This window comes from Fischerella thermalis PCC 7521 (genome assembly GCF_000317225.1).
GTDB lineage: Bacteria > Cyanobacteriota > Cyanobacteriia > Cyanobacteriales > Nostocaceae > Fischerella > Fischerella thermalis.
In genome coordinates this window covers 1-57,671 of record NZ_AJLL01000051.1, presented here as the reverse complement: position 1 = coordinate 57,671, position 57,671 = coordinate 1, and the positions used below count along the sequence as shown (strand labels likewise).

General features: G+C 40.8%; 52 protein-coding genes (1 of these 52 running past the window's edge). 27 read left to right on the top strand and 25 right to left on the bottom strand.

The genetic code is table 11. From position 1 onward, the window contains the following. The 4 genes from UYK_RS0111590 to UYK_RS0111575 all read right to left on the bottom strand — a co-directional run. Positions 1 to 1,055 carry the beginning of a PAS domain S-box protein gene (locus UYK_RS0111590; protein WP_009460030.1) on the bottom strand. The gene continues 2,065 nt to the left of window position 1, outside the view, so 1,055 of the gene's 3,120 nt are visible here — the first part of the coding sequence; its start codon is at positions 1,053 to 1,055; its stop codon lies beyond the left edge, outside the window. A 310-nt stretch (positions 1,056 to 1,365) separates the two neighbouring features. After that, the gene (locus tag UYK_RS0111585; RefSeq protein ID WP_016871446.1) at positions 1,366 to 4,074 is read right to left on the bottom strand and encodes a family 10 glycosylhydrolase; all 2,709 of its coding nucleotides are present in this window, start codon (positions 4,072 to 4,074) and stop codon (positions 1,366 to 1,368) included. Between the two features lie 90 nt (positions 4,075 to 4,164). Next, a complete protein-coding gene (locus UYK_RS0111580; RefSeq protein WP_009460032.1) occupies positions 4,165 to 5,490 on the bottom strand; it encodes a TIGR03279 family radical SAM protein in 1,326 nt (441 codons plus the stop codon). 143 nt (positions 5,491 to 5,633) lie between these two features. Beyond that, positions 5,634 to 6,545 carry an undecaprenyl-diphosphate phosphatase gene (locus UYK_RS0111575; RefSeq protein ID WP_009460033.1) on the bottom strand — a complete coding sequence of 304 codons (912 nt, stop codon included), beginning with the start codon at positions 6,543 to 6,545 and terminating at the stop codon, positions 5,634 to 5,636. A 349-nt stretch (positions 6,546 to 6,894) separates the two neighbouring features. Here UYK_RS0111575 and UYK_RS0111570 point away from each other — a divergent pair, with 349 nt between their 5' ends. Continuing rightward, positions 6,895 to 7,599: a DUF3120 domain-containing protein gene (locus UYK_RS0111570; protein ID WP_009460034.1), complete on the top strand. Its 705-nt coding sequence runs from the start codon at positions 6,895 to 6,897 to the stop codon at positions 7,597 to 7,599. 420 nt (positions 7,600 to 8,019) lie between these two features. Next, complete coding sequence (locus UYK_RS0111565; protein ID WP_016871443.1) at positions 8,020 to 8,358, top strand: pentapeptide repeat-containing protein; 339 nt, start codon at positions 8,020 to 8,022, stop codon at positions 8,356 to 8,358. On the opposite strand, the gene UYK_RS0111560 is transcribed toward UYK_RS0111565, so the two are convergent. Further along, positions 8,336 to 9,181 (bottom strand): prephenate/arogenate dehydrogenase, encoded by an 846-nt coding sequence (locus tag UYK_RS0111560; RefSeq protein WP_009460036.1) that lies wholly within the window; start codon positions 9,179 to 9,181, stop codon positions 8,336 to 8,338. The two genes, UYK_RS0111565 and UYK_RS0111560, sit on opposite strands and share 23 nt — an antisense overlap. Before the next feature lie 84 nt (positions 9,182 to 9,265). On the opposite strand from UYK_RS0111560, the gene UYK_RS0111555 reads away from it, so the two are divergent. From UYK_RS0111555 to UYK_RS0111545, 3 genes are all read left to right on the top strand, one after another. Continuing rightward, entirely contained in the window at positions 9,266 to 10,825 is a 1,560-nt protein-coding gene (locus UYK_RS0111555; protein ID WP_009460037.1) for a pentapeptide repeat-containing protein, read from the top strand. Between the two features lie 109 nt (positions 10,826 to 10,934). Beyond that, entirely contained in the window at positions 10,935 to 11,528 is a 594-nt protein-coding gene (locus tag UYK_RS0111550; protein ID WP_009460038.1) for a DUF1517 domain-containing protein, read from the top strand. Positions 11,529 to 11,650: 122 nt separating this feature from the next. After that, positions 11,651 to 12,520, top strand: coding sequence for a hypothetical protein (locus tag UYK_RS0111545; RefSeq protein WP_009460039.1), 870 nt, complete (start codon positions 11,651 to 11,653; stop codon positions 12,518 to 12,520). Between the two features lie 220 nt (positions 12,521 to 12,740). Here UYK_RS0111545 and aroF read toward each other — a convergent pair whose 3' ends face one another. The 3 genes from aroF to rpsO all read right to left on the bottom strand — a co-directional run bounded on the left by aroF (position 12,741) and on the right by rpsO (position 15,025). Continuing rightward, a complete protein-coding gene (gene aroF, locus UYK_RS0111540; protein WP_009460040.1) occupies positions 12,741 to 13,799 on the bottom strand; it encodes a 3-deoxy-7-phosphoheptulonate synthase in 1,059 nt (352 codons plus the stop codon). 480 nt (positions 13,800 to 14,279) lie between these two features. Beyond that, positions 14,280 to 14,744, bottom strand: a complete 465-nt coding sequence (locus UYK_RS0111535) for a PAM68 family protein (protein WP_009460041.1) — start codon at positions 14,742 to 14,744, stop codon at positions 14,280 to 14,282. 11 nt (positions 14,745 to 14,755) lie between these two features. Beyond that, entirely contained in the window at positions 14,756 to 15,025 is a 270-nt protein-coding gene (rpsO, locus tag UYK_RS0111530; RefSeq protein ID WP_009460042.1) for a 30S ribosomal protein S15, read from the bottom strand. Positions 15,026 to 15,356: 331 nt separating this feature from the next. On the opposite strand from rpsO, the gene UYK_RS0111525 reads away from it, so the two are divergent. Both UYK_RS0111525 and UYK_RS0111520 read left to right on the top strand, forming a co-directional pair. Continuing rightward, entirely contained in the window at positions 15,357 to 15,896 is a 540-nt protein-coding gene (locus tag UYK_RS0111525) for a phosphate-starvation-inducible PsiE family protein (protein ID WP_016871441.1), read from the top strand. A gap of 193 nt (positions 15,897 to 16,089) precedes the next feature. After that, on the top strand, positions 16,090 to 16,332 hold the full coding sequence (locus UYK_RS0111520) for a hypothetical protein (RefSeq protein WP_009460044.1): 243 nt from the start codon (positions 16,090 to 16,092) through the stop codon (positions 16,330 to 16,332). A 369-nt stretch (positions 16,333 to 16,701) separates the two neighbouring features. Here the strand turns inward: UYK_RS0111520 and UYK_RS27250 are convergent, their stop codons facing one another. Genes UYK_RS27250 through ndhC form a run of 4 tightly spaced genes read right to left on the bottom strand, consistent with a single transcriptional unit; the run spans position 16,702 to position 18,478 of the window. Beyond that, entirely contained in the window at positions 16,702 to 16,842 is a 141-nt protein-coding gene (locus tag UYK_RS27250) for a hypothetical protein (RefSeq protein WP_235182325.1), read from the bottom strand. Between the two features lie 16 nt (positions 16,843 to 16,858). Continuing rightward, positions 16,859 to 17,386, bottom strand: a complete 528-nt coding sequence (locus UYK_RS24180) for an NAD(P)H-quinone oxidoreductase subunit J (protein WP_009460045.1) — start codon at positions 17,384 to 17,386, stop codon at positions 16,859 to 16,861. Beyond that, positions 17,379 to 18,125, bottom strand: coding sequence for an NADH dehydrogenase subunit K (locus UYK_RS0111510; RefSeq protein ID WP_009460046.1), 747 nt, complete (start codon positions 18,123 to 18,125; stop codon positions 17,379 to 17,381). Before UYK_RS0111510 ends, UYK_RS24180 begins: the two co-directional genes overlap by 8 nt. Continuing rightward, a complete protein-coding gene (gene ndhC, locus UYK_RS0111505; RefSeq protein WP_009460047.1) occupies positions 18,116 to 18,478 on the bottom strand; it encodes a photosynthetic/respiratory NAD(P)H-quinone oxidoreductase subunit C in 363 nt (120 codons plus the stop codon). Before ndhC ends, UYK_RS0111510 begins: the two co-directional genes overlap by 10 nt. 194 nt (positions 18,479 to 18,672) lie before the next feature. On the opposite strand from ndhC, the gene UYK_RS0111500 reads away from it, so the two are divergent. The 6 genes from UYK_RS0111500 to UYK_RS0111485 all read left to right on the top strand — a co-directional run bounded on the left by UYK_RS0111500 (position 18,673) and on the right by UYK_RS0111485 (position 21,149). Further along, the gene (locus UYK_RS0111500) at positions 18,673 to 19,008 is read left to right on the top strand and encodes a rubredoxin (RefSeq protein ID WP_009460048.1); all 336 of its coding nucleotides are present in this window, start codon (positions 18,673 to 18,675) and stop codon (positions 19,006 to 19,008) included. 136 nt (positions 19,009 to 19,144) lie between these two features. Next, positions 19,145 to 20,155 carry a photosynthesis system II assembly factor Ycf48 gene (locus UYK_RS0111495; RefSeq protein WP_009460049.1) on the top strand — a complete coding sequence of 337 codons (1,011 nt, stop codon included), beginning with the start codon at positions 19,145 to 19,147 and terminating at the stop codon, positions 20,153 to 20,155. 241 nt (positions 20,156 to 20,396) lie between these two features. Continuing rightward, entirely contained in the window at positions 20,397 to 20,645 is a 249-nt protein-coding gene (gene psbE / locus UYK_RS0111490; RefSeq protein ID WP_009460050.1) for a cytochrome b559 subunit alpha, read from the top strand. 9 nt (positions 20,646 to 20,654) lie between these two features. Then, the gene (gene psbF / locus UYK_RS24175) at positions 20,655 to 20,786 is read left to right on the top strand and encodes a cytochrome b559 subunit beta (protein WP_009460051.1); all 132 of its coding nucleotides are present in this window, start codon (positions 20,655 to 20,657) and stop codon (positions 20,784 to 20,786) included. Positions 20,787 to 20,795: 9 nt separating this feature from the next. Beyond that, the gene (gene psbL, locus UYK_RS25030) at positions 20,796 to 20,915 is read left to right on the top strand and encodes a photosystem II reaction center protein PsbL (protein WP_010997988.1); all 120 of its coding nucleotides are present in this window, start codon (positions 20,796 to 20,798) and stop codon (positions 20,913 to 20,915) included. Between the two features lie 114 nt (positions 20,916 to 21,029). Beyond that, complete coding sequence (locus UYK_RS0111485; RefSeq protein WP_016871440.1) at positions 21,030 to 21,149, top strand: photosystem II reaction center protein J; 120 nt, start codon at positions 21,030 to 21,032, stop codon at positions 21,147 to 21,149. A gap of 168 nt (positions 21,150 to 21,317) precedes the next feature. Here the strand turns inward: UYK_RS0111485 and UYK_RS26730 are convergent, their stop codons facing one another. After that, positions 21,318 to 21,449 carry a hypothetical protein gene (locus UYK_RS26730; protein WP_009460052.1) on the bottom strand — a complete coding sequence of 44 codons (132 nt, stop codon included), beginning with the start codon at positions 21,447 to 21,449 and terminating at the stop codon, positions 21,318 to 21,320. Positions 21,450 to 21,685: 236 nt separating this feature from the next. Here UYK_RS26730 and UYK_RS0111480 point away from each other — a divergent pair, with 236 nt between their 5' ends. Continuing rightward, complete coding sequence (locus UYK_RS0111480) at positions 21,686 to 22,429, top strand: DUF561 domain-containing protein (protein ID WP_009460053.1); 744 nt, start codon at positions 21,686 to 21,688, stop codon at positions 22,427 to 22,429. A gap of 72 nt (positions 22,430 to 22,501) precedes the next feature. Here UYK_RS0111480 and UYK_RS0111475 read toward each other — a convergent pair whose 3' ends face one another. Then, complete coding sequence (locus UYK_RS0111475) at positions 22,502 to 23,626, bottom strand: DegT/DnrJ/EryC1/StrS family aminotransferase (RefSeq protein ID WP_009460054.1); 1,125 nt, start codon at positions 23,624 to 23,626, stop codon at positions 22,502 to 22,504. Positions 23,627 to 24,112: 486 nt separating this feature from the next. On the opposite strand from UYK_RS0111475, the gene UYK_RS0111470 reads away from it, so the two are divergent. Continuing rightward, positions 24,113 to 24,889 carry an ABC transporter permease gene (locus tag UYK_RS0111470; protein ID WP_009460055.1) on the top strand — a complete coding sequence of 259 codons (777 nt, stop codon included), beginning with the start codon at positions 24,113 to 24,115 and terminating at the stop codon, positions 24,887 to 24,889. Positions 24,890 to 24,973: 84 nt separating this feature from the next. Here the strand turns inward: UYK_RS0111470 and UYK_RS0111465 are convergent, their stop codons facing one another. After that, on the bottom strand, positions 24,974 to 26,737 hold the full coding sequence (locus UYK_RS0111465; protein ID WP_009460056.1) for a hypothetical protein: 1,764 nt from the start codon (positions 26,735 to 26,737) through the stop codon (positions 24,974 to 24,976). Between the two features lie 857 nt (positions 26,738 to 27,594). Between UYK_RS0111465 and UYK_RS0111460 the strand changes: the two genes are divergently transcribed. Then, a complete protein-coding gene (locus tag UYK_RS0111460; protein WP_009460057.1) occupies positions 27,595 to 28,827 on the top strand; it encodes a succinate--CoA ligase subunit beta in 1,233 nt (410 codons plus the stop codon). A 197-nt stretch (positions 28,828 to 29,024) separates the two neighbouring features. Further along, positions 29,025 to 29,906 carry a succinate--CoA ligase subunit alpha gene (locus UYK_RS0111455; RefSeq protein WP_009460058.1) on the top strand — a complete coding sequence of 294 codons (882 nt, stop codon included), beginning with the start codon at positions 29,025 to 29,027 and terminating at the stop codon, positions 29,904 to 29,906. Between the two features lie 233 nt (positions 29,907 to 30,139). On the opposite strand, the gene UYK_RS0111450 is transcribed toward UYK_RS0111455, so the two are convergent. From UYK_RS0111450 to UYK_RS0111435, 4 genes are all read right to left on the bottom strand, one after another. After that, a complete protein-coding gene (locus tag UYK_RS0111450) occupies positions 30,140 to 31,237 on the bottom strand; it encodes a sensor histidine kinase (protein WP_016871439.1) in 1,098 nt (365 codons plus the stop codon). An 8-nt stretch (positions 31,238 to 31,245) separates the two neighbouring features. Then, the gene (locus tag UYK_RS0111445) at positions 31,246 to 32,412 is read right to left on the bottom strand and encodes an FIST signal transduction protein (protein ID WP_009460060.1); all 1,167 of its coding nucleotides are present in this window, start codon (positions 32,410 to 32,412) and stop codon (positions 31,246 to 31,248) included. A gap of 436 nt (positions 32,413 to 32,848) precedes the next feature. Further along, positions 32,849 to 34,762: an ABC transporter permease subunit gene (locus UYK_RS0111440; protein ID WP_026086442.1), complete on the bottom strand. Its 1,914-nt coding sequence runs from the start codon at positions 34,760 to 34,762 to the stop codon at positions 32,849 to 32,851. Between the two features lie 129 nt (positions 34,763 to 34,891). Next, complete coding sequence (locus UYK_RS0111435) at positions 34,892 to 35,842, bottom strand: ABC transporter ATP-binding protein (protein WP_009460063.1); 951 nt, start codon at positions 35,840 to 35,842, stop codon at positions 34,892 to 34,894. A 395-nt stretch (positions 35,843 to 36,237) separates the two neighbouring features. Between UYK_RS0111435 and UYK_RS0111430 the strand changes: the two genes are divergently transcribed. From UYK_RS0111430 to UYK_RS0111420, 3 genes are all read left to right on the top strand, one after another. Further along, a complete protein-coding gene (locus UYK_RS0111430) occupies positions 36,238 to 37,122 on the top strand; it encodes a carbohydrate ABC transporter permease (protein WP_009460065.1) in 885 nt (294 codons plus the stop codon). A gap of 128 nt (positions 37,123 to 37,250) precedes the next feature. Continuing rightward, a complete protein-coding gene (locus UYK_RS0111425; RefSeq protein ID WP_016871437.1) occupies positions 37,251 to 38,333 on the top strand; it encodes an ABC transporter ATP-binding protein in 1,083 nt (360 codons plus the stop codon). Positions 38,334 to 38,764: 431 nt separating this feature from the next. Continuing rightward, positions 38,765 to 39,502, top strand: a complete 738-nt coding sequence (locus UYK_RS0111420) for a hypothetical protein (RefSeq protein ID WP_016871436.1) — start codon at positions 38,765 to 38,767, stop codon at positions 39,500 to 39,502. A 325-nt stretch (positions 39,503 to 39,827) separates the two neighbouring features. Here the strand turns inward: UYK_RS0111420 and UYK_RS0111415 are convergent, their stop codons facing one another. Further along, the gene (locus tag UYK_RS0111415) at positions 39,828 to 41,609 is read right to left on the bottom strand and encodes a serine/threonine-protein kinase (RefSeq protein ID WP_009460068.1); all 1,782 of its coding nucleotides are present in this window, start codon (positions 41,607 to 41,609) and stop codon (positions 39,828 to 39,830) included. A gap of 464 nt (positions 41,610 to 42,073) precedes the next feature. Here UYK_RS0111415 and UYK_RS0111410 point away from each other — a divergent pair, with 464 nt between their 5' ends. Beyond that, the gene (locus UYK_RS0111410) at positions 42,074 to 43,252 is read left to right on the top strand and encodes a serine/threonine-protein kinase (RefSeq protein ID WP_009460069.1); all 1,179 of its coding nucleotides are present in this window, start codon (positions 42,074 to 42,076) and stop codon (positions 43,250 to 43,252) included. Between the two features lie 119 nt (positions 43,253 to 43,371). On the opposite strand, the gene UYK_RS0111405 is transcribed toward UYK_RS0111410, so the two are convergent. Beyond that, positions 43,372 to 45,981 carry a polynucleotide kinase-phosphatase gene (locus tag UYK_RS0111405; RefSeq protein WP_016871434.1) on the bottom strand — a complete coding sequence of 870 codons (2,610 nt, stop codon included), beginning with the start codon at positions 45,979 to 45,981 and terminating at the stop codon, positions 43,372 to 43,374. A 426-nt stretch (positions 45,982 to 46,407) separates the two neighbouring features. Here UYK_RS0111405 and fni point away from each other — a divergent pair, with 426 nt between their 5' ends. The 3 genes from fni to UYK_RS0111390 all read left to right on the top strand — a co-directional run bounded on the left by fni (position 46,408) and on the right by UYK_RS0111390 (position 49,890). Further along, a complete protein-coding gene (fni, locus tag UYK_RS0111400) occupies positions 46,408 to 47,457 on the top strand; it encodes a type 2 isopentenyl-diphosphate Delta-isomerase (protein ID WP_009460078.1) in 1,050 nt (349 codons plus the stop codon). Between the two features lie 222 nt (positions 47,458 to 47,679). Continuing rightward, positions 47,680 to 49,512: a signal peptide peptidase SppA gene (gene sppA, locus UYK_RS0111395; protein WP_016871433.1), complete on the top strand. Its 1,833-nt coding sequence runs from the start codon at positions 47,680 to 47,682 to the stop codon at positions 49,510 to 49,512. Between the two features lie 126 nt (positions 49,513 to 49,638). Further along, positions 49,639 to 49,890, top strand: coding sequence for a TIGR02450 family Trp-rich protein (locus UYK_RS0111390; RefSeq protein WP_009460140.1), 252 nt, complete (start codon positions 49,639 to 49,641; stop codon positions 49,888 to 49,890). A gap of 191 nt (positions 49,891 to 50,081) precedes the next feature. Here the strand turns inward: UYK_RS0111390 and UYK_RS0111385 are convergent, their stop codons facing one another. Further along, complete coding sequence (locus tag UYK_RS0111385; RefSeq protein ID WP_009460142.1) at positions 50,082 to 50,654, bottom strand: Uma2 family endonuclease; 573 nt, start codon at positions 50,652 to 50,654, stop codon at positions 50,082 to 50,084. Between the two features lie 698 nt (positions 50,655 to 51,352). On the opposite strand from UYK_RS0111385, the gene bchL reads away from it, so the two are divergent. From bchL to UYK_RS0111365, 3 genes are all read left to right on the top strand, one after another. Further along, a complete protein-coding gene (gene bchL, locus UYK_RS0111375; protein ID WP_009460143.1) occupies positions 51,353 to 52,219 on the top strand; it encodes a ferredoxin:protochlorophyllide reductase (ATP-dependent) iron-sulfur ATP-binding protein in 867 nt (288 codons plus the stop codon). A 25-nt stretch (positions 52,220 to 52,244) separates the two neighbouring features. Next, on the top strand, positions 52,245 to 53,051 hold the full coding sequence (locus UYK_RS0111370) for a DUF5331 domain-containing protein (protein ID WP_009460144.1): 807 nt from the start codon (positions 52,245 to 52,247) through the stop codon (positions 53,049 to 53,051). Positions 53,052 to 53,161: 110 nt separating this feature from the next. Next, entirely contained in the window at positions 53,162 to 54,562 is a 1,401-nt protein-coding gene (locus UYK_RS0111365) for a ferredoxin:protochlorophyllide reductase (ATP-dependent) subunit N (protein ID WP_009460145.1), read from the top strand. 707 nt (positions 54,563 to 55,269) lie between these two features. On the opposite strand, the gene UYK_RS0111360 is transcribed toward UYK_RS0111365, so the two are convergent. The 3 genes from UYK_RS0111360 to UYK_RS24170 all read right to left on the bottom strand — a co-directional run. Beyond that, positions 55,270 to 55,743: a DUF2141 domain-containing protein gene (locus tag UYK_RS0111360; protein ID WP_009460146.1), complete on the bottom strand. Its 474-nt coding sequence runs from the start codon at positions 55,741 to 55,743 to the stop codon at positions 55,270 to 55,272. A gap of 49 nt (positions 55,744 to 55,792) precedes the next feature. Then, entirely contained in the window at positions 55,793 to 56,797 is a 1,005-nt protein-coding gene (locus UYK_RS0111355; RefSeq protein ID WP_016871431.1) for an NAD-dependent epimerase/dehydratase family protein, read from the bottom strand. A gap of 14 nt (positions 56,798 to 56,811) precedes the next feature. After that, a partial coding sequence (locus UYK_RS24170; RefSeq protein WP_016871430.1) for a phthiocerol/phthiodiolone dimycocerosyl transferase family protein occupies positions 56,812 to 57,671 on the bottom strand: 860 nt, incomplete at its 5' end.

The window sequence follows — 57,671 nt, the reverse complement described above, 5'->3', positions numbered from 1 at the left end:
TGCACCCAATTTTGCCACTTCCAGCCCCACATTTCTTCTTGTGTACAACACAAGTAATTCTGCATACGCTGGTTGATGTATTCTACATAGCCATCTGGCTGAGCAATCCAAACTTGTTGGGGAATAGATTCCACTAAGAAGCGAAAGCGTTCTTCACTTTTTTGTAAAGCTTGTGTTCGTTCCTCTACTCTTGTTTCTAGTTCTATGTTTTCTTGCTTTTGTTCTGTTATGTCCCTTTGTATAGAAACAAAGTGAGTAATTTTGCCTTGTGCGTCTGCTATAGGAACAATGTTAATCTCAACCCAGTATGTAGAGCCATTTTTGTGGTAATTGATTAATTCTGCTCTAACTGGTAAACAATTTTGCAAGGCGGTACGAATGCGGTCTAATTGGGTGCGATCGCTCAATTCCCCCTGTAAAATTCGCGGTGTTTTACCTACAACTTCAGCACTTGACCAACCGCTGATCCGGGTAAATGCTTCATTCACGTAAACTATTTGTGGTCCAAGAGGTTCATCAAGTGCATCAGCTGTGGTGATCACAATAGCATCATTAGCATTGACGACGGCTGACTCAAACAAACGTAGTTGTTCGATGGTGTCTACTAGCTTACAGGGAGAAGTAGGAGTAATTTGTAGTGCTTGATAAATAGTTTTGAAGGTAACTATTCCAACTAGTAGGTTTTCTTCATCAACAATTGGTAGTAAAGGCAATTGATACTGCTGCAAAAATGAAATTAAATAAGTAATATCATTAACTTGAGCTTGACTATATTTCAGTGAGATTGCTGCAACACTCATTACCTGCGAAATTGTGGCGGCTTGAAAGTCAAATTTACAACAGACCAATCTAATTACATCTTGATCTGTGAACCATCCCAACACCCGCATTTTATCTGTGAACAAGTTCTCTACCACTAAGACATAACTTGCTTGCTGCTGATGCATGAGTGACACAGCATCTAGTAAGGTTGTATCTGGTGTTACAGTCAGAGGCGAAAAATCTATTACGGTATCTATTGACGGCAGAGACACCAACTGAGTTAAGGCGTGCATAATTGCAATTGCCTTTAGCAATAAAAATTGAATAGCAGTAGCATATTTAACTATCTTCTAGTATTTTCTGGGTTAAATTCGTAACATTTCCTTGCAAAAAAACTAGGTTATAAATTGAGGGTTATTTTATTTATTGTTAATAAAATCACTTATGACAACAGTAAAATCACTAAACTAAAAACAAAAACTTTGCACCAGTTGTAAAAAAACTAGAGTAACCTCACCCCTTTCCCCTCTCCTTGGTAAGGATAGGGGTGTCCGATAGGACGGTGTGAAGTTGCAAGGCTCGTGAAAATTGTTTCATCGGGACTTAAAATCCCGCAGTTCTTTTCCCATAACGTAACAGCCTTTCGATCGCAACCAAACGATTTTCCCAAGCTTTGACTTGGTAGGGGTTAGCCACAGATTGCGATCGCATCCATACCCGAAATTGGAACTGAAAACGAGCCAAACTAGCTTTTGCTGCCACTAATTTACCAGCACTTGGCTCAGCAGCCAGCTGATTTAAAGCACTTTGTAAAACTTCTGCTTGAGTATTAAAGTCCGCAGCTGCGATCGCTGATAGTTTTAGTTCATCATTTTGGGAAACAAACTTCCACTCCCGTAGCAAAGCATGATAACGACTAGCAGCAGCAGCAAAAGGCTGACGAGAGGGAATAGGTTCTTTTTGCCTACCTTGTTCTCTACCTTGAGTGCGGCTGAAAACTGTGTGCAATTCGTTGTTAAAATTTTCCGCAGCAAATAGAGCATAACCACTGATTGGCAAGTCCCTGACTAATTGGATTTGGTCAAAGGCTCCGATAGTTGGTAAAGAAAGCAAACGAATTCCTGGTACTAGCAAAGTAGAGCCTAATTTTGAGGAAGCAATCCAAGGTTGTGCCAATCGCTCAAACCGGAGAGTATCTTGAGCATAGGTCATGGGAATAACTATATCAATATCACCTTGCCTGGCCCAAACTTCCCAATGCTGTTGAATTTTCTGAATGCGTTCTTGTTCTGGTAAAGGAAATACCGCTACCGATAAAATCAAGTTAGGCCGTTTTGCCCGCAGATGCTCAGACGCTTGAGCAACAAAGCTATTCACTTGCTGGGTACGAAATTCTGTCCATTTCTGCCATAATTCCCTTTGACTAGGAGAAATATTGACCGGATCTACACCCGTCAGCTGCTGAAACTTAGCTCTTGCTGCTTTACCATAGCCGTAAGTCCTTCCTGCACTGGGATCTTGGAAGGGATAGCGAATATAGTCTAGCTGAATACCATCAACTTGATAGCGGGTAACAATTTCCTCATACAGTTGCAGTAAATACTGTCGCACCTCGGGATTAGCTGGGTCAAAGAAGGGTTTGCTTTGACCTGGGGGAATCATTTGACCACGGTTATCATACCCTGCCCAATCTGGATGAGCAGCAAGCACTGGCCCTGGATAATTGGGAGCGAGTTTGAGAATTTGATTGTGACGTTGATTCCCAGCCGCAAAAACCCAGACCCAAGCGTGTAATTCCATACCCCTTTGGTGGGCTAATTTTACAGCACTTGCTAGAGGATCCCAACCACGAGTCAGGGGATTTTGCTGGGGTGCAACTTGACTGGGGTAAATTGTGTAACTAGAATTAACTGTTTCAAAAAATACTGTGTTAAATCCTGCTTGAGCCAAGCGATCAAAAATTGCAGCTAATCCCTTTTCGCTGCCAGCCCGGACAATTGTACCGCGATCAAGCCAGATTGCGCGGATTTCTGGCTGAGCCAATTTCTGATCCACAGGAAACTGTTGCCATAAGGAGTTCTTGGCCATTACCCAATTCGATCGCGCTTGAGCATACTGTTTTTGGGCGATGAGCTGCGGCAAGTTTTTAGCCACTTCCCTGGCTTGGGTCAACACTTGTTCAGTACTCTGGACTGGTGCGCCAGATTTAATTGAGGCAAATTGCGTTTGCTGTGCTTTGCTAACTTGGGAATTACCATTGTGTATTGCAGCTGCTAAGTGGGCGCTTTCTACTCGACCAATGAGATTTTCTAACTGTTGCTGGAGAGCGATCGCTTCATTACGACTAATAGGTGCATTGGATTTCGGTTCCACATCCAAACGCACCCTTTGTTCCAGTTGATCAATAGCTTCATCTGAATGTGGGAACGTAATATTAGGTATAGGTAGAGGTCGGGGTTGGGGAGCAGTGGCTGTAATTTGAGGAGGGGGAGTGGGGGGAGTGCGGGAAGTAGGGGGAGTGGTGGCGACAACGGAGGTAGAGCAGTTTTGCGAACCGCCTGGTACTCTATTCATATATATAGAAAACTTCCTGAGATGCCGCTTGAGTGCTGCTTTTAACCAAGCAGTATCTGTTTGTATACCAGAAGCGGCATCTACTCCCCAACGCCAACCTAACAAAGTGGAGCGTTCTGTAGTTAATACTGCTGGAAGTTTATCTTGGGCATCGCAAACAGCAGCTGTTTGCGATGCTACAGTATTGGGAATCATCACACCTCCACGCACTGTACCCAGCAGTTCATCTGGACTGTTCAAATTCCGTGTTATTTCTGATAAAGGTTGTAGTTTTTGGGGAGAGTCTAAGCTGAATCCCCAATATCCACCTAAGAGGGATTGCAGTAGTTGACGTACTCCTGGTGCTGATGAACCCCCGACTGGACCGCTAGCAATCAAACGTCCACCATTTCTCATCCATTCTTCTAAAGCAATCGCTTGTGCTGGTGATACACTCTCTACATTTGGCAAAAATAATACCGGGCGATCGCCCCAATCTGCTGCACTCTTGACGCTATCTAAAGAAATTACACAGTATTTTACACCTATTGCTTGTAAACGATTTTCTATTCCTGCCCACTGACTAGCATTTTCTTGAGTATATACAATACTGATTATAGGTTCTTCAGCGGTCGTAGCTGTTGCTGGTGTAATCGTGAGTAGATTGTAGAGTGTAAATTTTATTTTAAAAATAAATAATCCAATTGTTTTAATATTCTTATGTTTATCTTTTATAGTTTTTTTTCTTTGACACTTCACTATCCACTCCTCACTTAATTAGTTAGTTGTTTGTTCATAGTTGTTTATTGTTGGGATAGAAACAACCAACAACTAACAACCAACAAACAACTATTTAATACAAGTCTCTATTAGTTCTTCTATCCCCGCCACTGGGAAGATTTTTGTCTCCAATTGCCGGGCTAAATCATTTACATTTATATCATCTAAAAATACCAATTCACCATGTTTTAGCATGACAGCTGGTAGCAAAATTCCATCTCCTAAATCTTGCCCTTGTAGATTTAACAGTAAATCATGTCCAGTTAGCAACCCTGTCACGGATATATTTTGTCCCCAATAATCGCTCTTGAGAGCCTGCATGTTTACTTGTAAACCTTCTACTGAATTCAACCGTTCAAGAATTGGTTGAAATGCTTGTTCTACAGCGTTACCCACCACCCAGGTAAATCTTTTTTGTCCTGGTATTTTTGGTGGTAGTAATTCATCTGCAACTTGCATAAACTGCTTGATAAACAAGCGAATCGAACCAACACCGTTATCGATTTGGGGATAGTCTTCATATTCAGATTCGCATGGTAATTCCTCTTGGGCAATTAGAAACCACTCATCAGCTAACCAAGCAAATGTATAATCAAACTTTTGCCGAAATTGCTGCTGAAGCGATCGCACTTGTTTAATTACCTCTTGGGCTTTTTCTCTAGTAACTGGTGTGAGTTCGTCTGCTTGGGGACGAAACTTGGTTAATCCCACTGGTACTACTGCTACAGAAGCAACTGTTGGCACTTCACCTATATGAAATGATGCTAAGTCTCTCAGGGATTTTTCCAAATGCTGACCATCATTTATACCAGGACACACGACTACCTGAGCATGGATTTGCAGTCGTCTTTGTTGAAACCACTTGAGTTGCTCTAAGATTTGTCCAGCCCGAGGATTTTTTAAGAGTCTAATTCTTACTTCGGGTTCTGTGGCGTGAACCGATACATATAACGGAGATAGCCGCATTGCTTCGATACGTCGCCATTCCCGTTCTGTCAAATTAGTTAAGGTCAGGTAGGAACCATACAAAAAGCTCAAGCGATAATCATCATCTTTGAGATACAAACTTGAGCGTTTACCTGGTGGTTGTTGGTCGATAAAACAAAACGGACAACGATTATTGCACTGGATTAAATTATCAAATAAAGCAGTTTCAAATTCTAACCCTAAATCCTCGTCGTAGTCTTTTTCAATTTCAATGTGATGAGTTTTGCCAGTGGCGTCTAGGACTTCTAGTTCTAAAATCTCATCCGCGCACAAAAATCGATAATCAATTAAATCACGGGGAGGTGTGCCGTTGATACTGACGATCGCATCCCCAACTTCAAAACCAATTTCTGCTGCAATCGAATCGGGTAATACTTTGGTAATTCGAGCCGGACGAATAGTAGTCATTCGATTTTGGATTTTAGATTTTAGATTTTGGATTGACTCCACGGATAAATCTGCTTTCTTATACCATCAAGGAATTATCAGTCATTGGTCATTAGTTTTCAATTAAGGATTAATAACTAATGACAAATGACAAATGACTTGATCTAAAGAACTCCTGCACTAATTGCACCCAGGATTGCTGCTCCAAACCCCAAGCGATACCATACAAATACCCAGCTGCTTCGCCGTTGCAGGAACTTCAGCAACCAAGCGATTGATAAATAGGAAAAGACAAAGGTTGAGACGATACCTATTAATAGTGGCAAGAACATATGCGATTCTTGGAGTACGTCTTTAGTTTGAACAGCTGTTGCGATCGCTAGTGTTGGTAAGCCTAGCAAAAATGAAAATCGGGCAGCAGTGTCTCGTTGCAAGCCAATAAATAAGGCTGTGGTCAGGGTTGAACCAGAACGGGAAGCCCCTGGTAGAAGAGCTATCATTTGTCCTAAACCTACAATCATCCCATCTTTAATTTCTACTTCTTCAAAGCCACGCTTGCGCGAGCCAAATTTTTCCGCCAAACCCAACAACATCGCCATTACAATTGACATTCCTGCAATCATCAAGGGACTTTCTAACTCAACATCTAAACTCTTGAGTACTAAACCACCTAATAATGCAGGAAACGTCCCAATCACAATCCCCACAAACATTTTCCACTCAGATCGCTGCCATTCCTGCTGCTGAAATGCTAACCAAGCACCCCCCAAAATGTTGCGAATATCTTTCCAAAAATATATCAGTACTGCAAAAACGCTGCCAAGCTGAATTCCATCAACTGCTGTCTTACTCCATGTCGCCTTCCAACCTAAAACGTCCCGAAATATGATTAGGTGAGCGGTACTACTGATAGGCAAAAATTCCGTAATACCTTGGACCATACCTAAAATAAATCCTTGCACTATTTTTCCAAGTACGTTGGATTCATCCGCAACAGCATTACCCGCTGTTTGCATCAGATGATTTCCTATAGGCAAAAAAAATTCTACTCCATCTGTTACAAACATTGTTCCCATTAACCAGACTCCAGAAATGGCTGCCTAACTTTACCAAATTATCCAACTTTAAATCTTTGGAGTCAGTTCAAAAGAGTATTTTTTCAAAGACGCTCTAACGCGGGAGACAGGGACCCTCTGATACTGGAATGTAATAATTGACTATTTCTGTACGTCTTTGTGTCCTTATTGAAAATGTGGTTTTCTCGCTCAAAAGTCGCTGTATGATAAAAGATGTAATCATTATGCCCCTGGGGGGGATATGTGTTGTGGTATATTAAATAAGATAAAGTTAAGTAAATAATATTAATAAACTTTGGTTGATAATACATTGTCCTCATACACAGTTTCTGCTGGCAGCAAAACTAAGATGCAGACATTCTCCGCCTCTGCAAATCCTCAGGTGAATGCCTCAACTCCGCTTGGCATGTTTGCCTCGGCTCGGCAAACTTGGTTAATATTCGCAGCAGCAATATTTTTGGTATCCGTACCAGTATTTATCGAAGCCCCTCTGGTGCGATCGCTAACCTGGTTGAGTATTGGTCTCACATTTTTATGGGTGTGGCTGAGTTTCTTATTAATGTCACGTTCTGTAACATACCATTGGGGAGATTTATTATTTGGGTTTAGCTGGAGCTGGTTAGCTGGTTCAATTTACTGGGGTTGGTTGCGTTGGGAACCTTTATGGCATTTACCAGTAGAGTCTATAGGTCTACCGTTTGCAATCTGGTGTCTGCGTCGAAACTGGGGAAAAATCGGTAACTGGTTTTATTTAGGTTCTTTACTTGGTACTGCCTTAACTGATGTGTATTTCTACTTAGTAAATTTAATGCCGCATTGGCGACAAATTATGCGAGTAGAACCAGAATTCGTGCCACTAATTTTACAAAGTGCAGTCGCACGAGTACAAACGCCTTGGGGAGTAGCCTGGGCATTAATTCTGGCTATGGTTCTCACGATGGTAGGAATTTTACCTTTAGGTAGAAGACAATACCACTGGTATGCTTTTGGCGGAGCCGTGTTGAGTACAATTTTGGTAGATAGTTTATTTTTGCTAGCTGCCGTTTTAGCATGAGAAGGCAGGAGGCAGGAGGCAGAGGGCAAAAGGGAAACGTTATAAATAATTGGAAGAATTTCTTCAAATAAGGATGCCTTGCATCTTGTAGGCACGAAGTGGCTTCTCGTAATGTAAAAAATTTGTTACCCTTTGTATAAAAAATTAGGGGCTTTGAACCCTATAGCAGACGGCAAAAATAGATTTTCTTCCTTCTGCCATCTGCCCTCTGCCCTCTGCCTTCAGTTACATCTTCCAGCCAACCGTGCCACAACTGTCAGCTGAATTGGTTCAATAGGCTTGGGTACATGCATCTGAAAACCAGCGGCAAGAGCAAGCTTGTGTAAAATCAATCAAAATCCTGCTAGCGGCTGACTAATTCTAATTTTCTCAACTTTGCTAACCAGGAGTTACAAAATCGCTCTTTTATAAAAACGCAATTTGATTGGTGCAGATTTTAGCAGTGCGAATATTCGCGGTTGTGATTTTACTAACGCTCTATTACAGGACGCTAATTTTAACCAAGTCAAGGCTGGTCAAACTCTCGGACATTTAGTAATCGTGATCATGACCGCAGTAGTTGTAGCGATCGCCACACTTGATGCAATCAGTCAAATATTATTTAGTCTTCTCGGTGTCACGCCAGAAGAACTAGCTTGGATTTACACTCTGACTTTTTTCTTCACTTTGGCTATTGTAACAGTTGCCTCAGCAGTCATGGGTATTACTAACTTTTATCTACTAATCATTAAAACTATTAACAATCTTCGACAAAATTAGGACGATTAGATTGAGTTAACTTTAACAATTCTTCTAAGCCTGTCCAATTTTCTTGCTCAATTAGGTGAATAAATTCGTCGAGATGATGGCGATATTGTCGGAGCGATCGCAACAATTCTTGTTGGTTATATTGTGCCATCATCATCCCTAATTCTGGATTGCCGCCGCCGACGCGACTAGTATCTCTAAAGCCAGAACTAGCGAGGTTTTGGGCTAATTGCAATACCTGGGAATCATTTTCACTCAAACAAGCAACAATTAAAGCAGCGCTCACCATGACTGGCAAATGAGAAATCCAACTCACTGCCCGGTCATGATTTTCTGGAGGACAATGGTAAACTCTACACCCCAGTTGATTGACAATTTTCTCCACACAAGATAAAGCATCTGGTGGGGTTGTCGCTGTTGGCGTCAATACATAAGGTCGACCAACAAATAAATGCTTTTGTGCAGCCTCAATACCACTTTCGGCTGTACCCGCCATTGGGTGTCCCCCGATAAAATTTGTCCACAGGGGGGAAATTGCCTTGACTATCGGTGTTTTGACTGAACCGACATCGGTAATCACAACATTAGCAGGTAAATGAGCGATTAACTGCTCGATTGTGGGAATAATAAGTCCAATTGGTGTACAAATAAATACAACCTCTGCGGCAGTGAGCAAGCTCATGTTAACAGATGCTTCATCTACACTACCAAGGGCGATCGCCTTGGTACAAGTTGATTCCCGGCGACTGACTCCAAACACATAATGTCCATGCGATCGCAAATCTAAACCCAAAGAGCCGCCAATTAGTCCGAGTCCTAAAATACCAATTTTCATTGTGATTTTGATTGAAATTCAATTACGAGTTAAGATACACAACTTTACCCACTATTCGAGTTGGTATCCGGTGAGGTAACTACAATGACTTTAGAGGAATTGCTAGCAAAATACGAAGCAGGAGAAAGAGATTTTCGCAGTGTTGATCTTTCTGAAGCTAACCTCAGTGGTGTCAAACTTAATGAAGCAAATTTTAGTCATGCTAATTTGAGTATTGTTAATCTCAGTGGTTCCCATCTGTGTGGTACTGATTTTAGTCATGCCCAAATCAATGTAGCTAGATTAAGTGGTGCTTATCTTCATCAAGCCAATCTCAACCACGCCAGTCTCAATGTCGCCAATTTGATTCGAGCAGATTTGAGTCGCGCCCAACTCCAGTCAGCCTCCCTCATTCGTGCGGAGTTAATTCGTGCTGATCTCAGTCGTGCTGATCTGTTTGCAGCTAATCTCAATTGTGCGGATCTTAGAGAAGCTTCACTTCGGCACGCTATACTGCGCTACGCTAATTTGAACGAGGCGAATTTGAGGGATAGTTTGTTAACGGAAGCAAATTTAGAGGGTGCTAATTTAAATAACACTGACTTGAGTCGTACCGATTGCAGTGGTGCGAATTGCCGAAATGCAGAAATGAGACAGGCTAATCTTAGCCATAGTAATTTCAGTGGGGCTAATTTGAGTGGGGCTAATTTGCGTTGGGCAGATTTAAATGGGGCAAATCTGAGTTGGGCAGATTTAAGTGAGGCAAAATTGAGTGGTGCGAATCTGATTGGGGCGGATTTAAGCAATGCCAATTTAACCAATGCTAGTTTGGTTCATGCTGATCTGACTCAGGCCAAATTAATTAAAGCCGAGTGGGTAGGTGCAGATTTATCAGGAGCAACTTTAACAGGCGCAAAACTTTATTCGACCTCCAGATTTGGTTTAAAAACTGAGGGTATGATTTGTGAGTGGATTGATCTTAGTCCTAGTGGCGATCGCTCGATCATTCAAAAATTCAACACCGAAGAATCACGGGAATTTTTTAACGAAACTCCACCAACAATTCGGATTGTTATCGATAAACCCTTGGATCATGAAGCGAATTTTGCCATTGCTGGAGCTTATCACCAAATCGCTCAACAATACCGCGAATTAAAACAACCTCCTAGTATGGAAATTGGGCGTCGTCGCACAGTTTTTACATTTCGTGTAGATAGTGATCTCAATTTATTACCCACAGCTTACATGGCAATTCTTCCCTTCCAAGATTCGACAACTACCCAAAACAATATTCGTACACTATTGGCAATAATCAAGAGTGAAAATTTTCCTCATGTTACTTCATTCACTCCTCAGCACTGCCAGCAATTGACTGCATTAATAGAACAAGTTATAGAAAACACTGCTGTCATCAAAGAGCTAATAAATATACTTAAAATTACAACAAAACTCAACTTTTTCCAAGCACCAACCCAGACAACCTTAACTAATTCCAGTTCCCAAAGTTTGATTATCCATGATCATCCTCAATTTGGTAGATTTATTGATAACTATGACATCAATGCATCTAAAAATGTTGGCAATTCTCTAGGCACTACCAAAGCAATTACACCTTCAGCCAGTATGATTATTGATTTTATCAAAGGATTTCATTACATAAAATAATTAGTTATTTGTTGATAGATGTTAGTTGGTAGTTATACTTTTCTGGAAGCAGTTAACAAGTAACCATCAACGATCAACCAACAACCAACAACAATCTCAAGGAGGAAAAATGCGCGAATCATTTAATAGAATGATGGGTAAGACTCGCTATGTAGTTTGTCGTATTATGTTACATTTAGCGGGTTCTGAAGTTGCACCAATTTTGGGAGTATTAAATCGTGGTGCGCGGGAAGCAATGGATTCCGATGGTGATCTCAATGTTTTGGGAGAAGGATTAGTAGAACTTTGTGAAACTCTACTGCAATACGATGAATACTGGCTTTCTGCTGCTAATGAAGGCGAAGTATTTTGGAATGAAGGCGAAGCAGGAGATTATGTAAATGAATTGTTTACAGACTCTGCCCAACGTTATAAAAGTGAGCCAGATTTCAGTTCTGAGTCTGATTATAATGACTCTTTTTCTATACCTGTAACACGCAATGTTGTGGTGATGATCACAGTTGCTTATACAGGAGAAGTACCAGAATTAGAAACTGATCTAGCCAATATTTACGCTCTCAAAGAAGCTTTAAAAGCCTTGATAAATTTGCATTATAACCATAAACTCAAAGCAATTCAGGTACATTTTTCACCTGCTCAATTAGGTGATGAACTCACTAACGATCAGCTTTTGCAATACTACCCAGAGTTGATACCTTTGTAATTGTCTTTGTTCTTAGTTGGTAGTTGTTTGGAACAATCAACAATCAACAAAAAACTACCAACAATCATCTATTACCAATTTGACAGAGAAATTGTTAAGCTCGAGGATGAGAAGATAGTCAAATGCTGATGAAAATTTTGCGTAAATTCACAGTAATTGTTTTAACATTGAGTTTGTGTTTAACCACAGTTGCCTGCGGCGGTGGAACAAATCAGAATCAGTCGCAAGCAAACAATGTTAGCCAAACAACCAACATAAATAAGTTAGCTGATGGTCAGTATCCAGTACAACAAGCTACTTATGACGATGCTGACGGAGTATACACTCTATTTTTACTCAACGCGACGCCCCCAACTGTCAGAACCGAAAATTTGCAAATGGCGCGGCTGACCGATGACGAAATTAAGCAAGGTAAGAAAACTTACCTCAAAGTGGAAAATGGACAGCCGGTGATGTACCTAACAGAAGACTTCAAAATTGAGTACGTCCACAACGTCACCCAAACTCAGACAAATCCTCAAACTGGACAACAGGAAACAGTAGTTGTCCGTCAAGAAAGTGGCTTCTGGTCTCCTTTTGCTGGAGCATTAGCTGGTCAAGCTTTGGGTAGTCTCCTATTCAGACCCCAATACTATGTACCACCTGTGTATCAGCCAGGAGTGGTGTTAACTGGCTACGGTGGTTATGGCAGAACTTATGATGATGCGGTTACAAGCTATCAGCGTCGTTACAATCAACCACCAGCAGTAGTTAGAAATCGTACAGCTTTCCGTACTACAGGGAACCTCCGGAGAACTCCCAATAGTTCTACTGTACGCACGGCACCACGTACCACTACTGGTAATCGCCCGACTGGTTCTGGTTATGGTAGCAGTACCCTAAGACCATCTGGTAACTCTAGTTCTACTAGACGCAACACTGGCAGTAGTTTTGGTAGCGGACGTAGTTCTCCAACTCGTCGTTCTACTGGCTTTGGTAGCAGAAGACGCTAGGTTGTGTTTACAAACCTCACCCCCTCCCCCTCTCCGCGAGATCGGAGAGGAGTGCCAAAGGCGGCGTGAGGTAATATCTATGGAATGCAACTCGGTATGAGAAGGCAGAAGGTGTAATACCATTTTCAATAAGGTAAAACATAGAAGCGGTGACTTGGAGAATATATAAAAACTCCTAATGTCACCGCGCCTCCCTTTGTGGGTGTCTTTCTTGGTGTCTTTAAGCTAAAGCCACAGCAGTTTGTGGCCAGCGTCCCACAGCTTTACCAATGACTGCTAGTTCTTGCATTAACTGGTCGAAAGCCTCCGGTGTCAACGACTGAGGACCATCTGACAAAGCCTTCTTCGGATTAGGGTGAACCTCAATCATTAAGGAATCACACCCAGCAGCAATAGATGCCATTGCCATCGAAGGTACATAAGCAGCCCAGCCAGTACCGTGACTAGGATCAATCATAATCGGCAGGTGAGTTAGGTTTCGCAAAACAGGTATTGCTGATATATCCAAAGCATTACGAGTGTATTGGCGATCAAAGGTGCGAATCCCTCGTTCACACAAAATCACATTTGGATTTCCTGCCGCCAGGATATATTCAGCAGCCATCAACCATTCTTCAATCGTTGCCGACATCCCCCGCTTGAGCAGAACTGGTTTCGGTTGCGCCCCTACTTTCTTAAGTAGAGAGAAATTTTGCATATTTCTTGCACCTACCTGGACAACATCAGCAATTTCTACGATTTTATCCAGGTCGGCAGCGTCCATAACTTCAGTAATGATACCCAGCCCGCTAGCTTCCCGCGCTGTTGCCAGTAATTCTAAAGCGCTTTCACCATGACCTTGGAAAGCATAGGGTGAAGTTCTGGGTTTGTATGCACCTCCACGCAGAAATCTAGCTCCCGCAGCTTTCACACGCCGCGCCGTCTCAACAATCATTTCTTCATTTTCGACGGAACAGGGCCCAGCCACAACTACTAAGGGATGGTGTTCGCCAAAGGTAACAGGCCCATCAGGCGTGTTTACTACTACTTCAGATGCTTCGCCGTGGCGGTATTGACGGCTAGCCCGTTTGTAAGGCTGCTCTACCCGCAATACTTGCTCAATCCAAGGACTAACTTCTTGAATTTGCAGGGGATCTAAGTCGGCTGTTTCGCCAACTAGACCAATTACAACCTTATGTTTACCAACAATTTTTTCTGGTGTCAGCCCCCAAGTGGCGAGTTCCTCACTAACGCGGTTGATTTCCGCTTCAGGGGAACCAATTTTCATGACTACAATCATGTTAGTTGCTAATTGCTAGTTGCTGTTAATTATTATCTAATATCTAAGTAATTTATTTAATGTTTGTAGTTGCTAGTTTGTTCTTTACGCTTTAGCACAAGTTATCTATTGATTGTTACGAATTTCATAGTATTACTTTAATCAATCACATATATTTAAAATATATTAACTTTAAAAAGCGTCATCTGAGTTTAGATTTTGTGAAAATAGGACTTATGTGAGAATTGACCAAAGGCTTAGTTGGTTGAACCGCCAAGATGCCAAGACGCCAAGTTTTCCTCCGCTAGGTCATAAGAAGAAATAAAGAATAGAGCGCTCAGTAGTTTTGCCACTGCTATATTGGGTAATAAATATTAATTTTTTATTAATTTTTTAATGTTGAAGTTGTTAAACTTCAACACTTTTCTCAAAGTTACCCAATATGCTGGAAAGATACTTATTTACAGACCAGCAATTATTTAAATATCTGAGCGCTAGCAATTATGTATTTTTTTTCTGCCGAGACTCGCGCCAAGCTGACACCATCCGTCCCAAGTTGACGGTGAAGTCACTCCAACCCAAGAGAGTTCCGGCTCTATCTTCATCCCAAGAAGCAGAAAGAACACCATAAGATATACCCAATACACCCAAACCAAAAAATCCCATATTCACCAATAAAACGGCAACGGGAGGTAGTTTGATATCGGTGTTAACTAAAAGGAAATAGCTGACAACCAAGGTCATGATGCCTAAAGAAGTTGGCACTCCAGCAAAACCAGCTATACGACGCATCATTCGTTGGCTGACTACCTGAGGGATTGCAACTTCTTCTTTGCTATAACGTGGCTTTTTCTTTTCCTTTTTTACAGACTCTTGCTTGACAATCGGGGGTTTACTTTCTGCTTTTGCAGGTTTTTGGCGCTTTTTGTTCGGTTCAAATGGCAAGCGGTCAGATTCAGCAGACATATAAAGGGTTCCTATCCACGAATACCGAGACGGCTAATTAAAGCTTGATAATGTTCTCGGTTTTCTTTCTGTATATAGGATAAAAGACGTTTACGCTGACCGATCAACTTTAACAACCCTCGACGGGAAGAAAAGTCTTTTTTATTGGCTTGCAGATGTTCACTGAGACGGTTAATACGTTCCGTCAGCATGGCAATTTGAACATCGGCTGAGCCTGTGTCGGTTTCGTGTACTTGGTATTGTGAGATGATCTCTTGTTTGCGCTGTTGCGTCAGAGCCATGATTCAGTTGATTTTCTATTTCTAAATTTATGCAGCAGTCTCCCATATTATCACAAAGCTTTATTAATTGAGGGTATATGGGTGGAAGTAGGGTGATGGGGGAGTGTGTAGACGGGCTTTGCGCGACTTCCCGTAGGGTGGAGTGGGGGGAGTGTGATATTTATCTTGTCCCCCTTGTCTTCTTTGTCTCTGTTGGCAATACGTGAGTTTTGAATTGTTTTGTCTCCCGTATTCTCCTTGTCCCCGTTAATCCCCTGTTCTGCCAAAATAAGAGTATTGGGTGGACTGGCTGGTGTGTCAACAGTTGTCCCAATAACAAAATGGAAATTTCATGAGAAAGCGCCCCAAAAGTCAATTTTTGTTTTGCGATCGCTGGTTTGATCGACACTGGATAGTCCGTAATATGGAAGCTTTCCAAGATTTGATTGTGATTATCTTGTGTTTAAGCTTGTTTGGCGTCATGCTGATGCAACTATGGTCGATATTTATTGCCCTCACACAACAACTAGAATATAAACAAGTGACAGCCAAAATCCTATTCATCTTGATTTTGGTGGAATTATTTCGATTGTTAATAATTTACTTACAGGAACACAGCATTGCTGTAGGTGTGGCAGTTGAAGTTACGATTGTATCAGTACTCCGAGAAGTAGTTGTGCATGGAGCGTTGGAAATTTCTTGGATTCAAGGTGCGTCAATTTGTGCCTTATTGTTAATTCTTGGCGGGTTACTAATAGTGTGTGCTAAAACACCGCATATGGATTGCATTAGTGCTAATACAAAATCTTGTCCGATTGTCTACTTTGAGGATAATCAACTGCAAAAAGAGTGTGAATTTGAGCGACCCGCGTCGATGCAAAAAAGGAGATAAGGACAACGGGAAGACGGGAGACAAGGAGGACAAGGGAGAATATCTTGACTCCCCCCACTCCACCCTGCGGGAAGTCACGAAAGCGCGTCTACACACTTGTCCACTTTCCCCCATCTCCCCACCTCTGGACAGATGAACACCTCTTTCAGGGCAAGTAGAAGTGAATATAGAAAGCCTAAAGGAGGGTGAATCAATGACTCAAACTAGAGAAAGACAATCTCAAAATCCTATTAGCGACCTAGAGTACGACTTTTTGACCGTTTTACACAATAAAGGCCAAGCAATTAAGGCTTACGACACCTATATCCAAGATGCACAACAAGCTGGTTCTCAGCCTTGTGTAGAATTGTTCCAAAAACTGCGTCAGTCTGACATCGAGCAAGCACAAGAGATCCGCCGCCATCTTCAGGAAGTAATGCAAAAAGGTAAGATGTAGGTTTGGCGGTATGAAGCGATCGCTTTCTAAGTTTGTAGAGGAACAAGCGATCGCTTTGCTGTTTGTTAGATTGATTACCTGCTGCTTGTCGGACTTGCTCTACGGTTAAATCTGGAGCCTGGGCAATTTGTTCTACACTCCGTTTATGATAATGAGAGGCGTTGCTGAATTTGGTCATGAATTATGTGTGCATACATTTTTGTAGAGACGTAGCATTGCTACGTCTCTACGTCTGGTCATATCTTGATTCAGCAACGCCATAATGAAAACTGGGCGCCAAATGGGATGAACTAGCAGTTAAAGTGTGAACCCATTTCTTCACGAAATATTTCCAAGATTTTACGCTTAATTCTCAGTGTGATTGCAACATTACGCCTTAACCAATGACATTTGAACATTTGCATCGTTACCTATCTTAGCCGAGCGATCGCACTCTGCGTACCTCCGCGTTCCTTTGCGTGACAAAAAACCACCCCCCTCTCCACCTACGGAGAAGGGGGTCAACAGCATGAGATGCTATTCACTACTAGTAAGCGTCTTGCAACTCGTAAAAATCAGGCGAAACGTAATCCTTACGTAAGGGCCAACCTACCCAATCTTCTGGCATTAAAATTCGCTTCAAATTCGGGTGTCCTTCATAAACAATCCCGAACATATCGTAAGACTCGCGCTCTTGCCAGTCAGCTGTCTTCCAAATCCAGTAAACTGAAGGCACTCTCGGATTTTCTCGTGGCAAGAAAACTTTGATACGCACTTCCTCTGGTTTATCAGCATTATCACTGACTTTAATCAAGTGATAGGCGCTGACTAATTCCTGTCCAGGACCTAAATCAATCCCACCTTGAAACTGGAGATAATTAAATCCGTAGGCATACAAAGCAGTGCAAGTTGGCAACAAGAAATCTGCTTCTACCTTAATAATTTCTACACCGTTGACATCAGGTTGCAAAGGTTCGTTGGCAAAGCCGTTTTCCGTCAACCACTGGGAAACTTTACCTGCTGCGATAACTGGAGATTGTTCCTGCGCTGGTACAGGTTTTGATTCTTCAGCCACGGTTTACCTCCTCCTTTTTCTCTGTTAACAAAGCAGGTGGTACAGGCATACCGATCGCTTCGCTCAATTCCTTCGGTGGTGCAACACGAGTATCAGAGAGCAAATACTCACCAGTGTGTATTTGTGACACTGGTTTCATGCTATGAGTCGTACTGTAGTAGCGGTGAGTTTGCTTAATTACGCCCCGCTCTTGCATGGAATCATTAGCGATTTTCTTGCGTAACTTAATAATTGCATCGATAATCGCTTCTGGGCGTGGCGGACAACCAGGCAGGTATACATCCACCGGAATCAGTTTATCAACTCCACGTACTGCTGTCGGGGAATCAACGCTAAACATCCCGCCAGTAATCGTACAAGCTCCCATCGCAATTACGTACTTAGGTTCTGGCATTTGTTCATACAGACGCACCAGTTGGGGTGCCATCTTCATCGTGATTGTTCCGGCTGTAATAATTAAGTCAGCTTGTCGGGGACTAGAACGAGGGATAAGTCCAAAGCGATCGAAGTCAAAGCGAGAACCAATCAATGCTGCAAATTCAATAAAGCAGCAAGCTGTACCAAACAACAAAGGCCAAAGACTAGAAAGACGTGCCCAGTTGTAGAGGTCATCAACCGTAGTTAAAATCACGTTTTCCGACAGTTCCTGAGTCACTGTCGCACGCCCAATGGGGTTGAGAATACGCTCTTTTTGCTGCTGTTCCAAATCTTTGGCTGTTAAGTTAGCATCTAAGACCATTCCAAGGCTCCTTTACGCCATGCGTAAACTAAAGCAACTACAAGAATTGCAATGAAGATAAGCGCTTCTATGAATGCCAGTAGACCAAGACGATGGAAAGCAACTGCCCAAGGATACAAGAACACCGTCTCTACGTCAAATACTACAAACACTAGCGCAAACATGTAATAGCGAATATTGAACTGAATCCAAGCTCCACCAATTGGTTCCATGCCGGATTCGTAAGTGGTGCGCCGTTCTGGATTGCGCCCACTGGGTCGCAGTAACTTAGATGCCGCCAGAGCTAAGGCAGGCACTAAGCTACAGATAATGAGGAAGCCTAGGAGGTACTCGTAACCGCTGAGGACAAACACAATGAATATCTACCGTGTATAGGTGGAAATAACCTGTTACTTTCTTTTACATTATATATTTTTAGTATTTCTGAGTTTTGGAAAACAGACTCAGAGTTTATTTGATTCGTTTTTGCTTGTTATAGAAAAACCTAACAGTTATGTCATAATTTTTAACGTATATTTAAGCTTTGACCCTCACCCATGCCACAGCCATGAGCGAACAAGCTGTTGAAAATCCGCTTTTAGACCGCTATGAGTGTCGTGCCTGCGGTTATGTTTACGAACCTACCAAAGGGGACGAAAAACATGACATTGCCCCAGGCACACCTTTTGCTGAACTGCCGCTAACTTGGCGTTGTCCGGTTTGTAGTGCCAAGAAGAACGCTTTTACCAATGTCGGCCCTGCGGGTAAAGCTTCTGGCTTCCAAGAAAATCTCGGTTATGGTTTCGGTGTCAATAACTTGACCCCCACTCAGAAAAGTATTCTGATTTTTGGGGGTTTAGCTCTTGCTGTCTTGTTTTTCCTCAGTCTTTATGGCTTACAATAGGGCGCGTTTTTAAGATGGGGGCAATGCCCAAAGGCAGACTCTCACTTTTTTCTAGGGGAAACTAGCGCTGTTTCCCCTCACTCAGTAAGCATAAACTAAATTTACAAAAAACTAATAAATACAAATGCGTTCAAGAATGAAAATTTGGCACAAACTAATTGCCCTATTTGCAGTTGTTCTAATATGTGTCGGTTGTAGTAAGGTTCCCTCTACAAGTTACAACCCTTGGGAGGTAATTTCTGTAGACACAGATGCCAAATTGTTAGACATTGCTTTTACTGGCAATCCCCAGCATGGTTTCTTGGTAGGCAGTAACGCTACTCTTTTGGAAACCAAAGACGGTGGTGAAACTTGGCAACCAATCAAACTGCAATTAGATGAGGACAAGTACCGCTTTAACTCTGTCAGTTTTAAAGGTCAAGAAGGCTGGATTGTTGGTGAACCAGCTCTGTTGCTGCATAGTACTGATGAAGGTAAATCGTGGTTGCGAATTCCTCTAAGTGAAAAGTTACCTGGGAATCCGATTAGTATTATTGCCCAAGGAGCAAATTCCGCAGAAATGGCAACCGATGTGGGAGCAATATACAAAACCACAGATGGTGGTCAAAATTGGAAAGCCCAAGTAGAAGAAGCAGTCGGTGTGGTTCGCAATCTGGAACGTTCTGCTGACGGTAAATATGTTGCTGTTTCCGCCAAAGGAAATTTCTACTCGACTTGGGAACCAGGGCAAAATGCATGGGTTCCTCACAACCGCAATAGTTCTCGACGGGTAGAGAATATGGGCTTTGATGAAAATGGGCGTTTGTGGATGCTAGCGCGGGGAGGCCAGATCCAGTTCAGCGAAACTGCTGACGGTGAAAAATGGCTAGAGCCACAAAATCCAGAACTAGCTACCAGTTGGGGCTTACTTGATATGGCCTATCGCACACCAGATGAAATTTGGGTTAGTGGTGGTAGCGGTAATTTGTTACGCAGTTCTGATGGTGGCAAAACCTGGGAAAAAGATCGGGATGTAGAAGGAATTCCTGCTAATTTTTATAAGATAGTTTTCTTTTCACCTGAGCAGGGATTTGTAATTGGCGATCGCGGTTATTTACTAAAGTATCAACCAGATATTGCAACTGCTTCTAAATCTGATGCCGCTTAGTGTAACAAAACTTTACGAATTCATTGCTTAATTTCTGAGAAAGAAGTTGCAAGATGTAACTCTTTCTTAACTTTATAGGATAATGAATTCATGTAAAAAATCTAAATAGACACGAACCCAATCGGGCGAGTGTGTAGTAGTCCCGTCTGGGGGCAAACATCCAGATGAGATGTAGTGTACTTAGGTAAAACTAAGAAGTCTACGCGTTAAAACATCTTTGAAAAGACAGGTAGGAATCTAAATGTCAGGAAGTACTGGAGAACGTCCGTTTTCGGATATTATTACCAGCGTTCGCTATTGGGTAATTCATAGCATTACCATTCCAGCATTGTTTATTGCAGGTTGGTTATTCGTCAGCACAGGTTTGGCATACGATGTGTTTGGCACACCTCGCCCTAACGAGTATTATCCACAACCACGGCAAGAATTGCCGATTGTGAATAACCGTTATGAAGCAAAACAACAAGTTGAAGAATTTATTGGCAAGTAGTTTGAAATTATGAATACAACTGATAATCAACCGATACAATACCCAATTTTTACCGTCAGATGGCTGGCAGTTCACACCCTAGCTGTGCCTACTGTTTTCTTTTTGGGCGCGATCGCCGCAATGCAGTTTATTCAACGCTAAGAGAAAATCATGGAAAGAACCCCCAACCCCAACAATCAACCGGTTGAACTGAACCGGACTTCACTTTACCTGGGACTCCTACTCGTTTTTGTTCTAGGGATTCTGTTTTCCAGTTACTTCTTTAACTAACTGGAACAGTTGCTATTTAATCAGTGAACAGTTATCTAAAGATATAAAACTGATAACTGATAACTGATAACTGAATTAATCTGTGTTGATTTTGCGTTTAGGGAGGAGAAAACAGTGTCTGGAAGTGGGAGAATTCCTCTGTGGATTGTTGCTACAATCGCAGGATTAGGTGTTATTACTGTTGTAGGTATTTTCTTCTATGGAGCCTACGCCGGACTAGGTTCTGCTGTCTAAAATTGAGATGAACCTAATACTAAAAGCCGGACTTTTCTAGCAATTGGTTTAGAAATCAGAATTAAAAAACCGCCCGTCTCCAAGAGATAGGCGGTATTAATTTTTATAATGTTGATTGTTACTTGTTAGTTTTTCCAAACAACTAACAACTACCAACTAACAACAAATTTAGGCAATATCCTCGCGCTCAATGTAGATCAGCATAAAGGAGAAAACGACAATTGGTACAATCCAACCAATACTGTAGACAAGAATAGGAGACAAAAATGAAGCAGGGTATGAAGCCAAAAGTGAAGCCATAGTAAAGATTCCTTTTAAATGCACACTACAATTCAAAATGAGCTTACTGCAATTCTCCGCTTAAATTTGTAAATTCTAAAGATTTTTAACACAGAAAAGCTAATTGTAAACATATGTTGACTACTCACTGGTGAACTTCTAAAAACCTGATCTTGAAAGCGATCGCCAATCCCAGATTCCTAAAGACACTAAAGAATGTCAAAATATTCCTACTTTGATTATTTGCGAGAGAAACCATGACTATGCATCCAACTCTCCAACGTGCATTTGCTAACCGTTGTGCCCTCAAAGTTATCAGCGGTTTGAATAATTTTGATCCTGTCCGTGTGGCGGCAACTGTGAAAGCAGCACACCACGGTGGTGCTACTTTTGTTGATATCGCTGCTGCACCTGACTTAGTAAAATTAGCCAAAACATTGACTAATCTACCTATTTGTGTATCTGCGGTAGAACCGGAAAAGTTCTTGCCAGCTATAGCTGCTGGTGCGGATTTAATTGAAATTGGAAATTTTGATGCTTTCTACGCTCAAGGTCGTAGATTTGAGGCTGAGGAAGTTTTGGCATTAACTGGCCAAACCCGCGCCTTGCTACCAGAAATCACGCTCTCTGTGACAGTTCCTCACATTCTGACACTGGACGCACAGGTACAACTGGCTGAGGAATTGGTGAAAGCTGGTGCTGATATCATTCAAACCGAAGGTGGTACTAGCAGCAACCCCACTCATGCTGGAACATTGGGTTTGATTGAAAAAGCGGCTCCCACATTGGCAGCAGCTTACGAAATTGCTCGTGTGGTATCTGTACCAGTACTTTGTGCTTCTGGGATTTCTAACGTCACTGCACCCTTAGCGATCGCTGCTGGTGCTGCTGGTGTTGGTGTCGGTTCTGCCATCAACCAACTCAACAGTGAAATCGCAATGATTGCGGCTGTTCGTGGTTTGGTAGAGGCTTTGGGAACCAGTGTAGAGGTGATGGGGTGATGGGGTGATGGGGAGTGGAGATGTTCTCCCTTGTCTGGTTCGTCCCCCAAGTCGTCCCCGATCCCCTATCCCCTACGCCAAACAATCCTTGAGGCTATAAATCACCTGATCTTGTTGTTCCTCGGAAAGTTCTGGGAACATGGGTAAGGATAAAACCTCCTGGGATGCTTGTTCGGATACTGGTAGCTGCCCTGGTTGATAGTTCAAACTTTCGTAAACTGGTTGTAAGTGTAGAGGACGGGGATAGTAAATCATGGTATTTACGCCCCGTTCTTGCAATTGATTTCGTACCCAGTCTCTTTTGTTGTTCAGTACGCGAATCGTGTATTGGTTCCAAACTCCTTTGCCACCATTTAATTCTTGTGGTGGAATTATGCCGGGAACTTGATTGAGAAATTGTTGGTAACGGAATGCGATCGCCTGCCTTTTTTGATTCCAGACATCTAAATAACGCAGCTTGATCTGTAAAATAGCCGCTTGGATGGCATCCAAACGGCTGTTCACACCTATCTCTTCGTGAATGTAGCGATTTTTTTGACCATGCTCTTTTAATACCCTTAATTTAGCAGCAATTTCTGGGTCATTAGTCGTTATCGCTCCGCCATCGCCGCAACCACCGAGATTTTTGGTAGGGTAGAAACTAAAACAGCCGATATGTCCTATACTACCTACTCTTTGGCTATTCCAAGTTGCGCCTGTAGATTGGGCGCAATCTTCAATGACTATGAGATTGTGAGTATTGGCAATACTCATCAATGCAGTCATATCGACAGGTTGTCCAAATAAGTGAACTGGGATAATGGCTTTAGTTTTTGGTGTGATGGCTGCTGCGAGTTGTTCTAAATCTAAATTAAAAGTGGTTGCATCGATATCAACAAACACTGGTTTTGCCCCTACAGCATTAATCACCTCAGATGTGGCGATAAAAGTGAAAGGTGTTGTAATTACCTCATCGTCTGCACCAATATTAAAAGCCCTTAGCGCTAAATAAAGTGCATCTGTACCAGAATTACAAACTACACATTCATTGACACCATTATAGGCAGCAAACTGTTGCTCGAAGCTTTCAACCACTGGTCCACCAATATAACGACCAGATGTCAAAACCTCTAAAACCGCAGTACTCACTTCTGCTTCAATGGAGGCATATTGCTGTTTGATATCAAATGCAGGGATGGAATTTTGACTTTGAACCATGAGTTTATAAGTTATGTCAATATAGATGCCATCACTAAATTTTTATCCAGAGAACTTGTGAACTAATTGTTGCTATTGATATGTTCTCTATAATACGTTTTATTCAAGAGTTTTTACTGTAATTATTGCCGTGTTTTAGAACTTGCCAATAAAATGTATAACTCTTGAAATGTTTGCCGTTACTTGCTAAACCCTGAGTTGAGTTTTGCATTTGGAATTTAAAATTGTTGAAGGCATCAATTTGTTAGGGTAAAAGGTAATATACACCAACACAAGAGCCAATACATGTAATCAAAGTTCCCGTGGGTTGTTGTGTGTTGATTGTTGCTTGTTGTTTGGTGTTTGGCACAATCAACCACCAACTACTGTACGGGCGTAGACGCGAAGCGGCTTACTGAAGGGTAGCATTTGTATTGAAGATCTATAGTTTTTAACCAAGATACTCATACAAATGCTTCGCCCCTACCAACCATCAACGACATAACTATGCAAGAACTGATTAAATTAGATTTGGTCGATTTGGCTAGTGCTACAGCATTGATGGCTATAGTCATTGGTTTGTCTGTTTGGGAAAATCTCGGACTAGAACTCAACTTAGTTCTGGCGACTGGGAGAACTATCCTACAACTAGCGGTATTAGGATACGTTTTAGATTTCATCTTTGCTTTTGACAATGCTTGGGCAGTTTTGGGGTTTTTAGTATTATTGCTGACAATTACGGCGATTGTCGCACGAAATCGCATCACTCAAAAAATACCGCAAGTTCTGCCTCTGGTGTGGGGTTCAATTTTACTTAGTACAATTGTGGCTATACTTTATACTAATTTTGTGATTATTCAGCCAAATAGATGGTATGAACCACAGTATGTAATTCCTTTGGCGGGAATAATATTGGGTAATGCGATGAATGCAGCTGCGATCGCTGGAGAACGTCTCGTCAATACCATCAATAATAGTCACATCGAAATCGAAACTCATTTAAGTTTAGGTGCAACTCCCCAGCAGGCGATCGCTCAGTATCGTAAAGACGCCATTCGTGCTGGTTTAATTCCTACTGTCAACCAAATGATGATTATTGGTTTAGTGACAATACCAGGATTTGTTGCTGGACAGATATTAAGCGGTGTGAATGCTCTTGATGCTGCTTCCTACCAAATTGTAATTATGTTCATGACTGCCTTTGCCAACTTGCTGACAATCATTTTGTTAACTAGGGGATTGAGTCGGCTGTTTTTTAACTCCGCCGCGCAGTTGGTTAGATGAGGGAGTGGGGGGTGGGGATTAGGGGGCTTACTACACTCCCCCATCTTCATCCTAAAATTTTTAATTTTTAATTTTTAATTGTTTTCACCCTCCTGGCACATGTCCATGAATTTGACTACCTTGGGCATCAAAAACAATCACAGCCAAGTTAGCATTATCACTAATGACATCCAGGGCTTGCTGTAGGCTTTCTAAATGGCTAGTAATATTAGCTACAGTACTTTGATTGCCCTGATTTAAGTTGCTGTTGAGTGCTTGTTCATACTCAGGAGTCATCCGAACGATGATTTCTCGGTCGGTAATGGTGAAATTACAAACGCGAATTGCGCCAGAACAAGTATTTTCTAGGTCAGCGCGAGTTTGTTGTAAAGAGTTAGCAACTTGGAGTTTTGCTTCTGCTTGTTTGAGGGATGTCGAATAAGGTTGGATCAAAGTTTGAGCCTGGATGTAGTACAAACTATCTTCTTTGACCTGTTTCGCAGCACTTAAAGCTTGGTTCCAGTAGGTTACTGCTGCTTGCCATTGGTTTTGTTTTTCGTAACGTTTGGCTTGTTCTGCGTTTTCAATGGCTTGTTTGTAGGTTTTGGCTGCTAGTAGTTGTTGGGTGGCGCGATCGCGTGCAGCTACGAGTTTGGGTTTATACTCTATCAGTAGCTGTTGTGCTTGTGAGTATACAGAGCTAGTTTTGGGAATAATACTCAAGGCATTAATTGCTACTTGCCAGGTGGATTGGACTTTTTGTAATTCTGATAAGGTTTTAGCTGTAGTTTCTTGTTTTGTGGCGGCATTTGCTACATTTTTAGCAGCTGTTATTTTTTTTAACCATTTATCTTCTAGTTGTAATTGCTGATTTACAGTCCGCAATTTGGCACGATATATTCCTAATCTTGGCTGTACTAACCCATAAAGTTCATTATTGGCACTGATTGTTTCTAATGGTGCGATCGCTTGTCGCCACAATTTTTGCCTAGCTTTTAGTTCTTCTAGACTATTGGCTGGAGTTTGACTTTTTTTTGTCGCCAATGAAGCTGCACCGAAGGCTTTGACGACTTTGTTAATAGTTTCTGATTTCCTAGATAAATTAGTCGCCAGTGTCTCAGCTTCTTGGTAACGTGGGGAATAACCAGGAATCTTTTTTAGTGCTAAGGTTGCTTCCACAAGTTGCTGTTGCACTTTAATTAATTCTGATTCAGACTTGGCATTTTGTATCTGGCGTTGCCATGATTTTTGTAAATTCTCAGCCGTTTGGATTTCTTTACATTCAAACATCACACAAGGACGAGTCAACAAGTAAGCAGCAGCGCCTAAAACTGCAATTCCTGTCACAGCTACACCCAACACAATCGGCTTTATCGGACGCCTTGACTTGATTGTTGTGTAAAAAGACAAATCCGGCGCATCTGCCATTGGGTCAAATAGCTGATCCTCTGGTTCGTTTGGGGTGTTTGTAGGGGACTGGTCATCGACCAACGAATCAGAAGTGGTGAATGGAGAAGAATTATCTATCTTTTCCTCTTCCCCTACTGCTTGGTCTACCTTCGCTTCCAAGCCTTGCAAAACCAGAGAATATTTAGCATAAGGCAATTTGACCCCTGTGATTCTGAGAAAGATTTCCACTCGCTGTCCGTGTTGGTTAAGTAGCGATCGCAGTGCTTCCTCAAGTACAGCAAAAATATTGTCGGTATCAGCGCTTACACCTTGTGGATGTTGAACTAGAATCATCAGCTGATCATTTTTGACAGCACACTTTACTTGGAAAAATTCACCTGATGGAATTTCGGCCCGTAGCTGTTCTTGCAAAATTTGCGCTATAAACTGTAAATCTTCTTCTATGACTGCTACTTGCATAGGTCATCCCTTTGATTTATATAGTCTGAATTATTTTCCAGGGTGTCAAAAGAACTTATTTGATTTTTGGAATGTAGATACACAGTTTCATGACCCCCAGCCTTGCAATACGAGAGACCATTTTTTTAGCACAATTTTTTCAATTTCATCAAAAGTTAAGGTTTAGGTGAAAATATCAACTAGTGACTGGAGACTAAGTACAAGAGAGTAGATATTTTCACGAGGAATTATTTCTGATGACCAATAATTATAAGCAGGGTGTGACCCACGATATTTATCTATGGAATCAATCGAAAATTCAGAATTGTTTGATGGCTATAAAAATCAACAATTCTATTAATTAGTAATCAAAATTGATAAAAATAAAATTTTAGCTTTTTTAGTTTTTTAATGTATTCTGATGTATGCAGTTTATAATTTCTTCTTATTTCAATCAATATTTATACAATCATTTTAATTCAGCAATAATTAGAATTAAGAAGAAACATGAAAGTAACAAACAAAAATGGTGCTTAATCTCTCTCTAAAGTCTATTGCTTCTTCGTGTTTTCTCTGATATATATTCAAAAGCTAAAGATTATAATCACTTAAATCAAGATTTTCTCTAACATGAAAAATATATTTGTACTAATGTATCAAAATTTGCTGACAAAAATGCTGGTTCCCATAAATATAAGAAGAATTACTGATACAGTTAATTACTTGTTATCAAATTAGTAGGAGCTAGTAACAAAAGCTATAAAACTACCTGAGTTACTGAATTGGATAGAATTAGTGAGAGAAAAATAATTATTATATAGACGATTAACACAAAAGCGCTGCAATCAACCAAAAATGGCTAGAGACAAGGTGTGTCAATGGAATTACTAGAGTATCAAGTCAAAGAGTGGTTTCGGACAATAGGCATTCCTGTATTGCCTTCCCAAAAAATTGATCATCCCACGGATTTAAAAAGATTAAAAATTCGCTACCCAATTGTTCTGAAATCCCAAGTACATGCAGGAGAACGGGCAAAAGCAGGTGGAGTCCGGTTTGCTGAAACAACTATAGATGCTATAGCCGCTGCACAAAATATTTTTAATTTACCAATTCTGGGTGAATTACCAGAAGTATTGTTAGCAGAAGCTAAGTATAATGCCGAACAAGAATTTTTTTTAGCGGTAGTTTTAGATACTGCTGTTTGTAGACCGATACTTTTGGGTTGTAAAGAAGCAGATATTGATTGGGAATCTGCTGGCAAAAAAATGCAACATGTAGTCGTAGAACAGGAATTTTCACCGTTTTATGCACGACGCCTAGCTTTAAAAATGGGTTTACAAGGTGCGTTAATGCAGACGGTAAGTAAAATAGTTGAGAAAATGTACCAGCTATTTATAGAAAAAGATTTAGATTTGGTAGAAATTAATCCTCTAGGGGTGGATGCTTCTGGTCAAGTGATGGCTCTCAATGGTAGCGTTAGCGTCAATGAAAGAGCGATCGCTCGTCATCCGGATATTGTTGAGATGGCAAGAAAAACGGCTAATCGTCATAGTAGTGCAGAGTTTAACAAGAGATTGAGTGAGTGGGACGCGGTAGAACTACATGGTAAAATAGGTATTCTAGGTAATGGTACGGGTTCGGTATTGGCTACTTTGGATTTAGTAGTGAATGCGGGTGGCAAACCAGGTATTTGTTTGAATTTGCGTCACGCTTTCCCCACTGATACTTTACCAAGTACTTTTCGCGATCGCTTAGATAAAGCTTTAGATATTTTAGCTGTTGATAAAAGTATTCAAGTCATACTGATCAATTTTTTAGGTAGTGTACCTCAAAGCGAAGAAGTCACTGAAGTAATTGCTAATTTTGTGCAGCATAATAAAAATGAAGCCAAAACACAAACTTTACGTTCTAACGGAAACAAAAGCCGTCGCGAAACCAACTTACCACGCTTAGTAGTTCGTCTTGCTGGTTCTGAATTTAATGCAGCCAGAAAATATTTAACAACATTAAAAGTTCCTAGTGATGCATCTATAGTGGTAGTAGAAAATTTAGATGAAGCAGTAACACAAGCAGTTAATCTTGCCAAAGCTACTGCTCACAGAAGGTTTTGATCCTCTTTACACCAACTTTAGGTAGCATGTGAGGCAAAATAGATTCAGTTTGCTCAGCAACAAACGCTCTGGCACGGAGAAACAAAAACACGGAGAGATCTTAATCGTAGATGATCAGCCGGACTTAATATCACACCCCTAATATAGATTTATGGGGTTTTTGCTTCAGCCTCCTGCCTTTTAGAAACGTGCTTTTTATGAACTTAACGCCAGACAGCAAAGTTATAATCCAAGGCTTCGGTGAATTTATTTCAGCTACTCATGTGGGTCAAATGATAGCTTATGGTACGAATTTGATAGCAGGGGTAAATCCTGGATGTGGTGGTCAAAAAATCTATGGTCTACCAGTATTTGATCTAGTGGAAGAAGTGGTAGATAGATATGGAGTAATTGATACTACAATTATCTGTGTACATCCTTACGAAGTTTTAGATGCGGCATTGGAAGCGATCGCATCTGGTATTCATCAAATAATGATCATTTCTCCTGGTGTACCACCATCAGATATGGTGCGGTTGCTACGTAAAGCCGAAGCAACAGAAACACTGGTAGTAGGACCCAATAGCCCCGGCATTATTGTACCTGGTCGAATTCTTTTAGGTACTCAACCAAGTGAATTTTATACACCTGGTCAGGTAGGAATCCTCAGTCGTAGCACTACCCTTACTTATGAAGTAGCTAGAGAACTAACTACAGCTGGTCTAGGACAATCAATCAGTGTCAGTATTGGTAGTGATGCGATCGTTGGTTCATCATTTATCCAATGGCTGCAAATTTTTGACGAAGATGATTCCACAGAGGCGATTGTATTAGTTGGTCAACCGGGTGGTGGTCGAGAAGAAGCAGCTGCGCGTTACATTGCTGAAGCCATTGATAAACCAGTAGTTGCCTATATTGCGGGTACACATGCACCACCAGCCAGACACTGGCGTCAGACAGGAACACTAGCAGCAGTAATTGGACGTCATCCAGATTTTGGTACAGCAAAAAGCAAATTAGCTGCATTTTCACAAGTCAAAGTCCCAGTAGCAGAACGTCCTTCTATGATTCCAGAATTAGTTAAGAAGGTAATCAAATAGTCAATGGTCAATTATCAATGGTTACTGGTTATTAGTAAAAATAAAATTCTTGTAGTGGCGTGACTGCCTTAAAACAGTGCATTAATAAACTGCATGAGGCAAGAGAAAACGCACCAGAAAGAAGAAGAGATTTATAGCAAACTTTAGTCTTGACACGCTACTAATTCTCATAATATTAGGTGGTTGTTGATTCTTGTTTACCAATTACCAGTGATCAATTACTTTTTTGATAACTATTCACTATCTACTGATCTAGTATTATTCTGTCTAACAGGAATTTGAATTACAAATTCAGATCCTTCTCCAGGTGTAGAGTAGCACTCTAATTTCCCCCTGTGTTGATTAACGACAATTTGATAGCTTATTGATAAGCCTAGACCTGTTCCTCTTCCTACTTCTTTAGTTGTAAAAAATGGATCAAAAATTTTTGCTCGGACATCATCATTTATTCCTGCTCCATTGTCAGCAATACGAATTACTGCCCAGTAATTATTGAGTAATTCAGTACAAATATTAATGCATGGAAGATAAACAAAATCTTCTTTTTCTGTCTGTATAGCCTTGATTTTTTCTTCTTCCAAAGCATCAATTGCATTGCTTAGGATATTCATAAACACTTGATTTAATTTTCCGGGATAACATTCAACTGACGGCAATTGTCCATAGTCTCGAATTACTTTAATACCATGAGGAAATTGCGCAGTGGATTTCAAACGATTATTCAGAATTACCAAAGTATTATCAATACCTTCATGAATATTGACTATTTTCAGATCAGCTTCATCTAGGCGAGAAAAGTTGCGTAATGATTTGACAATCTCAGCAATACGTTCGGCTCCAATATTCATAGACTGGAATAACTCTTGTGCATCTTGCTGGAGAAATTCCAGATCAATTGTTTCAATTGTTTGTTGAATTACAGGCGGTGGTTCTGGATAATAGTGTTGATAAAGCCGTACTAGTTGGAGTAAATCTTGTAAATATGTATTAGCATGAGTTAAGTTGCCGTAGATAAAACTAACAGGGTTGTTGATTTCATGAGCAATACCAGCAACCATAACTCCGAGAGCAGACATTTTCTCAGATTCAATCAGTTTCAATTGCAGTGCTTTGAGATTGTCCAGTGCTGTCTCTAGTTCTTGTCCCCTTCTTTCTAAAGCAAATTTTGACTGCTCTAATTCTCGAATCACATTTTTGAGAATTGCTTCTCTCTGTTCACTCGCATCTTCAAGTTGTCGTCGATCTACCTCAGAACGTTCCAGTTTCTTTTGGAGAGTACGCACACGTTTTTCTAAGTCTTTAATTCTGCTCCCATAGTTGGTGGATTCCATACACCTTGTTACCTTGTTCCCAAAAGCAATGTCACAAAGGTTTCTTGGTGGTAGTAGGTAGAACCCTGTGGTTCAAGTGGTGCAAACTCACCATAGGTATAAAATCCACAAATAGGAATATCCTCTGGAAGTGCTTGTTTAACAAGTTGATACTCTTCTTTTGCTCTTGTACCTAATAACCAACGACGACAGCAACACGAGAAAAGTAAAATCACTTGTGGTACAGTTCCAGGGTAATGTTCCAAAGCTGTTTGAAATGAAGTTTTAGCAGCTGCAATCACTTCATCTCGGCTAATATCGGTGACTTGAATAATAGCTTGTTCGGGGATATCTCCTAGAAAATTAATACTTCCGGATGCGAGATCATAGGTATTTGGCACTCGCATATAGTAACGGTTGCTATCTCCTTGATAAACAGCTAATGGATGTTCAGCGGTTGGTCGTCTATCGCCTAAATAACGTTTGTAAAATTCTAGAGCTGGCTCACCATCCACCTCATACAAAACCGTTCCAGCAGATTTAGTGACAATACTCTTGCGACCAATCGGTTTCCAACCACAAGCAATTCCATAGGAAAAGTGGATATCCCCACAAAAAATTAAAATTGGTAGGGCATCAGTCAATACTTGAGATTGAAAAAATTGATAGGTTTTTTGGAATCGAAATTGATCCCCGGCTGTACCTCCAATAATGGGAACCTCATCACCTAAAGCTATTTTTAACCCTCTGAGAATTTCTTCTCCGCTGGTTGTGGAGCCATCTTCGAGGTAGCTAGCCGGTACAGAAACGCATAACTTCGGGACTGCACCACTTTTTTCGGTTGCTTGTCTGACTGCTTGTTCAGCCGCAGCTATGGGACGTTGACAAACTCCATAACCAATTCCAGCGGCAATTTTGACTGTATCGGAACAGAAAAGTATCAGTGTGAGCGAATCTTGTTGAAAGCCAAGAGTAGAGGAAATTTCACCGTCTGTAGTGCAACCAATTAAATCAATTCCTGGAAATACTTGGTTGATGTGCTTGAGAATAAGAGCATGGTCAAAATCAATTGCTGCAAACAGCATACCTGCTTGAGGTATTGCACCTGCCAATTGATTGAGACATTGTTCTATGACTTCTGCGATCGCACTTTGGGATTCTGGATCATCACTGTGACCAACAACAGACTTGAGCATTGTTAATTTTATCTAAAACAAGAGTTTCTAAGCTTTCATCATTAGAATTCCCATGTTTAAGTTGAAATTAACAATAAGCAAAATTTTGTCTGAGTTAATCAATATACAAAGATATTGGTATATGCATATCTTGCAACTGTGCAATTATTAGCTCTAACATTAGCCCTAAACTTTAGTTTAGGGCTGATAGCTTAAGTTAACTCAAGCTAACTAAACTATCAGAAGGTTTCAACTCGTTTTAACAAGTTTTAGCTTTCAGCCGGAACTTTAGTCCCCGACTCAAAGCAAGATATATGATTCCTTGAATAGGAATTACAATTAACATCGTGGTAGAATCTAGTGAATCTGCGTTTAATTTAAAGAAGCGCCCAGAACTGAAGTTTCGGGCTAATAGCTAAAGTCCATTAAAATGGAATAAAACCAAGACCGATGCAAATTAGCTTGTTGCTAGCAAAGCTTTTGTCGCAGATTCTCCTGCTATTTTGATTTGACGTTTCAATTGCAAATTTAACAATACTAAAACACTCAACTCACCTAAAAGAGCTACAAAAACTGTCGTAGTTGTCGCATATTCTAGACCCGCCCAAGGAAAACTAGAAAGCAACCATAAAGTAGAATATGTCTCTGGATGAAGACTCAGCATTCCTAAAAACGTGGGTGGTAAAAACATTGCTGCGGCGACAGTTCCAATTCCCCAAACAGAACGTTTGGAATTTTTCATCATAAGCATGATTTGCGTGATGGTGGCATAAATCATCATCATGCAGACAAACAATACCACACCTAAAATTGCTTTGAAGCGCCCAACTTCGTTAACTAACCAGTCCAAGCTATTGTTATTATTCGTTTTCAAAGAAAGTGCAACTAAAATCCAAATTACTAACGGAATAGTAACAATTACAAGATTAATTGCTAATGTGACGAGAGCGGGACTTTTTTCACCCCAAATTAAATCTTGTAATAAATAATTCTGCCAGAATCCTTGACGTCGAGAAATATTTTGGTGTCGATACCTAGCCCAATCTTGCACTGCTTGCCGATGGGGTGAAAGAATGGCAATTAAACCGAACAGTAACAGCAAGTTAAAAAACACTATATAAGCAAAGTTTTGTGTTACTTGATAGTTTAAATCGGAATAAGCAGTAGCAGATGTACCACTGGGGTAGAAAGGATAATAATTTTTGGTAGATTGGAGAGTAAATCCCCAAAGAAGAAGTTGCAAATAAGTAACGAGCAAATAACTTTGACCCTTACTTAGCATCGTAGAATTTGGGTTACGAAAGCGACGCTTTAATCCATGCCAAACCCAGTAACTCCACAAGCCATAATTAACTAAATTCAAAACCAGCAAACCAATCAAACTTTTGCCCACAGGCAAGTAGAAAAATTGTATTTGTTCTAATAATTGCCAATTATATCTGCGGAATAAATTGGGAAACAAATAAGCAGTCATATCAAAAGGACTGAACAGTCTCAACCAAGCAGCTGCATGATCTAGATGTGGGCCAGAAGATGCAAATTGCATTGTCACGAATAAGAAAATTAGAACTGTACCACAGCCTAACCAAGGTTGAAATCCACTAAAGAAACGGCTCAAAAATCCAAATAATAGTGCAGCGCTATAGAAAAAGAAACAACTAGCCGCCAAAATCACATAAAAACTTAAAATGTGACTAAAAGCAATGTTGGCAGCACGACCTGATAATAAATGAAAAGGAATAGCAACTGCAACTGCTAGATAAATTAAAATTGGAACTCCTAGCATTTTCCCAGTCAAAATAGTTGTTTCTGACTGCGGACTAAGACGCAGGAAATTTAATGTACCCCGGTTTTCTTCTTGAGCTAAGTTATTAATCAGTAAATAAGTACCTGCAACTAATAGTGTAAAAACAAAAATTACAGTTAGTGATAGGAATATATATTCCCAATGATCCCGCCACCACTCCTGCATGTCGATTTGGTTAAGTGGGCAGTGTTGATTGTACAGAATATTATTGATGTTCCTTTCTTGGGTCTTGAGTTGATCTATTTGTTGTGTTAGAGATTGAATTGCTGATGCATCATAATTTTTAGATTTGCCTAATATAGATAATTGCTGTTGTAGTTTGTTAATCTGCGGATAAATCTCATTGATTTGTTGTTTATAAGTTTCTCCTATACGACAATAATTTCCAGACATTTGATATTTTTCACCTGGTATTTCCCGTAATTGGTACAAGAACAATATCAACTGACCAACTAAGGATGTAATGCAGGCGATCGCGACAGGAAAAACTTTCAGACGACCTTTAATTTCCCGCAGTAATTGCGGATTCCAGTCGCCTATTTTGTCCATAAAATTGAGCATCATAGGTGAGAACTCCAAAATGGGAATTGGGTATCGGGGAAAGAGGGAACAAGGGAGACAAGGAGGAAATGCTAAACAATCAACAATCCACAACTAACCACTAACCACTAACTACTAACTACTAACTTTTGACTAAGATGCTTGTTTATGACCAAGCTTGAGGAAAATAGTTTCTAAGTCTTCTTGAGTGCAGTGAAATTCACTAACAGGAATGTTTGCTTGGATAAGCGATCGCAATAAATCAGCACAGTCTTCCTGTTTACCAGAAAAATTCACCCGCACGCTGTTTTTAACACTTATGATTTCCCACTGTTGCACACAAGGATTATTCTTTAGTTCTGCTAATAATTCTTCTTGTTTTCCTAAAGTGGAGATGACAATTTGCTGGCGGGCAAGACGTTGATAGAGTTGTTGTAGTGATGCACTTTCCACTAAATAACCGAGTTCCATGATTCCCACCGAAGTGCATAATTCTGCTAAATCGCTGAGAACATGGGAGGAAATTAGTATTGTCATTCCCGCTTCTTGCAGGACTTTGATGATTTCTCGAAATTGCATCCTCGCAATCGGATCTAGTCCCGAAACAGGTTCATCTAACAGCAGCAAAATCGGTTCATGAATGACTGTCCGTGCCAAACTGAGGCGCTGCTTCATCCCTCGTGACAAAGTGGCAATTAAGCTATTGCGTTTATTCCCCAGCTGTATTAGTTCTAAAACCTCGTGCAAACGTTTTGTCCGACGTGGTTCTCGCAAACGATACAGACGAGCAAAATAATCTAGGTAATCCCAGACTGTCAGTTCCTCATACAAAGGATAGTCATCAGGTAAGTAACCAAGGCGACGTTTGAGAGTGGGGTTACTTTGATCACGTAATAAGCGATCGCCATTAATATAAATCTCACCCGTAGTCGGTTCTTCTGCTGCTGCTAACATCCGGATGAGAGTAGTTTTGCCTGCACCATTGGGGCCAATTAAGCCATATACTTCACCTGCATAAATTTCTAAATCAACATTATTAACGGCAACGTGCCTGTCAAATTGCTTCGTCAGTCCATTGGTGCGAATTGCTAATTCTTTTACCATAGCTGCTGAGTGCCGCTTGCGATTACCAAATAAGCTAGCCTCTTCCTACAGCTTTTGTCAGCTTCGTTTCGGAAATTGAAACTGTCTTTACACAAACTTGATATTAGTACCAAGTTTTACCATAAAAATTGATACTTTGAGGTTTTAATTGATACTTTATCGTTGCTTTTGAAGACACCGATGAATTGGCATCAATTCATCCTGAACCAACCAAAATTGCTCTTGAAAACGAAGTCAAAGATATTGTTCATCGCTTATCCCAACGCTACCAGAAAGCGATCACACTGCTGTCACACTCTTCTATTTTGATACATAATTAATCAAACACTAACCACTGTAGAGACGCGCCATAGCACGTCTCTAAAACAACCAACAAACAACCACTAACTACTTTTATGACTGCTATTGGCGAAGAATTTATTAGCAATCCCCAACACAAAACTAGAACAAAGAATTCTAGAAAACACATTTTACTTTGGATTGCGATCACTTTAGTGGTGATTTTCTGTTTAGCACCGATCATGTGGCAAATTCTGACTTCTTTTAAGGTGAATCAGGATATTTCCCAAGTACCCACAGTTTATTTTCCTACACGCTTAACACTGAATCATTACATTGATTTATTTAGTCGTCGTCCTTTTTGGCGTTACATATTAAACAGTGCTTTTGTATCTTTTATCTCTACAGCTTTTGCTTTAGCCATTGGCGCGCCTGCTGCCTATGCTTTGGCAAGGTTACGCCCTCGAGGTAATCAATTTATCTTGGCAAGTGTTTTAATTGTGACTTTATTTCCCGGTATTTTATTATTCCAAGGGTTGTTAGAAATAGTGCAAGTGTTGCGTTTGGGTAATAATTATCTGGCACTAATTATTCCTTATACAGCTATTAATTTACCGTTAACTATTTTGGTGTTACGTAGCTTTTTCTTACAATTACCAAAAGATTTAGAAGATTCTGCCAAAATAGATGGTTATAACACTTGGCAGATGCTCATCCAAATCTTATTGCCTATGACAATTCCAGCCTTAGTAACCACTGGAATTCTGACATTTATTTTTGCTTGGAATGAGTTTATTTTTGCCCTGACCTTCATTACTCGTGAAGACATGAAAACAATTCCTGTGGCAGCTGCCCAACTTAGTGGGGCATCAACCTTTGAAATTCCCTACGGCCCAATTGCTGCTGCTACTGTAGTTGGCACACTTCCCTTAGTTTTACTGGTTTTGTTTTTCCAACGCAAAATTGTCCAAGGTTTGACGGCTGGTGCAGTGAAAGGCTAATGGGGAGCAGAAGGGGACAGGGAGGACACGGGAAGGTTTGTTGTTAGTTTCCTTCTTCACTGCGTTTACGCCGTCTCCCTTGTCTCCCATGTCTCCCTTCCAATCCTCAATTCCCGATCCCCATTATCATGGCAACCCTAGAATTAAAAAACCTCAATAAAACCTACTCACCTAAAGTTGTCCCAGTCAAAGACATCAGTTTAACCGTAGATGATAATGAATTTCTCACTTTGCTTGGACCGAGTGGCTGTGGTAAGTCTACAACTTTGAGAATGATTGCAGGATTGGAAGAAGTCACTCGCGGTCACATTATCCTTGGGAACGAAGATATAACCTTTAAGCGCCCTGGCGATCGCAATATGGCGATGGTATTTCAAAGCTATGCCCTTTATCCCCATATGACGGTGTACGAAAACCTCGCCTCTGGACTGAAATTGAAAAAAGTTCCCCATGGCAAAATAAAACAGCGAGTTGCTGAGGTCGCAGAAATTCTCGGCTTAGAAGAATTATTGCAGCGTAAACCTGGGCAATTATCTGGAGGACAAAGACAGCGGGTTGCAGTCGGTCGGGCATTAGTACGTAATGCCCAAGTATATTTATTAGATGAACCCCTGAGTAATTTAGATGCACTATTAAGGGAAAGAGTCCGCGCTGATATCAAGCAAATATTTGCTGCCCAACAAGTACCAGTGGTTTATGTCACCCATGATCAAACAGAAGCGATGACGCTTTCAACCAAAGTTGCTGTCCTTAATAACGGCTATGTGCAGCAACTAGATCCACCTGCACGCATATACAATCATCCAGCAAATCTATTTGTAGCGGGTTTTGTGGGCAGTCCGCAAATGAATTTGCTTACCCTACCTTGCCAGGGACACCACGCAATACTGGGTGGTTTTCAAATTCCCTTACCTGATATTCCCACAGTACCACCACAAATAGTCTTAGGAATTCGTCCAGAACACGTCCGCATTCCTCAAGATAGAGATACAAACATTATTAAAGGTCGTGTGTTTTTAGTAGAAAACTTGGGAATGCACAATTTGGTGAGTGTCAGTATTGCTTCCCAAACAGAACCTTTGACAGTACGTGCTTTGTTACCCCCAGACCAAAATATAAGTAACGAGGAGATGACGCTAGCATTACCGCATGAAAATATTCATTGGTTTGATGTAGAGTCGGGAGATTCGCTGGTTAGGAAGAGTGAGTGACAATTAGGGAGGAGGTGGGGAGTATGAGGAGTAAACAATTAACCACTATCAAATTATTAATATTCTCTTCACCCACATCCACATCATCGATATCTAAGCTAAATTAGTGAATTTTTGAATTTCAGAGATTTTATCAGATGAATAATCATACAAACCAAACTCTATTCGCTGTTTTCCACTGCGGTATTTTGTATATGAAGTAAAATTATGTGCAATCCCTGATTTTCATGTTCTAGCAATGGTTTCAGCTCTTTGGAAAGTGTGTAGTTATGGCTACAGTCCTCACTACAAACTTTCTTATATTGTGTTTATTTAATCACTGTACATTCTCATCTTTAGTATTCGTTAGCTTTTTTTGATTATCCCTTACCGATCTCAATATTTTATTGTTACTTTTATTTTGTAACTATTGATATACTCCTTGTGTCAAAATGCTGCGACTTTATCATGTAATCATCGGTGTAGCTTTGTTGGTTTTAGTGCCATTAGGATTCAAGGTTACTGGTTCTGGCTCTTCTAAAAATAGTGATTCTCCAACAGTAGTGCAAACATCTCCAACTACGACTTCTAGCCCTAATGGAAACAATATTTGGAAAAATCTTGCCCAGAAAACTCCTAGCCCCAAAGATTGGCAAGTTGCACCTTGTGATGGTAATGCACCTCTACTATGTATCTCTGCAAATGGAGAACGTGTTGGTACGGTAGAGATGCTAATTTACCCACTGGAAAAACAGCCGAATTTTCAGAAGATGCTCACTCAAGTTGGTATTGATCCCAGTCAAAAAATAGATTACCAAAATCCCCAATACCAAACTCAGCTATTATCAGCACTCAATGCTTGGGTTAATGAATACTACGCTGGATTAGAGAAAGATCGTCAAGGTAGTTATGGCGATCGCATCACTTTTTCAAGCTATCCATCTCAACAAGTACAGGTTGGTAAACTCCCTGGACTCCGTTATGGTTTTGTCGGTTTAAAGCGCCAAGGTGGAGTGCAAGAACAACATCTAGGTTATGTTACTTTTGATGGCAAAGCACTTTATGTTATGGCTACTGCTTTTGACCCGGCTTCGCAAACAGGTAAGTTCGATAAGATAGAAAATTTGGCTGTTTTTGAACCGTATCTAGATGCGATCGCTTTTAATTTACGCTTGCCAAGTTCAATTTAAACTTGCAATTTTACCGTTTAAAAAAGCTCCTATTTCTGGGCAACTTAGTTAATTTTTGTTCGTTCATAAAGTTATTGAGGACACATACACCTGTGTCCTCATTTTAATTGGAAAATTGTAATCATTCAAATTAACTAATATCAAGTTCGGCTAATTGCTTATGATATTATGCTTAGTTGTTGGGTATTGAGCATTGGGCATGGAAAAATGATTAGTCGGTATCTTTATTACCTATTACCAATTACCCATTACCAATTACCAGCCTACGCGACAGTATAAGTATTCAAGCGAACATGATATCAGAAAAAATTTAGTTATCCAGTAGTTATAAAGGTGTTGCATTTGGTGTAATGTTGACCTCTTGTAGCAAAGTGCTGGGATCAAAAGATTCACGCATTGATGTTTCTTTTGATATTGCAGCTATTACTTTAGATGGAGCTACCTTTTGATTCTTTGTTTGCAAACGTTGCTTTTGTGTATATTCTTCCAATTTTGCTTTAGCAGTTGCATATACAGAAGAATTTTCCGGGACTTGCTGGAGGAATTTGACAGCCGTCTCAAACTCACCTATTTCTGCTTTATTATAAGCTTGTTGCAACAAAAAGATGGCTCTAATTTGTTGTTTTTGGTGGTACTCAGTTAATTTTTGTTTGACTAAATCAGTAGCAGAAGTTTCTTTAGGAACTTGCTGTAAATAAGTTAAAGCGGTACTGAAATCTTTAACAGCAGCTTTTTCATAAGCTCTAGCTAATAAATTATTTGTTTGTGTTTCGATTTTAGCTTTGGCTTGCTCAACGATTTGATCTGTTTTTGACTGCCAATATAAAATATCGGGTACTTGAGAAGCAGCATGTATGGCCTCTGACCATTGTCCCTCGTCTAATGCTTTTTTCGCTAATAAATATTGTTCAGTAGCAAGTTGCCACTGGTTTTGCCATTCTTCTATTGTAGTTTGTGCTTCTGGATAAACATTACTGTTTTCAGGAATAGATTTTGCCAGAGCGATCGCTTTTTCCAAATCTCCTGATTGAAATTCTTCTGTTGCTTTATATAAAGTTTCTGTTTCCGAATAGGCCGGAGAATTCATCAAAGAATAGACTCCAAATCCCACTACCAAAGAATTAGCCACCAGTCCTACTCGCATTCCTGTCAGTAAAGGAGGTGATTTAACAGATGCATCGCGGCGAGCAAAATGGTCTTCTTCGTCTGTAGAATCTCGCAATACAGTAGACTGCAACTGATTCGTTTGCGCTTGCGAATATTCGAGAGACATTTGCTCAAGCGCCCGCAATATCTCAGCTGCTGACTGAAAACGATCTTTGTAGTTATAACGGATCATCTGACTAAGAATTGCAGCAAGATAATCGCTGACTGGAGTCTGATGAGAACGCCAAATAAATTCATTACTGTGAGGATCAATTTTTAATTGCAATGGAGATAAACCAGTTAAAGCCTGGATCGCAATCATACCCACGGCATAAATATCACTATTGGGCTGTGTTTGATCGATAAATTGTTCTGGGGGAATATAACCCAATGAAGTGACAGGAACCCTATAAATTGGCAATACAGTATCTATGCCAAAATTAATTGGTTGAATAGAACCAAAATCGATCAGAACTAATTTCCCATCACACGTACGTCTAATTAAATTTTCCGGCTTAACGTCGCAGTGAATTACTCCTTGAGAGTGAACAAAATTGAGAATACCTAAAACATCTTGTAAAAATTGAATAATTTCGCTTTCAGTCCAAAGATAACCCGCACGTTGATTAATGGGCAATTCTGTTGTGAGTGCATGTCCCTCAATAAACTCCTGCACTAAGTAAAAACGCTCGTTTTCTTCAAAACAAGCAATCAGTTGCGGAATTTGATCATGGTGTCCTAAATATCTCAGAGTTTCAGTCTCTGTGAGAAAGTGTAACCTCAGTGACTGTAAATAGGCGGGTTGGGAGCTAGAAACCTTGAGTTGTTTGATTACACATTTTGGGTGATTTGGTTGTTCAACATTGATCGCAATATATGTTTGTCCAAACACACCTGCACCCAAACTTTGGACGATTTGATACTGTCCTTGTAGTACTTTACCGATCATGTGGTGGGCCATGAGCTGCTCACTAAGTCACTATTTATATTTACATTTTCGGTAAATGCTCCCTGTTTCCGGATTTCTTGGTCGGTAGATAGTATAAAGTGTTGTTGTTTTATAACACTGTTTTTCAGAGATTATACGGACGCTTTAATTTAAATTCAATATATGACATACTACGTCCTACAAAATGATATAGGTATTATACATTATCAGTATTATTTATCGTGGTAAAGTGCCCATCTTTAATTTTTACGAGTTCTACTCTTACTTGGCTCCAGCCTTCTACATTTTTAGAGACGATAGAAGGACTCTTGCAAAAATTACAGTTGCCGCAAAAAGGGTCAAGGGTAAAGGGATTTTTCTTTCCTTTTCCCCTTACCCCTTCACCTTTTGCAAGAAGTCCACTATAGCTGGGATTTTTCTAACCACTGTTTGGCTAGAGCAGGCACAATAGAGACAGGTGTCCCCCAGTTCTTAGTATGAGCTATTGCCTTAACCCCAGCTGTCCCCAACCCCAAAACACGAATAATGGCAAGTTTTGCCAAACTTGTGGTGCTAAGCTACTTCTCAAAGAACGTTACCGCGCCATTAAACCCATAGGACAAGGCGGTTTTGGCAGAACTTTTCTAGCTGTGGATGAGGATAAACCCTCTAAACCGCGTTGTGTGATTAAGCAATTTTATCCCCAAGCCCAAGGCACTAGTACTGTACAAAAAGCAGTAGAGTTATTTAATCAGGAAGCAATGCGGCTGGATGAGTTAGGGAAACATCCGCAAATTCCAGAACTGCTAGCATACTTTACCCAAGATGACAGGCAATATCTAGTCCAAGAATTTATTGATGGGCAAAATCTGGCAGAAGAATTGGCACTCAAAGGGGCTTTTAACGAAACGCAGATTCGGCAACTGCTCAATAATTTATTGTCTGTTTTGCAATTTTGTCATAGCAGACAAGTGATTCATCGAGATATTAAGCCAGAAAATATTATTCGTCGCCGATTTCCCTTAGGAGGGGAAGAAAATCAACAGCACAGGGATTTAGTTCTAGTAGATTTTGGTGCTTCTAAATTTGTTACTCACACAGCCCTTAACCGCACTGGTACAAGTATTGGTAGTCCAGAATATGTTGCACCAGAACAAATACGGGGACAAGCGATATTTGCCAGTGATATTTACAGTTTGGGTGCTACCTGTGTGCGCTTATTAACCGAGCGATCGCCTTTCGATTTGTACGATATCAATAACGACACTTGGATTTGGCAACGCTACGTCAAAAGTCCAGTCAGCGAAGAGTTAAACTCTATTTTAGACAAAATGCTCCAAAGCATTCCCGCCCGGCGTTACCAAACCACAGATGAAGTTCTCACAGACTTAAATAAAAAGTCATCTGTTGCTACTACCCTCACCATACCAAGCAAACCAGTTGTTACCTCACCTCCACCAACTAGTACTACTTCTACACCCACTCCTAGTTATAATCCCATCGAAAAAGAATTAGAGGAAATGAGGACTACATTTCTGGGCGGTACTAAATCTGCAAATAACAAAGCAATGCGATCGCCCCAACAATCGACAAATCAACCGACTCCTCACAGTAAGATCGATCAGGAGTTAGAGGAATTAAGAGCTAAGTATCTTGGTAATAATTCTCCAGATTAATTTAGTTAGTGGTTACATAGTTAGTGGTTAGTGGTTATTTCCACACTCCCCACACTCCCCACACTCCCCATCACCCCATCACCCCATCACCCCATCTCCCTATCTCCCCACCTTCTCCCTCACAACCTCGGATCTACAGGTTCACTCTCTAGTGCCAAAATTCCCACAACGCATTCATGGACACGGCGTAGAGGTGCATGAGTAATGAAACGTTCCAACGCTTCCACACCCAACGCAAACTCCCGCTTTGCCAAGGAGTGCTTGAGAGTTAATCCTCGTTGGCGTAGACGTTGCATGTTTTCAGGTGCTGAGTACTCTAAACCATAAATTATTGGCAAATACTCTTGTCCGCGACATTTCACCGCAGGTTGAATAATTCCTCGACTGCTTTTGACGATAAATTGCATTGGTTTCACAACTATACCTTCACCTCCCATAGCTGTTAATTTTTCCCACCAATGTATCCCTTCTGCTTCACTGCTTGGGTCTGTCAAATCTATTACCTTATATGCTGTTGGCAACAGTAATTCGGGGTCATGCAGAGCTATTTTTGCTACTTCTTGCATGTGCCATTGATGATTTTTATCAGTGTGGACGGCTGTTTCTGTTGCCAAGATGTGAAAAGGTGCAAGCTTACAGTCAGAAATATGCTCAACTGGCCAGCAGTAGCGACGGTAAGCCGTGACATACTTTTGAGCCATCTCGGCTTTTTGTTGATAATTGCTCAATTGTAAAGTCACATCTACACCCCGTCGTTCTGCCTTCTCCAGCAAAGTTACAGCGTCACCCAGTGCTAGGCGTGATGCTACGCCAACGGGAGCATATTGTTCTCGTAACAGTCCTTGAGCTTTAGCTGACCAAGGCATTAGTTCACAGTCTAGACATACCCAGTCGGTATAAAATTTTTCCCAGAAGCCACTATTGGTAAGGCAGGTATTTAACCTATCTAACAGTTCTGTTTCGAGAGTTGGGTGATCAAAAAATCTTCTGCCTGTGCGGGTGTAGCAAATACCAATACCCTCATTCACAACGCCAAAGCGCTTTTTAGCTGCTATTTCATCCCGGCACACAATCACCACTGCTCGGGAACCCATGTGCTTTTCTTCACAGATGACTTGTGTAATTCCCTGGTGACGATAGTAAGCAAAGGCCTGCTGGGGGTGTTCCAGATATCCCAGTTGTTGGCATGTTTCCACTGGAGACATGGTGGGTGGTAGATAAATCAGCCATTTGGGATTGGCTGCAAAACGACTGACTACCTCTAGAGCTGCGATCGCATTTTCTTCTCGAATTTTTATATGAGGTACTAAGCGGGTATTAATAATGCGCTTACCCAGGACATCATCAATATTTAACACATCATCCAGTTGCTGCTGGACTGTCATTGTTTCTGTCACAACCTTGTCAATGGGTTTGGCAGGTTGGCTGTAAGCATGGGCAGCAGGAACACTCACTAATTCCTTTTCTGGATAGCGCAAGGCTGTGAGTTTGCCTCCAAAAACACAACCTGTATCAATATTAATAGTGTTGTTGAGCCATTCTGCGGAAAGTACGGGTGTGTGTCCATAGACGACCATTGCTTGACCCCGGTATTCTGCTGCCCAGTTGTAACGGATGGGTAAGCCAAGCTCGTCGATTTCTCCTGTTGTTTCACCATATAAAGCAAATTCTCGCACCTGAGCTGACCCTCGTCCTTGATATTCTTGCTTCATCCCAGCATGAGCAACCACTAACCGACCATCATCAAGAACGTAATGACTCACCAAAGTATCTAAAAATTCTTTTAGTTCTTTAGTATGGTGTTCACGCCATTCTGCTGGCAAAGCTTCTATCTCTGCCAAAGTTTTCTCTAAACCATGATTTATTTTGACATTCTTTCCCCGTAATCTCCGCAAAAACTTATTTTCATGATTACCAGGAACACAAATAGCTGTCCCTGCTACCACCATATTTCTTACTAATTTCACGGTATCGAGAATACGTGGGCCTCGGTCTATTAAATCACCCAGAAAAACAGCTTTACGCCCTTGGGGATGGTAGTAGGTGGGAGCATCCCAGAGGGTGGGGGAAGTGGGGGAAGATAAGCAGGCAATTTCTCCTCCTTGTCCCCCTTTGACATACCCTAATTTTTCCAACAGGGCTTCTAGTTCATCACAACAGCCGTGGATGTCACCGATGATGTCAAAGGGCCCGTGTTCATACTTGCGATTGTTCCACAGGGGTTGACGTTCAATTTCCACGGTATCAATTTCTGCTATTGAATTCAGAATATATACGTAGCGAAAGCCTTCTCGCTCTAATCCCCGCAACGAACGTCGTAACATTTGGGTATGACGCCGCACTACATGAAAACCAAATTGACGGTTTGGGCGTTGTTGATTACGTTGGTGACATACTTCTTCTGGTAGATTGAGAGCGATCGCTACTGGGAAAAAATGGTATTTTCGTGCTAACTGAACAAAAATTTTTCGGTCTTCTGGTTGGAGATTAGTCGCATCAATAACGGTCAGTTTTCCTGCTGCGAGTCGTTTGGTAGTGATAAAGTGCAGGACATCAAAAGCATCTTTGGTTGCAAATTGATTATTCTCATCATCTGATACCAATCCCCGACAGAAATCTGAGGATAACACTTCAAAAGGTTGGAAAAGTCTGTGTGCAAAGGTCGATTTACCAGCGCCAGAAGCACCGATGAGAACAACTAAAGAAAGTTCGGGAATAGTTAGTTTCATAGTTCGTGTTGCTGATTTATGGTTAGTAGGGGCGTACAGCTAGCTGTACGCCCCTACAGTGGTTGGTGGTTTTTCTCCACTGTTCCACTTTCTGTTCCTTCTTCCCTCTAAGTAGACCTCTTACACAAAGATTTTTAAGCGCACCCTAACCCTCCCCGATTTTGGGGAGGGAACTAAATAATTCATGCAAGAGGTCTAATCCTGGAGGTTTCCAAGACAGTTAGTTTTTTTAGAACTACTCTTCCAGATTTGATATGGGTGTAAGTAAACCAAATTTATGCAGGTTATCTGCAATTACACAAAAATTCTTCTATTTACTGGCAAATTTATTCGCTTTGTCTTTCCCCTACACTCTTATTTCCCTACACCCCTATTTATTGACACAATAGAAATTACAATATCCTCATCCTCGAAAATTACCTACTCGTGAACACGCCCATCAGCCCATCCGTCGCTACCCAAATTCGTAAAGCCGATCACATCCGCATTTGCCTAGAAGAAGATGTGCAATTCCAACAAACTACTAATGGATTAGAAGATTATCGTTTTAGCCATTGTTGTTTGCCGGAACTTGATCACAATGACATTGATCTTAGTACTACTTTTTTAGGAAAGCAGTTAGGGGCACCATTATTAATTTCTTCCATGACTGGAGGAACCCCAGAAGCGGGAATGATTAACCGTCGTCTAGCGGAAGTCGCCCAACACTATAAGTTCGCTATGGGTGTCGGTTCTCAGCGTATAGCCGTAGAAAAACCTTCTGTGGCCGATACCTTCGCTGTCCGCAAATATGCTCCAGATGTTCTCTTGTTTGCCAATCTGGGCGCTGTGCAACTCAACTATGATTACGGCTTAGATGAATGTCTGCGAGTAGTTGATATTTTGGAAGCTGATGCCTTGATTTTGCATCTCAACCCATTGCAAGAGTGCATTCAACCTCGAGGTGATAAGAATTTTAGGGGTTTGCTTGACAAAATATCTAAATTATGCTCAACACTCCAAGTCCCTGTTATTGCCAAAGAAGTAGGCAACGGTATTTCAGCAACAATGGCACAGAAGCTGATTGCAGCAGGCGTAAAGGCGATTGATGTAGCTGGCGCAGGTGGCACTTCTTGGGCAAAAGTAGAAAGTGAAAGAGCTGAAAATCCCCTACAACGGCGTTTGGGTCGAACCTTTGCAGATTGGGGTTTACCAACGGCGGAGTGCATAACTAGTATTCGCGCAGTTGCACCAACAGTACCTCTCATTGCTTCTGGCGGATTACGTCATGGACTGGATGTGGCGAAAGCTTTGGCACTGGGAGCAAATATAGCTGGTTTAGCAATGCCATTTTTGCAAGCTGCTGCTTCCTCGGAAGCTGCTGTCTACGACTTGGGCGAGATATTAATTGCTGAAATAACTACGGTGCTATTCTGTACTGGTAACGCTACTATCAAGCAACTACAGTGTTCAGGGAGTTTAGAGCATATAAAATAAGTATAAAACTCATCTATATTTGCTAGCTTAAATGATAGGTGTGGGGTATTGGGTGTAAATATCAAACTAAACAATAAAGTCATTAGTTATGAAGGTTGATAGTTGATTGTTGGTTGTTGATTGTTGATTGTTTTTTAATCATCTCCAATAACTAATGACCAATGACTAATGACTAATGACTAATGACTAATGACTAATGACTCATAACTAAGTAAAGACAATATGCAGAATTTTATTAAACAAACTTTTGCTAGTTTGGTTGGAAATATCCTGGGATTATTTATTTTTTTTGGCTTAGGAACTACAGGACTGTTGTTGCTGTTGTTTGCTGCATCTCAAAATCCAGGGCCAGTAGTCAAAGATAAATCAATGGTGGTTTTTGACTTATCAATGAAAATCACCGATGGCGAGCCAAGTTCTAGTCAACTAATCCAACAAGTATTATCTGGTGAAGAACAAAAACAAATGTCTCTCCGCAGTATTCTGGATGCGATTGAAAAAGCACGACGTGATCAGCGTATTGTTGGAATCTATTTAGATGCGACTCGCATTTCTGGAAGTGACAACACAGCAGGTTTTGCTACCTTTAAAGAAATTCGCCAAGCCTTAGCAAAGTTTCGTGCTGCTGGTAAGAAGGTAGTAGCCTATGGCATGGACTGGGGAGAACGGGAATATTATTTAAGTTCAGTAGCGGATACAATTGTGTTGAACCCGTTGGGGGCGATGGAAATCAATGGCTTGAGTTCTCAACCGATGTTCTTGGCAGGCGCGTTGCAAAAATACGGTATTGGTGTACAAGTTGTGCGGGTAGGAAAGTTCAAGGGAGCAGTTGAACCGTTTGTACTTGATAAGCTAAGTCCAGAGAACCGCCAACAAACTCAGAAATTATTGGATGATGTCTGGACAGAGTGGCGGAATGCGGTTGGATATAGCCGTAAAATTACTCCCGCAAAATTGCAGGCGATCGCAGATAATCAAGCCTTCTTACAAGCAGAACAAGCTAAAAGCAATGGTTTGGTGGATAAACTTGGCTATTTTGATCAAGTGGTTGCTGCTCTTAAACAGTTGACAGATAGCGACAAGGATGACAAAACCTTCCGGCAAATTTCCCTAAGTGAATACGCGCAAGTCCCCGGTAAATCTTTAGGTACAGAACGCAATTCTAAAAACAAAATTGCTGTAGTTTATGCTGAGGGAGAAATTGTTGATGGTCAAGGTAGCGATGGGGAAATAGGCGGTGATAGCTTTGCGAGAATTTTTCGCAAGCTACGACAACAGGAGGACGTCAAAGCGATCGTCTTGAGGATCAACAGTCCTGGTGGTAGTGCGACAGCAGCAGAAGTGATGCAACGGGAAGTACGCTTAACTCGTGAGAAAAAACCAGTTGTTGTATCGATGGGCGATGTTGCTGCTTCTGGTGGTTATTGGATTGCTAGCGACTCTAACCGTATTTTTGCTGAACCAAATACAATTACGGGTTCAATAGGTGTGTTTGGACTGCTATTTAATGCTCAAGAACTAGCTAACAATAACGGCATCACTTGGGATACAGTTAAAACTGGACGCTATGCTGATAGTCAAACTCTTTCTCGTCCCAAAACTCCTGAAGAATTGGCAATTTACCAACGCAGTGTCAACAAAATCTACAATATATTTCTTGATAAAGTTGCCCAAGGTCGCAATATTCCAGAAGCAAAGGTAGCAGAGATTGCTCAAGGTCGTGTTTGGTCAGGTACAGCAGCAAAAAATATTGGTTTAGTAGATGAAATTGGCGGTTTGGATGCTGCTATTACTTACGCTGCTGCACAAGCGAAACTTGGAAATGACTGGAAATTAGAAGAGTATCCCAAGTATGGCACTTTGGAAGAACGTATTTTAGGAAAAGTTCCAGAACAAACAAAAGCTGTGTTGAATTTGGATGAGCAAAAACTACAATTACCAGATCCATTAGCAGGTGAATTACGAAAACTCAAAGCAGAACTTGCGACTCTGAAAAAGATGAATGATCCGCAGGGTGTGTATGCTCGTTTGCCTTTTAATTTGAAAATTGAGTAAGTTTTTTGTTTGGTTGTGGTTTGGGTGATAAGGATCGCAGAGTTCGCATAGAGGAATTTTGCTATGATTTAATGCAACTGACTACTAACTACTAACCACTAACCACTAATACTGAAATACTGAAAGATGACCAAAAAACAAAAGTTTCCTTATTTAGTTGGTTCTAAGTGGACTGCACAAAAAAAAGTAGATGGTTGGCGACATTTTCAAGTTGTCAACCGTAAAAATCAAGGTAAGTGGGTATATGCTGAAATGGTTGCTTCTTGTGACCCTAATGTTCGTTTTTGGCTGAATGCCAAGCTATTACAAGATCGTTCTCAATGGCATCCTGGGTGGCAATCTTTGGATGAATTAGAAAAAGAGTTGTCACAAAGCTAATTTGAGATCATGTCCACTTGAGGAGTTATATTATCCGTTGGGGTCGGTAATTTGTAATGGGTAATGGGTACTTGGTGATAATTGGTTATTTTTTCACCATGCTGAATTCTCGATGTCCAAGCTTTATATCGTAAGCAATTAGTCGGGCATGATCTAAGTGGTCTATTAGACCTGATAAATAATCTCTAAATTTATGGAATTTTTGCTTGTTGGAAGATTTGTTGAGGTGTAATTTGTAGATTTTCAAATAAGGAATCTTCTAAACTATCAGTACCACGCTTAGTTTGGGGAAGAGCATCGGGATAAAAAATCGTAATAGTTTTTGCTTTAGTGTCAATAATCCAAACCCGTTGAACTTTAGCTTTCAGATAATCTGTTGCTTTTTCTGTCATTTCACCGAAACTTTGACCAGGTGAGATAATTTCAATAACTAGTTCGGGTGCAACAGGACAAGCCTCATCTCGCAACCAATCAGCAGCAAGACGGTTATAAGAAATATAAGTTAAATCTGGTACAGGAACCCAATCTTGTTGATTTCGTGTTAGTTTAATTGCCCATTCAATTACAACCCGTCCTTTTCCTTGTGCCCATGCAGACAATAGTATAAATAACGCACCTGTTATAGAACTATGAAAAAATTTTGGTGACATTTCATCGTTTTTGAATTTCGGAACAGCTTCTCCGTCAATTAGTTCGTAGATGATGTCTCCTTCGGGAAGTGCGAGGAATTCTTCAAGGGTGAGTTGGGTTTTGAGTTGAGTCATGGTTAGTTTGCGAGTTGGAGATTGATGGCGATCGCATACTCTCTCGAACAGAAGCAGGATTTAATCAATCTCTGGAAATGTAATAATTTTTTATATTTTCTGAGTCAGACCTCAAAATTAGCGATCGCTGAGTTTGACAGTGAATTTGCAACTGCCTACTTTTTGCCTATCAAAATCAGCAATGATGTTATGAGAATAACATTTCTATGTCAGCGGAGAGCAAAGATCAGGCTTCACTAAAATTTTGACAACAGAATCTATGGCTGTGTTTAAACCCAGCAAACAAACCTATCCTTCTGAACAAAGGCTAGGATTTTTCATTTTATTTACTTAAGTAGCGCTTCAGCACATAGAGTATTAATACTCTTCTACCATAAGTTCTTTCTGATGACAGCCATATTAATTAGGAAAATATATTTTTTGTATTTTGTAACTATTTTATATATTTATGTTTATTAAAATTTAAAAATATCATTTTTTTTGATTTTTTAAAAAATTAGCCTGCTATTAACAGCAATTTGCAATTAAATAAATATCAATACTTTTGCTAACGGCATCATTCAATTTTTCATCCCCTTTATTTTCAGTTTTTTTTGGACAATAATGACACTCGAAGACTTCACACATCGCTTTTGCACGCGGTGCTGCAAGTGTTTGAGCCAAATTTTTTATAAAAAAACCATAAGAGGCAAAAAACAGTGAAATTAGCAGTTTACGGAAAAGGCGGTATCGGTAAATCTACAACTAGTTGTAATATTTCTGTCGCTTTAGCCAAACGTGGCAAGAAAGTTTTGCAAATTGGCTGCGACCCTAAACACGACAGCACCTTCACCCTTACAGGCTTTTTGATTCCGACGATTATTGATACTCTGCAAGAGAAGGATTACCATTACGAAGATATTTGGCCAGAAGATGTAATTTACAAAGGTTATGGTGGTGTAGATTGTGTCGAAGCAGGAGGGCCACCCGCAGGTGCTGGATGTGGCGGTTATGTAGTTGGTGAGACAGTAAAATTACTAAAAGAACTCAACGCTTTTGATGAGTACGATGTGATTTTGTTTGACGTTCTCGGTGACGTTGTTTGTGGAGGTTTTGCCGCACCTTTGAATTATGCCGACTATTGCATAATTGTTACTGACAACGGCTTTGATGCCTTATTTGCTGCTAACCGCATTGCTGCTTCTGTAAGGGAGAAAGCACGGACTCACCCATTACGTCTAGCTGGATTGATTGGTAATCGCACATCTAAGCGTGACTTGATAGATAAATACGTAGAAGCTGTACCAATGCCAGTTTTAGAAGTTCTGCCTCTGATTGAAGATATCCGTGTTTCCCGTGTGAAGGGCAAGACGTTGTTTGAAATGGCAGATATAGACCCTTCTTTGAACTACGTTTGCGATTATTACTTAAACATCGCTGACCAACTTTTGGCACTACCAGAAGGTGTTGTTCCTAAAGACGCCCAAGATAGGGAATTATTCTCTTTATTATCCGATTTTTACTTAAATCCGAATAAACCACAGGTTCCTAATCCGGAAGAAGAATTAGACTTGATGATTGTATAAATCATTTAGATCTCAGGATGAGAATATGGCCTTCTTCTATAGCTTTACAGATTCACTGAAGCAAAAATGGTTGCAATTTTTTCAAGTCAATCGTGACTGGATTAAGTTGCACATGGAGGTAGAATCAGTCTATACGCCTGACGGCGGCAAGCGACCACCATCTTACCTCATCCTGGGAGTAGCTAATGCGCTCGAACCGAAGCTAGCGCAGTTGATGCTACCTTTTTCTAAATTGAATCCTGACGCAGATACCTTGATTGAGGTGTTGGATTTAAATTTTGATCCTGACATTGCTCTAGGAAACCGTGTTATTCCCAAACCAGAGGAATCGTCGCAGGAAGATGAATCAGCAGTTGTCACGGAAGAAATATACCATGATGAAACGTTGACAAATCAACAGACAAATGATCTGGTGAACAATGCGATCGCCCATGATTTGGAAATGAGCTACGACCATGAAGAAACACTCATGGTTCCAGATAGCATGGTGCGGGATGAACTCAGAGCAATGGCAACGGAACATCTCAATAGCTCCAATGAGAATTTATCACGCCCAAGTCACAACTGTGACAACGAGTCGCAGCAAACATCCCAATCAGATGTAGCAGATGAATTTGGCGATATTTCCTTTGACGCCATGAAGGAAGCAGACAGCACAATCTCCGCCACAGCTGCGCCTGAAGAAAACGAGTTTGCTGATGTGTTGTCGGATGTTTGGAGTACTGAGACAAGTTCTCTCAAGAGTGAATCAAATACAGATTTTTTTGGGGAAGAACTATCAAATAACGGTTTTGATGACTCGGAAATCGCCCGTCTCTTCCCCAACACGTAATACACAAGGAGTTTAGTCAATTGTCCAGAGTCAAGAGTTTTTACTAGTAACGATTGACAATTGACAATTGACAATTGACTCTTAAAAAATTAAGGGGAGAATATATCGAAATGACTCTTGCTCAACCAGAAGCTTTAAATTTTGAGTGTGAAACTGGAAATTACCATACCTTTTGCCCTATTAGCTGTGTAGCTTGGTTATACCAAAAAATTGAAGATAGCTTCTTTTTGGTAATTGGTACAAAAACTTGTGGCTACTTCCTGCAAAATGCGATGGGGGTAATGATTTTTGCAGAACCCCGTTACGCAATGGCAGAGTTAGAAGAAGGCGATATTTCGGCCCAACTGAATGATTATGAGGAATTAAAGCGCTTGTGCTTGCAGATCAAACGCGATCGCAATCCCAGCGTAATTGTCTGGATCGGCACTTGCACTACCGAAATCATCAAAATGGATTTAGAAGGCTTGGCCCCCAAGCTGGAAGCCGAAATCGGTATCCCCATTGTTGTCGCCCGTGCTAACGGTTTAGACTACGCTTTCACCCAAGGAGAAGACACAGTCTTAGCTGCAATGGCTACACGTTGTCCAGATAAAGCTCCTGTGGTAGAAGCAGAGAAAAACGAGCGCAACGCTATTCAAAAGCTACTCAACTTTGGTAAGAAGAAAGAAGAAGTTGCCCAAGAAGAGTCTGAGTACGTAAATCATCCCCCGCTAGTACTATTTGGTTCACTCCCCGATCCCGTAGTTACTCAGCTGACTCTAGAACTGAAAAAGCAAGGTATTAAAGTTTCTGGCTGGCTACCTGCCAAGCGTTTTACAGAACTGCCTGTAATTGAAGAAGGGTATTATGTTGCTGGTGTCAACCCCTTCCTCAGCCGTACCGCTACAACTCTCATGCGGCGTCGCAAATGCAAGCTCATCGGCGCACCCTTCCCCATCGGTCCAGATGGAACTCGTGCTTGGATTGAGAAAATTTGCTCGGTTTTTGGTATTACCCCCCAAGGTTTAGACGAACGAGAAGCCCAAATTTGGAAAGGTTTGGAAGAATACATCAAACTAATTCGTGGCAAGTCTGTATTCTTCATGGGTGACAATTTGTTGGAAGTTTCCCTCGCCCGCTTCTTGGTACGCTGCGGTATGACTGTGCATGAAATAGGCATTCCCTATATGGACAAGCGCTACCAAGCTGCTGAATTAGCCTTGCTGGAGAAGACTTGCAAGGAAATGGGTGTACCTATGCCTAAGATTGTGGAGAAACCAGACAACTATAATCAAGTCCAACGCATTTACCAGTTGCAGCCTGACTTGGTTATCACTGGTATGGCTCACGCCAACCCCTTAGAAGCACGTGGAATTAACACTAAGTGGTCTGTAGAATTTACATTTGCTCAAATTCACGGTTTTACCAACGCCCGTGACATCCTTGAGTTAGTCACTCGTCCCCTACGTCGCAATAACAGCCTCAAAGATTTAGGTTGGGACAAATTGGTGAAGGAAGAAGCCAAAATTTAACAGTTATCAGTTCACTGTTGTTAATTCAAATTTTTTGCCTTGGTATCCCTGTAGATAAAGCAGAAGGGAAACGAAGCGATCGCAATTAAGCGATCGTTTTTTATAGTGCTGTAATATCAAGTTCGGCTAATTGCTTACAATATTATGCTTCGCTCTTGGTCATCGGGCATTGGGCATTGGAAAATTATCAGTATCTTAATTACCCATTACCCATTACCCATTACCAGCCCACGGGACAGTATAAGTATTTAAGCGAACACAGGGAGGGTTTCTTTTTATTTCTCATATCAGTATAAAGAAAAGAAAAAAGCCAGTGCCAAGAATACCACTGGCGAGAATGAATCCAAGAGCACAAGGTTCGCTGAGCTAAAATTAAGAATTACAGAAAATCATTATTTTATAAAGGTATATGCAACAATCATGCAACATGATGATTGTTTGTCCTTGGTGTGATGCTTCAATAGAACTCTCTTGGAAATGATACAAGGGTGTGGGGTGTAGCAGGAGTGCGAAATACATTCTCTCGACTAATGCTACGAAATTTAATGCATATTTGGCTGTGGCATTTAATCAGCCACAGCGTAGACCGATAGCTTATACCAAAGCTACTAGTGGTCTATCGCAAAAATTATGAGAAGTTGTGAGGGGTCAGATCCCCGACTTCTTGAATGAGTCGGGGATCTTGTAGCGCAGCTATGGCTGATATCTTATGGATCAAGGGAATATTTTATGACAATGTAAATAGTTTTATTTTTCTTGAGTGAAAAACTTGCATCTTGAAACTTTGGTACACCAGTTTTTATTGAAATTGTCGGATTATTAGAAACACCAAAACCCTCTTGTGGGAGACCTAAAAAGTTTCTGTTTAATTTATAATCTCCATCTTGATCATCTACTACAGCAACAGCATAAGTTCCAGGTTTTAATCCGTAGAAGTCCTTGTTTATAGAATTTCCTTGAATTTGAACGCAACCGCTTTGTACTTCGCTAGTATCAGTGAAAGGAAACCCTTGTTCATCATTATGGATTCTCAGGCAAATTTGTCCCTTTTGATGACGAATTCCATCTACTACAACAGTTAGTTTTATATTGGAATTAGCATTTGAATTTGCTGTTGCTAAATCCAAGATTACAAAATTGGAGAGCAAAAACAGACAAAAGAGAGTGATTCTTTTTATCATAATATGTTTGCAATTTGTAGTTTTGGCTAATTTTCAAGACTTCATTTTGCTATGACATCAATTTTTGAATATCTGTTATTTGCAGCCATTCCTGTGTGCGCCGCATTCCTTCTTCTAGATCAATTTTTGGTTGAAAATTCAACATATTTTGTGCTTTGGCAATAGAATAAGCGTAGGGACGAGAGAGAAAATCTACAGTTTCTGGCAGAAGATCGGGTTTTTTCCGAAAAAGTTTTTGTCCCTGTTCCCGCACCCGCAGTAATAATTTGGCTTCATCTTTTGGTAAAGAATAAGGTACAGGTAAATTTGCCATTTCAGCTAAGCGAGTAAAATATTCTCTCCAGGAAGTTTGCTGCCCATCGGTGATGTTAAAGATTTCTCCGTGTGCTTCCTTTTCGATCGCAAGAAAGATGCCATCAATCAAATTATCAATATATAGATGGTTAATGACTCCTCGTCCATCGTTAATTAATGCAAATAATTTTTGCTGCATCATCAGTAGTGGTCGGACTATCCAAGGAATACTCCCCGGTCCGTAAACATCTCCTGGTCTGATAATGATAATTCCAAAGCCTGGGGGCGCATGGAGTTGTAAAAGTGCTTCTTCGGCTTCTATTTTTGTCTGGCAGAAAGGATTATTCTCACCACGCAGTGGTCCATCTTCCGTAATGCCATCAGGATAGTTGAAGCCATAAACCATAGCGCTGGAGAGATGAGTAAAGATTTTGACACCAGCACTCTTGGCAGCTTTAGCCATGTTGACGGTTCCACCAACGTTGACCTCACGAAAATGTTTGAGCGATCCACTTTCTTGGACAATGCCAGCTGTATGCAAAACGATGTCTACTCCCTGACAAGCCTTGTAGGCAGTCGTAGGATCAGTGACGTTGCCAATCATAACCTCCGCACCTAGTTTTTGTGCTTGTTTAGCTTTTTCGGCAGAACGTGCCAAACCACGAACTTTCATCCCTCGTGCTATGGCTAGCTCAGCAGTTCGTAAGCCGATAAATCCACTAATTCCCGAAATAAAAAGTGTTTGTTCACAGAGGTTCATAAAACTTACTCACTTTATTTGTGGAACCAATCCAAAATCGAACGATCGCGTCTACGAGCTTGACGAGCAACACTACTCAAAGCACCAGGAGCAATTGAGGTTAGCTGCTGTCGGGGGATTGCAACTACTTGATCAGTAAAAGTGAATTTTGGATTTTTGCAAGCTTTCACAATACAAGCAAGCATATGATCAGCAAGAATTTCCGCAGTTTCCTGACTAATTGCAGGTTCAGAAAACATGAAATTCAAAAACATTTTTTCTTCAAAAGTTAGAACAGCAACACACAAACCTCTAAATGCTGCATTAGCAGTCACAAAGCTAATTTCTTCAAGTTCAAATACACCATAATTTGCAGGAATGTTGACTCTACCTATATTCGTGACACCCACTGTTGAAAATACCTGATGAGGATAAGTGAGAAGAAAGTTGATCAACAGCTTGGTTAAGAAAGGTAAGCAGAAGACCCGCTCACTTTCTAAAGTTGCTTTTATCTGTTGTCTTCTGTCGCGAGCTAAATCCCAGAAGCTTGTATTGGTTCTGAGGTTATGACATGAGATATCACCAGAAACTAATACACCTAAATGCTCATTACTAATGTTTGGTTGAAGTCGGTTACGCAAATTAATTGGCGACCAACAGCTGAGGTTGACATTTGTTTTTTTCCCAGGAGTAATTTTTCTACCTGCTGCAAACAACATCGCTGCACACAAAGCAGCGTGTACCGTTGTCTTGTTCTTTCTACAAGCGTTTAGCAACTTTGTCGTTTGTGCTTCGTTGAGCTTTCTGTGAACTATACCAGTGCGACGTGATTCAATCGGTAGGAATTTTTCAAACTTCAAAGTTTGTGGTCGGTAGTAAATATCTTTTAACAGAA

Excerpts from the sequence above, each read along its gene's own strand:
- UYK_RS0111580 (WP_009460032.1), bottom strand. The coding sequence starts at position 5,490 with ATGACTACTATTCGTCCGGCTCGAATTACCAAAGTATTACCCGATTCG.
- UYK_RS0111575 (WP_009460033.1), bottom strand. The coding sequence starts at position 6,545 with ATGGGAACAATGTTTGTAACAGATGGAGTAGAATTTTTTTTGCCTATA.
- UYK_RS0111570 (WP_009460034.1), top strand. The coding sequence starts at position 6,895 with ATGCAGACATTCTCCGCCTCTGCAAATCCTCAGGTGAATGCCTCAACT.
- UYK_RS0111560 (WP_009460036.1), bottom strand. The coding sequence starts at position 9,181 with ATGAAAATTGGTATTTTAGGACTCGGACTAATTGGCGGCTCTTTGGGT.
- UYK_RS0111555 (WP_009460037.1), top strand. The coding sequence starts at position 9,266 with ATGACTTTAGAGGAATTGCTAGCAAAATACGAAGCAGGAGAAAGAGAT.
- UYK_RS0111550 (WP_009460038.1), top strand. The coding sequence starts at position 10,935 with ATGCGCGAATCATTTAATAGAATGATGGGTAAGACTCGCTATGTAGTT.
- UYK_RS0111545 (WP_009460039.1), top strand. The coding sequence starts at position 11,651 with ATGCTGATGAAAATTTTGCGTAAATTCACAGTAATTGTTTTAACATTG.
- aroF (WP_009460040.1), bottom strand. The coding sequence starts at position 13,799 with ATGATTGTAGTCATGAAAATTGGTTCCCCTGAAGCGGAAATCAACCGC.
- UYK_RS0111535 (WP_009460041.1), bottom strand. The coding sequence starts at position 14,744 with ATGTCTGCTGAATCTGACCGCTTGCCATTTGAACCGAACAAAAAGCGC.
- rpsO (WP_009460042.1), bottom strand. The coding sequence starts at position 15,025 with ATGGCTCTGACGCAACAGCGCAAACAAGAGATCATCTCACAATACCAA.
- UYK_RS0111525 (WP_016871441.1), top strand. The coding sequence starts at position 15,357 with ATGAGAAAGCGCCCCAAAAGTCAATTTTTGTTTTGCGATCGCTGGTTT.
- UYK_RS0111520 (WP_009460044.1), top strand. The coding sequence starts at position 16,090 with ATGACTCAAACTAGAGAAAGACAATCTCAAAATCCTATTAGCGACCTA.
- UYK_RS27250 (WP_235182325.1), bottom strand. The coding sequence starts at position 16,842 with ATGCTGTTGACCCCCTTCTCCGTAGGTGGAGAGGGGGGTGGTTTTTTG.
- UYK_RS0111510 (WP_009460046.1), bottom strand. The coding sequence starts at position 18,125 with ATGGTCTTAGATGCTAACTTAACAGCCAAAGATTTGGAACAGCAGCAA.
- UYK_RS0111500 (WP_009460048.1), top strand. The coding sequence starts at position 18,673 with ATGAGCGAACAAGCTGTTGAAAATCCGCTTTTAGACCGCTATGAGTGT.
- UYK_RS0111495 (WP_009460049.1), top strand. The coding sequence starts at position 19,145 with ATGAAAATTTGGCACAAACTAATTGCCCTATTTGCAGTTGTTCTAATA.
- psbE (WP_009460050.1), top strand. The coding sequence starts at position 20,397 with ATGTCAGGAAGTACTGGAGAACGTCCGTTTTCGGATATTATTACCAGC.
- psbF (WP_009460051.1), top strand. The coding sequence starts at position 20,655 with ATGAATACAACTGATAATCAACCGATACAATACCCAATTTTTACCGTC.
- psbL (WP_010997988.1), top strand. The coding sequence starts at position 20,796 with ATGGAAAGAACCCCCAACCCCAACAATCAACCGGTTGAACTGAACCGG.
- UYK_RS26730 (WP_009460052.1), bottom strand. The coding sequence starts at position 21,449 with ATGGCTTCACTTTTGGCTTCATACCCTGCTTCATTTTTGTCTCCTATT.
- UYK_RS0111480 (WP_009460053.1), top strand. The coding sequence starts at position 21,686 with ATGACTATGCATCCAACTCTCCAACGTGCATTTGCTAACCGTTGTGCC.
- UYK_RS0111475 (WP_009460054.1), bottom strand. The coding sequence starts at position 23,626 with ATGGTTCAAAGTCAAAATTCCATCCCTGCATTTGATATCAAACAGCAA.
- UYK_RS0111470 (WP_009460055.1), top strand. The coding sequence starts at position 24,113 with ATGCAAGAACTGATTAAATTAGATTTGGTCGATTTGGCTAGTGCTACA.
- UYK_RS0111465 (WP_009460056.1), bottom strand. The coding sequence starts at position 26,737 with ATGCAAGTAGCAGTCATAGAAGAAGATTTACAGTTTATAGCGCAAATT.
- UYK_RS0111460 (WP_009460057.1), top strand. The coding sequence starts at position 27,595 with ATGGAATTACTAGAGTATCAAGTCAAAGAGTGGTTTCGGACAATAGGC.
- UYK_RS0111455 (WP_009460058.1), top strand. The coding sequence starts at position 29,025 with ATGAACTTAACGCCAGACAGCAAAGTTATAATCCAAGGCTTCGGTGAA.
- UYK_RS0111450 (WP_016871439.1), bottom strand. The coding sequence starts at position 31,237 with ATGGAATCCACCAACTATGGGAGCAGAATTAAAGACTTAGAAAAACGT.
- UYK_RS0111445 (WP_009460060.1), bottom strand. The coding sequence starts at position 32,412 with ATGCTCAAGTCTGTTGTTGGTCACAGTGATGATCCAGAATCCCAAAGT.
- UYK_RS0111440 (WP_026086442.1), bottom strand. The coding sequence starts at position 34,762 with ATGATGCTCAATTTTATGGACAAAATAGGCGACTGGAATCCGCAATTA.
- UYK_RS0111435 (WP_009460063.1), bottom strand. The coding sequence starts at position 35,842 with ATGGTAAAAGAATTAGCAATTCGCACCAATGGACTGACGAAGCAATTT.
- UYK_RS0111430 (WP_009460065.1), top strand. The coding sequence starts at position 36,238 with ATGACTGCTATTGGCGAAGAATTTATTAGCAATCCCCAACACAAAACT.
- UYK_RS0111425 (WP_016871437.1), top strand. The coding sequence starts at position 37,251 with ATGGCAACCCTAGAATTAAAAAACCTCAATAAAACCTACTCACCTAAA.
- UYK_RS0111420 (WP_016871436.1), top strand. The coding sequence starts at position 38,765 with ATGCTGCGACTTTATCATGTAATCATCGGTGTAGCTTTGTTGGTTTTA.
- UYK_RS0111415 (WP_009460068.1), bottom strand. The coding sequence starts at position 41,609 with ATGGCCCACCACATGATCGGTAAAGTACTACAAGGACAGTATCAAATC.
- UYK_RS0111410 (WP_009460069.1), top strand. The coding sequence starts at position 42,074 with ATGAGCTATTGCCTTAACCCCAGCTGTCCCCAACCCCAAAACACGAAT.
- UYK_RS0111405 (WP_016871434.1), bottom strand. The coding sequence starts at position 45,981 with ATGAAACTAACTATTCCCGAACTTTCTTTAGTTGTTCTCATCGGTGCT.
- sppA (WP_016871433.1), top strand. The coding sequence starts at position 47,680 with ATGCAGAATTTTATTAAACAAACTTTTGCTAGTTTGGTTGGAAATATC.
- UYK_RS0111390 (WP_009460140.1), top strand. The coding sequence starts at position 49,639 with ATGACCAAAAAACAAAAGTTTCCTTATTTAGTTGGTTCTAAGTGGACT.
- UYK_RS0111385 (WP_009460142.1), bottom strand. The coding sequence starts at position 50,654 with ATGACTCAACTCAAAACCCAACTCACCCTTGAAGAATTCCTCGCACTT.
- UYK_RS0111370 (WP_009460144.1), top strand. The coding sequence starts at position 52,245 with ATGGCCTTCTTCTATAGCTTTACAGATTCACTGAAGCAAAAATGGTTG.
- UYK_RS0111365 (WP_009460145.1), top strand. The coding sequence starts at position 53,162 with ATGACTCTTGCTCAACCAGAAGCTTTAAATTTTGAGTGTGAAACTGGA.
- UYK_RS0111360 (WP_009460146.1), bottom strand. The coding sequence starts at position 55,743 with ATGATAAAAAGAATCACTCTCTTTTGTCTGTTTTTGCTCTCCAATTTT.
- UYK_RS0111355 (WP_016871431.1), bottom strand. The coding sequence starts at position 56,797 with ATGAACCTCTGTGAACAAACACTTTTTATTTCGGGAATTAGTGGATTT.